45 protein-coding genes (1 of these 45 running past the window's edge) are annotated in these 57,671 nt (G+C 65.9%); 19 read left to right on the top strand and 26 right to left on the bottom strand.

Annotated features, from left to right (window positions below):
- The 4 genes from DY468_RS09850 to DY468_RS09835 form a co-directional block, all read right to left on the bottom strand.
- A protein-coding gene (locus DY468_RS09850; RefSeq protein WP_164604635.1) for an efflux RND transporter permease subunit crosses the window boundary here: on the bottom strand, positions 1-59 show its start. Its footprint begins 3,064 nt before the window's first position; 59 of the gene's 3,123 nt are visible here — the first part of the coding sequence; the start codon lies at positions 57-59; its stop codon lies off the left edge, out of view.
- A gap of 156 nt (positions 60-215) precedes the next feature.
- On the bottom strand, positions 216-1,454 hold the full coding sequence (locus DY468_RS09845) for an efflux RND transporter periplasmic adaptor subunit (protein ID WP_164604634.1): 1,239 nt from the start codon (positions 1,452-1,454) through the stop codon (positions 216-218).
- A 218-nt stretch (positions 1,455-1,672) separates the two neighbouring features.
- The gene (locus tag DY468_RS09840) at positions 1,673-3,070 is read right to left on the bottom strand and encodes a CoA transferase (RefSeq protein WP_164604633.1); all 1,398 of its coding nucleotides are present in this window, start codon (positions 3,068-3,070) and stop codon (positions 1,673-1,675) included.
- Positions 3,071-3,118: 48 nt separating this feature from the next.
- Positions 3,119-4,069 carry a LysR family transcriptional regulator gene (locus tag DY468_RS09835; RefSeq protein WP_164604632.1) on the bottom strand — a complete coding sequence of 317 codons (951 nt, stop codon included), beginning with the start codon at positions 4,067-4,069 and terminating at the stop codon, positions 3,119-3,121.
- An 80-nt stretch (positions 4,070-4,149) separates the two neighbouring features.
- Between DY468_RS09835 and DY468_RS09830 the strand changes: the two genes are divergently transcribed.
- Complete coding sequence (locus DY468_RS09830; RefSeq protein WP_164604631.1) at positions 4,150-5,103, top strand: NAD-dependent epimerase/dehydratase family protein; 954 nt, start codon at positions 4,150-4,152, stop codon at positions 5,101-5,103.
- A 4-nt stretch (positions 5,104-5,107) separates the two neighbouring features.
- Here the strand turns inward: DY468_RS09830 and DY468_RS09825 are convergent, their stop codons facing one another.
- The 3 genes from DY468_RS09825 to DY468_RS09815 form a co-directional block, all read right to left on the bottom strand.
- Entirely contained in the window at positions 5,108-8,650 is a 3,543-nt protein-coding gene (locus tag DY468_RS09825) for an error-prone DNA polymerase (protein WP_164604630.1), read from the bottom strand.
- Between the two features lie 155 nt (positions 8,651-8,805).
- Positions 8,806-10,401, bottom strand: coding sequence for a Y-family DNA polymerase (locus DY468_RS09820; protein ID WP_164604629.1), 1,596 nt, complete (start codon positions 10,399-10,401; stop codon positions 8,806-8,808).
- On the bottom strand, positions 10,289-11,074 hold the full coding sequence (locus tag DY468_RS09815; protein ID WP_164604628.1) for an ImuA family protein: 786 nt from the start codon (positions 11,072-11,074) through the stop codon (positions 10,289-10,291). The genes DY468_RS09820 and DY468_RS09815 overlap by 113 nt, the downstream gene beginning before the upstream one ends.
- A gap of 169 nt (positions 11,075-11,243) precedes the next feature.
- Here DY468_RS09815 and DY468_RS09810 point away from each other — a divergent pair, with 169 nt between their 5' ends.
- From DY468_RS09810 to DY468_RS09795, 4 genes are all read left to right on the top strand, one after another.
- Positions 11,244-12,494, top strand: coding sequence for a putative DNA modification/repair radical SAM protein (locus tag DY468_RS09810; RefSeq protein WP_164604627.1), 1,251 nt, complete (start codon positions 11,244-11,246; stop codon positions 12,492-12,494).
- Between the two features lie 166 nt (positions 12,495-12,660).
- Positions 12,661-14,148: a UdgX family uracil-DNA binding protein gene (locus DY468_RS09805; RefSeq protein ID WP_164604626.1), complete on the top strand. Its 1,488-nt coding sequence runs from the start codon at positions 12,661-12,663 to the stop codon at positions 14,146-14,148.
- Positions 14,149-14,391: 243 nt separating this feature from the next.
- Positions 14,392-15,627, top strand: coding sequence for an ABC transporter substrate-binding protein (locus DY468_RS09800; protein WP_164604625.1), 1,236 nt, complete (start codon positions 14,392-14,394; stop codon positions 15,625-15,627).
- A gap of 167 nt (positions 15,628-15,794) precedes the next feature.
- The gene (locus DY468_RS09795) at positions 15,795-17,075 is read left to right on the top strand and encodes a glycerate kinase type-2 family protein (protein WP_164604624.1); all 1,281 of its coding nucleotides are present in this window, start codon (positions 15,795-15,797) and stop codon (positions 17,073-17,075) included.
- A gap of 279 nt (positions 17,076-17,354) precedes the next feature.
- Here the strand turns inward: DY468_RS09795 and DY468_RS09790 are convergent, their stop codons facing one another.
- Positions 17,355-18,929: an adenylate/guanylate cyclase domain-containing protein gene (locus DY468_RS09790; RefSeq protein ID WP_164604623.1), complete on the bottom strand. Its 1,575-nt coding sequence runs from the start codon at positions 18,927-18,929 to the stop codon at positions 17,355-17,357.
- A gap of 125 nt (positions 18,930-19,054) precedes the next feature.
- Positions 19,055-19,639, bottom strand: a complete 585-nt coding sequence (locus DY468_RS09785; RefSeq protein WP_164604622.1) for a DUF3124 domain-containing protein — start codon at positions 19,637-19,639, stop codon at positions 19,055-19,057.
- Between the two features lie 48 nt (positions 19,640-19,687).
- Between DY468_RS09785 and DY468_RS09780 the strand changes: the two genes are divergently transcribed.
- Complete coding sequence (locus tag DY468_RS09780) at positions 19,688-21,418, top strand: cation:proton antiporter (RefSeq protein ID WP_164604621.1); 1,731 nt, start codon at positions 19,688-19,690, stop codon at positions 21,416-21,418.
- 47 nt (positions 21,419-21,465) lie between these two features.
- On the opposite strand, the gene DY468_RS09775 is transcribed toward DY468_RS09780, so the two are convergent.
- Positions 21,466-21,984 carry a MarR family winged helix-turn-helix transcriptional regulator gene (locus DY468_RS09775; RefSeq protein ID WP_164604620.1) on the bottom strand — a complete coding sequence of 173 codons (519 nt, stop codon included), beginning with the start codon at positions 21,982-21,984 and terminating at the stop codon, positions 21,466-21,468.
- A gap of 159 nt (positions 21,985-22,143) precedes the next feature.
- On the opposite strand from DY468_RS09775, the gene DY468_RS09770 reads away from it, so the two are divergent.
- The 3 genes from DY468_RS09770 to DY468_RS09760 are packed head-to-tail and all read left to right on the top strand — an operon-like array spanning position 22,144 to position 25,678.
- Positions 22,144-23,184 carry a branched-chain amino acid ABC transporter permease gene (locus DY468_RS09770; RefSeq protein ID WP_164604619.1) on the top strand — a complete coding sequence of 347 codons (1,041 nt, stop codon included), beginning with the start codon at positions 22,144-22,146 and terminating at the stop codon, positions 23,182-23,184.
- 5 nt (positions 23,185-23,189) lie between these two features.
- The gene (locus tag DY468_RS09765) at positions 23,190-24,962 is read left to right on the top strand and encodes a branched-chain amino acid ABC transporter ATP-binding protein/permease (RefSeq protein ID WP_164604618.1); all 1,773 of its coding nucleotides are present in this window, start codon (positions 23,190-23,192) and stop codon (positions 24,960-24,962) included.
- Positions 24,959-25,678: an ABC transporter ATP-binding protein gene (locus DY468_RS09760; RefSeq protein ID WP_164604617.1), complete on the top strand. Its 720-nt coding sequence runs from the start codon at positions 24,959-24,961 to the stop codon at positions 25,676-25,678. Before DY468_RS09765 ends, DY468_RS09760 begins: the two co-directional genes overlap by 4 nt.
- Here DY468_RS09760 and DY468_RS09755 read toward each other — a convergent pair.
- The 9 genes from DY468_RS09755 to DY468_RS09715 all read right to left on the bottom strand — a co-directional run bounded on the left by DY468_RS09755 (position 25,616) and on the right by DY468_RS09715 (position 35,244).
- Complete coding sequence (locus DY468_RS09755; protein ID WP_164604616.1) at positions 25,616-26,470, bottom strand: GGDEF domain-containing protein; 855 nt, start codon at positions 26,468-26,470, stop codon at positions 25,616-25,618. The two genes, DY468_RS09760 and DY468_RS09755, sit on opposite strands and share 63 nt — an antisense overlap.
- A 276-nt stretch (positions 26,471-26,746) precedes the next feature.
- Complete coding sequence (locus DY468_RS09750) at positions 26,747-27,904, bottom strand: ABC transporter substrate-binding protein (RefSeq protein WP_164604615.1); 1,158 nt, start codon at positions 27,902-27,904, stop codon at positions 26,747-26,749.
- An 81-nt stretch (positions 27,905-27,985) separates the two neighbouring features.
- Complete coding sequence (locus DY468_RS09745) at positions 27,986-28,405, bottom strand: acyl-CoA thioesterase (protein ID WP_164604614.1); 420 nt, start codon at positions 28,403-28,405, stop codon at positions 27,986-27,988.
- A gap of 136 nt (positions 28,406-28,541) precedes the next feature.
- A complete protein-coding gene (locus DY468_RS09740) occupies positions 28,542-30,434 on the bottom strand; it encodes a feruloyl-CoA synthase (RefSeq protein WP_164604613.1) in 1,893 nt (630 codons plus the stop codon).
- 12 nt (positions 30,435-30,446) lie between these two features.
- Positions 30,447-31,253, bottom strand: a complete 807-nt coding sequence (locus tag DY468_RS09735; protein ID WP_164604612.1) for a crotonase/enoyl-CoA hydratase family protein — start codon at positions 31,251-31,253, stop codon at positions 30,447-30,449.
- A gap of 360 nt (positions 31,254-31,613) precedes the next feature.
- Entirely contained in the window at positions 31,614-32,075 is a 462-nt protein-coding gene (locus tag DY468_RS09730; protein WP_164604611.1) for a DUF3237 domain-containing protein, read from the bottom strand.
- 121 nt (positions 32,076-32,196) lie between these two features.
- Entirely contained in the window at positions 32,197-33,504 is a 1,308-nt protein-coding gene (locus DY468_RS09725; RefSeq protein ID WP_502706218.1) for a TRAP transporter large permease, read from the bottom strand.
- 6 nt (positions 33,505-33,510) lie between these two features.
- Positions 33,511-34,005 carry a TRAP transporter small permease gene (locus tag DY468_RS09720; protein WP_110784820.1) on the bottom strand — a complete coding sequence of 165 codons (495 nt, stop codon included), beginning with the start codon at positions 34,003-34,005 and terminating at the stop codon, positions 33,511-33,513.
- 228 nt (positions 34,006-34,233) lie between these two features.
- Positions 34,234-35,244, bottom strand: coding sequence for a TRAP transporter substrate-binding protein (locus DY468_RS09715; protein WP_164604610.1), 1,011 nt, complete (start codon positions 35,242-35,244; stop codon positions 34,234-34,236).
- 170 nt (positions 35,245-35,414) lie between these two features.
- Between DY468_RS09715 and pobA the strand changes: the two genes are divergently transcribed.
- Together pobA and DY468_RS09705 are read left to right on the top strand one after the other, a co-directional pair.
- Positions 35,415-36,587, top strand: a complete 1,173-nt coding sequence (pobA, locus tag DY468_RS09710) for a 4-hydroxybenzoate 3-monooxygenase (RefSeq protein WP_164604609.1) — start codon at positions 35,415-35,417, stop codon at positions 36,585-36,587.
- Between the two features lie 187 nt (positions 36,588-36,774).
- Entirely contained in the window at positions 36,775-37,224 is a 450-nt protein-coding gene (locus DY468_RS09705) for a PaaI family thioesterase (RefSeq protein WP_164604608.1), read from the top strand.
- Between the two features lie 170 nt (positions 37,225-37,394).
- Here the strand turns inward: DY468_RS09705 and DY468_RS09700 are convergent, their stop codons facing one another.
- On the bottom strand, positions 37,395-38,744 hold the full coding sequence (locus DY468_RS09700) for an amidase (RefSeq protein ID WP_164604607.1): 1,350 nt from the start codon (positions 38,742-38,744) through the stop codon (positions 37,395-37,397).
- 292 nt (positions 38,745-39,036) lie between these two features.
- Here DY468_RS09700 and DY468_RS09695 point away from each other — a divergent pair, with 292 nt between their 5' ends.
- The 3 genes from DY468_RS09695 to DY468_RS09685 all read left to right on the top strand — a co-directional run bounded on the left by DY468_RS09695 (position 39,037) and on the right by DY468_RS09685 (position 41,800).
- Positions 39,037-39,450, top strand: coding sequence for a Zn-ribbon domain-containing OB-fold protein (locus tag DY468_RS09695; RefSeq protein WP_013503432.1), 414 nt, complete (start codon positions 39,037-39,039; stop codon positions 39,448-39,450).
- A gap of 5 nt (positions 39,451-39,455) precedes the next feature.
- Positions 39,456-40,595: a thiolase C-terminal domain-containing protein gene (locus tag DY468_RS09690; RefSeq protein WP_164604606.1), complete on the top strand. Its 1,140-nt coding sequence runs from the start codon at positions 39,456-39,458 to the stop codon at positions 40,593-40,595.
- Positions 40,596-40,885: 290 nt separating this feature from the next.
- Positions 40,886-41,800 carry an SDR family NAD(P)-dependent oxidoreductase gene (locus DY468_RS09685; RefSeq protein ID WP_164604605.1) on the top strand — a complete coding sequence of 305 codons (915 nt, stop codon included), beginning with the start codon at positions 40,886-40,888 and terminating at the stop codon, positions 41,798-41,800.
- A gap of 251 nt (positions 41,801-42,051) precedes the next feature.
- Here DY468_RS09685 and DY468_RS09680 read toward each other — a convergent pair whose 3' ends face one another.
- The 4 genes from DY468_RS09680 to DY468_RS09665 form a co-directional block, all read right to left on the bottom strand.
- Positions 42,052-43,401, bottom strand: a complete 1,350-nt coding sequence (locus DY468_RS09680; protein WP_164604604.1) for an OmpA family protein — start codon at positions 43,399-43,401, stop codon at positions 42,052-42,054.
- A 406-nt stretch (positions 43,402-43,807) separates the two neighbouring features.
- Entirely contained in the window at positions 43,808-44,137 is a 330-nt protein-coding gene (locus tag DY468_RS09675; protein ID WP_164604644.1) for a DMT family transporter, read from the bottom strand.
- Between the two features lie 118 nt (positions 44,138-44,255).
- Positions 44,256-47,066: a phosphoenolpyruvate carboxylase gene (gene ppc / locus DY468_RS09670; protein ID WP_164604603.1), complete on the bottom strand. Its 2,811-nt coding sequence runs from the start codon at positions 47,064-47,066 to the stop codon at positions 44,256-44,258.
- 98 nt (positions 47,067-47,164) lie between these two features.
- On the bottom strand, positions 47,165-47,992 hold the full coding sequence (locus tag DY468_RS09665; RefSeq protein WP_164604602.1) for a hypothetical protein: 828 nt from the start codon (positions 47,990-47,992) through the stop codon (positions 47,165-47,167).
- 283 nt (positions 47,993-48,275) lie between these two features.
- Here DY468_RS09665 and DY468_RS09660 point away from each other — a divergent pair, with 283 nt between their 5' ends.
- The 3 genes from DY468_RS09660 (at position 48,276) to DY468_RS09650 (ending at position 53,179) form a co-directional block, all read left to right on the top strand.
- Positions 48,276-49,343, top strand: a complete 1,068-nt coding sequence (locus tag DY468_RS09660) for a YeiH family protein (RefSeq protein WP_164604601.1) — start codon at positions 48,276-48,278, stop codon at positions 49,341-49,343.
- Entirely contained in the window at positions 49,340-50,230 is an 891-nt protein-coding gene (locus tag DY468_RS09655) for a LysR family transcriptional regulator (RefSeq protein ID WP_164604600.1), read from the top strand. The genes DY468_RS09660 and DY468_RS09655 overlap by 4 nt, the downstream gene beginning before the upstream one ends.
- A 159-nt stretch (positions 50,231-50,389) precedes the next feature.
- Positions 50,390-53,179, top strand: coding sequence for an ATP-binding protein (locus DY468_RS09650; RefSeq protein ID WP_164604599.1), 2,790 nt, complete (start codon positions 50,390-50,392; stop codon positions 53,177-53,179).
- Here the strand turns inward: DY468_RS09650 and DY468_RS09645 are convergent.
- The gene (locus DY468_RS09645) at positions 53,176-54,720 is read right to left on the bottom strand and encodes an acyl-CoA synthetase (RefSeq protein ID WP_164604598.1); all 1,545 of its coding nucleotides are present in this window, start codon (positions 54,718-54,720) and stop codon (positions 53,176-53,178) included. The genes DY468_RS09650 and DY468_RS09645 overlap by 4 nt on opposite strands.
- 150 nt (positions 54,721-54,870) lie before the next feature.
- Complete coding sequence (locus DY468_RS09640) at positions 54,871-55,683, bottom strand: crotonase/enoyl-CoA hydratase family protein (RefSeq protein ID WP_164604597.1); 813 nt, start codon at positions 55,681-55,683, stop codon at positions 54,871-54,873.
- Between the two features lie 110 nt (positions 55,684-55,793).
- Here DY468_RS09640 and DY468_RS09635 point away from each other — a divergent pair, with 110 nt between their 5' ends.
- Both DY468_RS09635 and DY468_RS09630 read left to right on the top strand, forming a co-directional pair.
- Positions 55,794-56,666 carry an SDR family oxidoreductase gene (locus DY468_RS09635; protein WP_164604596.1) on the top strand — a complete coding sequence of 291 codons (873 nt, stop codon included), beginning with the start codon at positions 55,794-55,796 and terminating at the stop codon, positions 56,664-56,666.
- Positions 56,667-57,116: 450 nt separating this feature from the next.
- Positions 57,117-57,671: AMP-binding protein (locus tag DY468_RS09630; protein WP_164604595.1), on the top strand; the 555-nt coding region annotated here is incomplete at its 3' end.

Genomic DNA, 57,671 nt, shown 5'->3' with positions numbered 1-57,671 from the left:
ACGAACAGGGCGAGCATCAGGAAACGGCGGTTGACCGCGAATTCGACGAGGCGGCCCATGGACCGGACCTTTCAAGGGAGGCCGAGGCTGCGAAACGCGGGTCCGGCGGGTGTGTCGATCATCGGCGCGGGCGGTTCGAACGAACGGTGCGGCGACGGGCAGAAGGAAGCCGCGCCGGCAGCAGAACTGCACGGCGCGGAAGGTCGGAGCGCAAGTTATCCGGTCGCGGCGCGATCGATGAACAGGCTGCCCTTGGTCACGACTTTCTCGCCCGGCCGCAGATTGCCGATCACCTCGACGAGATTGCCGGCCGACAGGCCGGGCTTCACGGTGCGCAGCTCGATCGAGCGGTCGTCATGGGCGACCCACACCCGCACCTGATCGCCTTCGTAGATCAGCGCCTGGCGCGGCACGCCGACGGCCGGATGATCCGACGGCGAGTAGATCGTGACATTGGCGAACATTTCCGGCTTCAGCAGACCGCCGGGATTATCGATGGTGGCACGCACCGTCAGCCGGCGGCTGGTCGGATCGATCGCGGCGGCGACGTAGTCGATCCGGCCGGTCAGCGTGCGGCCGGGCAGCGCCAGCACCTTGAAGCTGACATCCTGACCTTCCTCAACGTCGGCAGCTTCGCTCTCGCGCACGAAGGCGGTGAGCCACACCGTCGACAGATCGCCGATCATGTAGACCGGATCGCTGGCGCCAGCGTTGACGTATTGGCCTGGACCGACCTTGCGCTGCACCACGGTGCCGGCGATCGGCGCCACGATAGTGGTCTCCGGGTTGATTTTGCCCTTGTCCTGGAATGCCGAGATCGCAGCCTCGCTGAGGCCGACGATCCGCAGCCGGTTGCGCGCGGCTTCGAGCGCAGTGGTCGCGGACTGGAAATCGTTCTGGGCGCTGACCAGCGTCGCCTGCGCCTGCTGATAATCCTTCAGCGGCACCGCCTTGCCTTCGAACAGATCGCGAGCGCGCTTGTCCTGAAGCTGCGCCAGATCGAGCTGCGACTTCGCTTTGTTGAGCGCGGTCGAGGCGGTGATGAAATCGTTCTGCGCCTGCACCGTGTCCGGCGCCTCGATGGTGAACAGCGGCTGGCCCTTGGCGACGTGGTCGCCGGGACGCGCCAGCAGTTTGGTCACCCGGCCCGCATAGGGCGAAAACACCGGGGTGGCGCGGTCCTCGTCGATCGCGATCTTGCCTTCGGTGACGTGCTCGGCGCGGAAGCTGCGGTCGCTCACCGGCTCGATCGTGAGACTCGCCCATTCGGCCGGCGTCGGGGTGTAGCGGTCGGCACTGCGGCGCGACTGGCTGGAAACATCGGTGTGGCCGCGCCCGGGCTGCTCGAGCTTAGCCAGTTCGTAACCGCCCACGGCAACGACGGCCGCCAAGCAACCAGCAGCGATCCACCAAGTGCGCCGAAGACGCAGATTTCGAAGAAAATTTTCGCGCATGCCCTGCCTGAGCTCCGGCTTGATCGCCGCGTTGCCTCCCTGACGGCTGATAATGCCCGAATCGTGGCCAGCGCAAAGTGAAAACGGCAAAAATGCGCTTAGCAGCGAATGATGACACCAGCGCGTCAGCCGCCGACCGAGACGCGCGTCTCGGTCGGCAGCCTTACGAATTCCATCCTGAACGGCACATTAACCGGTGGAACAGGCAGCCGGAGGCCTTAACCACGGGGTGGCCAGACCGCCGGATCGGTCCCCAGCGGCACTGCTGGGCGGGCCCAGACGGCCGGCGTGGCGCTGAGAACCGCAGAATGGCGGACCGACCGCAGCGTGCCGAAGCCGGAATCGACCACGTCGAAATACGGTACCGCCGTCGCTGAGCTGATCTCGGGTGTACCCAGACCGTGCGGTAGCCGCCCCATCTCCCACAGCCAGTTCCCGGTACGGGCCAGCGACACCTCGACATGCCAGCTGCCGCCCTCGCGGGCCTGGCGAGCCTTGGCGACCATCGCGCCGAACGCCATCAGATAGCCGGTGGCGTGGTCGAGGATCTGCATCGGCAATTCCTTCGGCCCGCTGACGCCTGCCGCCTGCCCTTCGGCATGGTTGAAGCCGGTGGCGCATTGCACCAAGGAGTCGAAACCGCGCCGCTCCGCCCACGGCCCGGAGCGTCCGTAGGCGGACAGCGACACGTAGACGATGCCGGGATTGAGCGCGGCGGCTTCCTCCGGAGAGAAACCGAGCGCCGCGAGCGCGTGCGGACGATAGCCCTGGCTGACGATGTCGGCCTCGCTCAGCAATTCACGCAAGGCGGCGTGGCCCTCTGGCGTGGTGAGATCGGCAAAGCTCGACAGCTTGCCGCGGCCGGTGTCGATGACCAGCCACGGGATCGACGGCAGCTTCGGACTTGATACCAGCATCACGTCGGCACCATGCGCCGCCAGCGTGCGACCGGCCACGGGCCCGGCGATCACACGCGACAGATCGAGCACGCGTAAGCCTGCGAGCGGTCGATTGCCCGCAGGCCACGGCTTCGGCGCCGCATCGCCAATCTTGCTGATCTCCACCAGCGGCAACGCATCGAGCACCGCGGCTTGCGGCAGCGTCTGCCATTCCTCGCGCAAGCGCATCAGCGCCACCACGCCGCCGGGCACATAAGCAGCGCTCTCGAACGCTTCGCCCTCCCACTGCAGCAGCGCGGCCTGCACCGCGTCGCGAACCGGCTCGCAGGCCAGCACCCTGCAGACCGCATCACGATGATGCGGAAAGTTGGTGTGCAGCCGGACATAGCGGCCGCCCTTCACCTGATACACGCCGGCGAGCGGATCCCAAGCGGGCGGCGGCGGCTCGTCGTTCCTGCGCAAATAGCGTTCGGAGCGGCACTCGATCGCGGCGTGGCGCATGTCGACGCTGACGCCCTGCGCCTGCCCGCTCCGCATCGCCCAGATCTCGGCCGCCGCCAACCCGCTCGCCGCAATCGCCACCTGCGCCGCAGCGTCGACGCGAAACGACGACGGCAACTGCGGCTCGTCGCCGGTCAGCGTCACGCGCTCCAGCGCGGCGGGGTCGGCGCCGACGGAGGCCCAGAGATCAGCAAGCAGGTCGCGGGGAGATTGCATGCGCCGTCCTCCCGGCCCCATCGGAGCCGTCTTGGTAACGGTGCGCCGTCAAGTCGTTCGACGCGCCGCGCGTTGACGACGCTCCGCATAAGCCGGTCCGGCAACCTCCCGCAAGAGGCCGCGAAACCAGACCAGCAGCGGATCAGCATTGCGCAAATGCGACCACACCAGCGTCATCGGCAACTCGACCTTGGCGAACGGCGGCGGCTTGACGATCAGATCGAACGCGCCGGCAAAGCGGCGCGCCAGCGCAAGAGAGATCGTCGTCACCATATCGGTCGCGGCGACGGCCGCCAGTGCCGCGATAAAATGCGGCGTGACCAGCGCGACGCGGCGGCTCACCCCCGCGGCTGCCAGGATTCCATCGAGCTCCGAGCGGCCGTCATCGAGCAGCGCGATGCCGACATGGTCGACGTCGGCGTAGTCGCCGATCCGCCAAATGCGGTTGGCTCTCGGATGGCCGCGCCGCATCACCAGCGCGAGGCGGTCGTCGGCGATCGGCATACTAACAGCGCCGGGCGGCAGATCGGTGGTGGCCAAAGCAAACGCGAAATCCAGCGAGCCGCTCTCCATCCGCTCACGCAGATCCGCACGATAGGGCTCGAAGCGCAGATCGATGCCGGGTGCCTCGCGGGCCAGCCGCGCCATCAACAGCGGCGCCAGCAGCACGGTCTGGTTGTCGGACGCGGCGATGCGGATGGTGCGCTGTTCGGTGGCCGGGTCGAACCGGCGCTCGCGAAACAGCTCCTTGAGATCTGCGACGGCCACGCTCAGGCGCGGCACCAGGGCCTGAGCCTTCGGTGTCAGCACTAGGCCGTGATGGCCGCGGACCAGCAGCGGATCGCCGAGCAGAATGCGCAAACGCGACAGCGCGCGGCTCATCGCCGGCTGGCTCAGGCCGACCTCCTGCGCCGCGTGGGTGACGTTGCGCCGGCGCAGCAGCGCTTCGAGTGCCGGCAGCAGGTTGAGGTCGAGCCCGGATAAATTCACTTCGTGCATGGTGAAGATATAAACAATGCATTTTTGTCATGCAACGCGCGCGCGTAGTCTCCCGGCATCGACGTTGAAAGGACATGACCATGACGCCAGAAATCGTCGTTCTCGGCTACGGCCCGGTCGGCCGCGCCACGAGCGGATTGCTCACCACCAAAGACGTCGCGGTGCGGGTGGCACAACGATCCCGGCCCGCCGATCTGCCGCGCGGCGCTGTGTTTCAAGCTTGCGACGTACTCGATCCCGCATCGGTCGCAAGTGCCGTCGCGGGCGCCAGGCAGATCGTCGTCGCGATCGGCTTTCCGTATGTCGGGGAGGTTTGGCGCGCCTCGTGGCCGGCAGCGATGCAGAACGTGCTGGCGGCAGCCGCTGCGGCGAACGCACGAATGGTGTTCGTCGACAATCTGTATATGTACGGCCCGCAGCACGAGCCGCTGCGCGAGGACATGCCGCTGACCGACAGCGGCGTGAAACCCGCGGTGCGGGCCGCCATTACGCGGCTGTGGACGGCGGCGAGCGCCGCCGGCCAGGTGCGCGTCGCGGCGCTGCGGGCGCCCGACTTCTACGGGCCGGGCGTCGGGCTGTCGCATCTCGGCGATCTCGCATTCGGCGCACTCGCCAAGGGCAAGCGCGCGATGCTGATCGCACCGCCCGACACGCCGCACGACTTCGCTTACGTACCGGATATCGCACGCGCGGTCGCGACTTTGCTCGACGCCCCGGACGACGCCTTCGGACAGGCCTGGCACATGCCGAGCGCACCGATCCGCACCCCGCGGCAGATCCTCGAACTCGGCGCCCGGGCGCTCGGCACGCCCGCGCGGATCGCGTCGCTGCCGCAATGGCTGCTGCCGGTGGTCGGAACGGTCTCGCCGATGCTGCGGGAGATGACCGAGATGCGGTTCCTGTGGGATCGTCCGTACCGCGTCGATGCGCGGAAATTCACCAGCCGGTTTTGGTCGGACGTCACGCCGTTCGAGATCGGCGCTGCAGCGACCGCGTTGTCGTTCCGCGAACGGGCCGCTTCGCTGGCGGCGTGATCGCTTAGTGAAAATCCCGTGACGGCGGCAGGATGCGGACGTCGCGGGGGTGGCGATGGCGTTGGGCGGGGGCGTCGGGCGTGTCGCGGCGGTCGCCGTTGAGGGCTTCGTAGCCGCGCTTCTCAGAGGTCAGTTGCTCGTAGAAGTCGGCGCCGTCCGGCAGCGCCGGGCGAACCAGACCTTCGGCGAGCCGGCCCATCTCATGGCTGCGATCGATCAGGCGTTCGGCGACGAGATGCACCACGCCTTCAGGGCTCGCCTGCACCCTGCCCTCGACCAGCACCAGCCGGGCGCCCATCACCTCTTTGCGAAATTTCTCCATGATGGCCGGCCACACCACGATGTTGGCGATGCCGGTCTCGTCCTCGATGGTCATGAAGATCACCCCATTGGCACTGCCCGGCCGCTGCCGCACCAGCACGACGCCGGCGCAGCGCAGCCAGCGGCCGCTCGCGCGCTGCTTGGACTGCGACACCTCTCGGCATGTCACGACCCGCTCGGCGGCGAACAGCGCGCGCAGAAATTCCATCGGGTGGCCCTTCAGGGACAGCCGCACCGTCTGATAATCGGCGACGACGTGCTCGGCCATCGGCATCAAAGGCAGCGGCGCGGCGCGCTCGTCGTCCTGCTCGCGGGCGTGCGCGGCTTCGAACAATGGCAGCGGCACATCGTCGGGCAGCCGCCGCACCGCCCACAGCGCGGCACGGCGATCGAGCCCGAGCGAGCGGAACGCGTCGGAGTCGGCGAGCAGGATCAGCGCGCGCTTCGGCAGCGCGGTGATGCGGGCGAACTGTTCGAGCGAGGTGAACGCCCCTCTCGCCCGCGCCGCGACGATGCGTGCCGCCCAGTCGTCGCTCGGCGCTTCACCAGCTTCCAGGCGCACCCGCTCCTCGTCCGGATCGGCCCAGCGGAAGCCGTCGATCATCCGGAAGCCGAGCCGCACCGCGTGATACTTGCCGGCTGGTTCTTCGAGCGTGCATTGGCCTTCGCTGAACGAGACATCGACCGGCCGCACCTCGACCTTGTTGGCGCGCGCATCACCGACGATCTGCGCCGGCGCGTAGAACCCCATCGGCTGCGAGTTAAGCAATGCGCAGCAGAACGCGTCGGGATGCACGTGCTTGAGCCATGACGACGCATAGACCAATTGAGCGAAACTGGCGGCGTGGCTCTCAGGAAAGCCATAAGAGCCGAAGCCCTTGATCTGCTCGAAACAGTTTTGCGCAAACGCACGCTCGTAGCCGCGCGCCACCATGTTCTCGACCATCATCGACTCGAACTTGCCGATGGTGCCGACATTGCGAAACGTTGCCATCGCGCGGCGCAGGCCGTTGGCCTGTTCGGGCGTGAACTTGGCCGCCTCGATGGCGATGCGCATCGCCTGTTCCTGAAACAGCGGGACGCCGAGCGTCTTGTGCAGCACCTTGCGGAGTTCGTCCTTGTCGCCGTGCTGCGGCGATGGCGACGGATAAGAGACGTCTTCCTGCTTGTTACGCCGGCGCAGATAAGGGTGCACCATGTCGCCCTGGATCGGGCCGGGCCGCACGATCGCGACTTCGATGACGAGATCGTAGAATATGCGCGGCTTCAGCCGCGGCAGCATGTTCATCTGCGCCCGGCTCTCGACCTGGAACACGCCGAGCGACTCGCCGCGGCACAGCATGTCGTAAACTGCCGGCACCCCGCGCGGCAGGCTGGCGAGCGTCCAGCGTTCGCGCTTGTGTGCGTCAATCAGGTCGAAGCATTTGCGGATGCAGGTCAGCATGCCGAGCGCCAGCACGTCGACCTTCATCATCTTCAGGGTGTCGATGTCGTCCTTGTCCCACTCGATGAAGGTGCGATCCGCCATCGCGGCGTTGCCGACCGGCACGTAACTATCGAGCCGATCCTGGGTCAGCACGTAACCGCCGACGTGCTGCGACAGATGCCGCGGAAATTCGATCAGCTCGGTGGCGAGTTCCACCGCGAGCGCGATCATCGGATTGGCCGGATCGAGCCCGGCCTGCTTGACCTGCATGTCGTTGAGGCCCTTGCCCCAGCTGCCCCACACCGTATCGGCCAGCGCCGCGGTGACGTCCTCGGTCAGCCCCAGCGCCTTGCCGACGTCGCGGATCGCCGAGCGCGGCCGATAGTGAATGACGGTGGCGACGATCGCGGCGCGGTGGCGGCCGTAGCGGCGATAAACGTATTGCATCACCTCCTCGCGCCGGACGTGCTCGAAGTCGACGTCGATATCAGGCGGCTCCAGCCGCTCCTTGGAGATGAAACGCTCGAACAAGAGGTCGACCTCGGCCGGGTTAACCGCGGTGACGCCGAGCACGTAGCACACAGCCGAGTTCGCCGCCGAGCCGCGGCCCTGGCACAGGATGTTCTGCGAGCGCGCGAACTGCACGATGTCGTGCACGGTGAGGAAGTAGTGCGCGTAGCGCAGCTTGCGGATCAGCCGCAGCTCCTTGTGCAGCACCTTCTTGGTACGCGGCGAAATCCCCTTGGGGAACGCTTTATGCGCACCGGCCCAGGTCAGATCCTCGAGATGACGCTGCGCGGTTTTGCCCGGTGGCACGGGTTCGTCTGGATATTGATATTTGAGCTGATCGAGCGAGAAATCGATCCGCTCGGCGAAGCGCAGCGTCTCGGCGATGGCATCGGGATCATGGCGAAACAGCCGCGCCATCTCGGCGGCGGGCTTCAAGTGCCGCTCGGCATTGGCTTCCAGCCGGCGCCCGGCTTTATCGATCGTGGTCTTCTCGCGCACGCAGGTCAGCACATCCTGCAGCGCCCGCCGCCGCGGATGGTGATACAGCACGTCGTTGGTGGCGATGCACGGCACCTTGGCGATAGCCGCGATACGGCGCAGCCGATCGAGCCGCCGCTTGTCGTCGCCGCGATAATACGGTGCCAGGCCGAGCCAGACGGCGCCGGCGTTGAGCGCGGCGAGACGATCCAATGCGGTGGCGATCGTCTTGGTTTGGAAGCGATAGGATGGCATCACCACCAGCAAGATCTGAGAGTTACTGGCCATACATTTCCCACCGTCATGCCCGGGCTTGACCCGGGCATCCACGGACACCAGCACGGCCTTGCTTAAAGACGTGGATGGCCGGGACGAGCCCGGCCATGACGGCGTTGGAAACTGATGGATAGAGGCGGAAGGCTGAGGGGTTGACCTCGCAGGCTCGTGGATGAACTCCTCCAAATCCCCAAACGTCAGATGGCACTCGCCTTTCTCCGCACGCAGCTTGCCGGTGCTGAGCAGGCGGCAGAGGCGGCCGTAGGCGGCGCGGTCGGTCGGATAGGCGAGAGTGTCCGGCGTGCCGTCGACAAAGCACAGCCGCGCGCCGATCAGCAGCTTCGGTTTATGGACGAGGTCTTTATTGTCGAGCTCGCTATAAGCACGGACCACGCCGGCCAGCGTGTTGCGGTCGGCGATCCCGATGGCGTCGAGCCTGAGCCGGCTCGCTTCATGGACATAGTCCTGCGGATGCGAGCCGCCTTCGAGGAACGAGAAATTAGTGGTGAGGCCGATCTCGGCGTAGCGCGGTGTCATGCGATCCGCCTTGGATTCTTGAACTGACAACTGACTTCGTCATTGCGAGGAGCGAAGCGACGAAGCAATCCAGCTCAGTGCACGGAGCTTCTGGATTGCTTCGCTTCGCTCGCAATGACGGGGAGAGGCTGTGCCTATCCACTCGTCCACATCCTTCACGCAAACAATCCATGCATGTACCAGCGCGGCTGGCCGGTGCCGTCGGGCTGGGGCGTCACTTCGACATTGTAGAGTCCGTCGCGGTACACCCAGAACCGCGCGCCGGCTTCGTCTTCGATGCGGAAGTAATCGCGGGTCAGGCCGGGCTCGGCGGTGCGCCACCATTCCATCGCGATGCGTTCGGGGCCTTCGGCGCGGGTGACGCGGTGGTGAACGCGGCGCCAGGTGAATTGCGCCGGCGGATCGTCCGGCGTACCGGCGATGACTTCGATCAGCTCGGGCTGTTGCAACAGCCGCAGCGGCCGTAGCGGCGGCTCGTCGGCGCGCCCCGGCCACGGCGCATCGCCGGCGTCCGGCGGACAATGCTGCACCGGCACGGCCAGCGCGGCGCGCTCCGGGATGTGCGTATCCTGCGGCAGATAGCGCACCACCCGCCGCGCGCCGAGCCGCGCCGCCAACGTGTCGGCCAGCAAGGCGACATCCTCGGCCTGATGCGCGGTGGTGTCGAAGCCGCGCTGCGCCTCGGTCACCGCCACGCTGACGCTGGCGGCGAGCCGGATCAGATCGAAACCGAAACCGGGATCGAGCGGATCGGCGAGCGCGTCGAGCTTCTCGGCAAACAGCCGCTGCACCACCTCGACCCGCGTCACCGGCTGTCCGGTCTCGACGCTGATCGAGCGCACCGCGCCGTCACTGCGAAAAAAGCTCGCGGTGAGCTGCCGCGCGCCTTTGCCACTCCGCTCCATCGCGGCGATCAGCAGCCGCGCCAGCGCCAGCAGCGTCGGCAGAATGACCTCGGTGGTGGCAACCGGTTCGGGAAAATTCTTGTCGACTACGTAGTCCGGTGCCGGCCGCCGCGGCGAGATCGGCGCGTCGTCTTCGCCGGTCGCCTGGCGCAGCACCGCGACGAAGCCTTCACCGAACCTTGCGGCGAGTTCGGTCGGCTGCCGCGCCAGCACTTCACCGACCGTCTTGAACCCGGCGCGGCGCAGGCCGCGGACGATCGCGTCATCGACGCCCAGCGCCGCCACCGGCAGCGGCGCCACCGCGCGCAGCTCGTCTCCCGGCGCGACGATCAGGCCGGAGCCGCCGCGGGTCAGCGCCCGTGCCGCCACCGCGGTGCCGGCGATCGCGGCGCTGACCGCAAAGCCCTGCCGCGTCAGCGCCGCGGTCAGCGTGTTCAGCAGCTTCGCCTCGTCGCCGAACAGATGCGCGCAGCCGGTGATGTCGAGCAGCAGCCCGTCGGCGCCGTCGAACGCCACCAACGGCGTGAAGCGATCGCACCAGTCGGCGATCGCATTCAGCAGCGCCGCATCGGCATGCGGGTCGTGGTCGATGACATCGACCGCCGGATGCATCGCCCGCACGGTGGCGAGCGGCATTCCGGGCATCACGCCGCCGCGGCTGGCGCGCGCATCGCAGGCGACCACCACCAGCGCGTTGTCGCGCTTGGCGGCAACGACACGCGGAGGCGCAGCATCAGCCGGCGAGCCGGTGCTCGCCTGCAGCGAGGCCCGTTCGACCCGATCGGTCGAAAGCCTCGGCAGCCAAAGGCCGAGGATACGCCTGCGGTTCACGGAAGCGGCACGCATCACAATTCCATTCCATGATCCAGCGGCCGGTCTGGCCGCGACGATTGCGAACAAGAGAGGTGTCCAGCACCGGAGCGCCCCAGCCTTCGATCGGCGGCGAAGGCGCCGCACGGATCACCCAGCGGGTTTCCGCGGTCGAAGCCTGCGGCGCAGCGGCGATCCGCAGCATCAGCGCGGTAACGCCGGACTGCTGCGCCGCCAGCGTCAGTTTTCGCGAGGCGACGGAATCGAACGCGCGGGTCTCGCCCCACAGTTCGGTGATCACCGCGCCGAGCCCGTTGCAGGCCAGCGCATCGGCGGCGGCGCGGAGCGCGCTGTCGGCATCATGGGCGCGCACCATCACCAGGCGGCGCGGGTCGAAGCCGAGTTCGGCCAGCCCCTCCATCGCCAGGTCACCGTTCTCGCGCGCGGAAAAATCCTGGCGGATCCAGAGCAGATAGCGCGCCTCGGCGAGCAGCTGCGCCACGCCGGCGATGAAGCCGGTTGCAGCAGAGGCGTGACGGCCATCGCAGAACACTTCGTGCAGCGCGCCCTGCATCAGGCCGCCGTGCAGCACCGCATCCACGTCGTCATGGCCGAGCGGCACGCGGCGCAGCGTCTCCGCCGTGCCGCTTTCGAGCCGGTCGATCTCGCCCTGCAGGCGCGCAAGCATGCCGAGGCGCGCGCTGTCCATGCGCCGCTCCTTTTTCCGTTTGCCGTTTTTCGGATTCGATGAACCCGTTGCCGGCTCATTTGTTCATGATATGTTCTAATAAATCCCTGCTCCCGGGCGGAGTCAATCGGGATCGCACCGAGGTCTTGCGGCAAATTTTTTCGCGAGATGAATCAAGGAGATTCCAAGCATGGACGTGCAGCGCAAGCTGGCCATCCTGGCGGACGCGGCAAAATACGACGCCTCCTGCGCCTCCAGCGGGACGGAGAAACGCGACAGCCAGGGCGGCAAGGGTCTCGGCTCCACGGCGCCCGGCATGGGCATCTGTCATTCTTATGCGCCGGACGGCCGCTGCATCTCGCTGCTCAAGGTGCTGCTCACCAATGCCTGCGCCTATGACTGCCTGTACTGCGTCAACCGTGCCTCGTCGAACGTGCCGCGCGCGCGCTTCACCATCGACGAGGTGGTGCAGCTCACGCTCGACTTCTATCGCCGCAACTACATCGAGGGGCTGTTTCTATCCTCGGGCATCATCCGCAGCGCCGACTACACCATGGAGCAGATCGTCGAAGTGGCGCGGTGCCTCCGGGAGGAGCATCACTTCCGCGGCTACATTCATCTGAAGACGATCCCGGAAGCCGACGACGCGCTGATCGCCAAGGCCGGCCGCTATGCCGACCGGCTCAGCATCAATATCGAGATGCCGGAGGAGAACAGCCTCGCTCAATTGGCGCCGGAGAAGAACGTCCGCGCCATCCGCCGCACCATGGGGCGGCTACGGCTGAAGCTGGATGAAGCGACCGAGGCGAAAGCCGAGGCGCGGAAGGCCCCCACCCGCGCCAAGCCGCCGCGCTTCGCACCGGCCGGCCAGAGCACGCAGATGATCGTCGGCGCCGACAGCGCCACCGACCAGACCATCCTCAACACCAGCGCCAACCTCTACGGCTCATACAATCTGAAGCGGGTGTACTACTCGGCGTTCAGCCCGATCCCCGATTCCAGCCGGGCTCTGCCGCTGCAGGCGCCGCCCCTGGTGCGCGAACATCGGCTGTACCAGGCCGACTGGCTGATGCGGTTCTACGGCTTCGACGCCGGCGAAATCATCGATCCCGCCGCCGGCATGCTGTCGCTGGAGATGGATCCGAAACTGGCCTGGGCGCTGCGCCACCGCGAGCGCTTCCCGCTCGACGTCAATCGCGCCAGCCGCGAGGAATTGCTGCGCATTCCCGGCTTCGGCCGCAAGGCGGTCGACCGCATCATCGACACCCGCCGCCACAGCGCGATCCGCAGCACGGACCTCGCCAAACTCCACATCCCAAGGAACAAGGCGCTCCCGTTCATCGTTCTCCCCGACCACCGCCCGCCGGCTTACCAGCTCGACGGCGCACGGCTGGCGGAGCGATTTCGGCCGAAGGCGCAGCAACTGGGATTTGGGTTTTGAACTAAGCGCATAAAGACAACCTCCGTCATGCCCGGGCTTGTCCCGGGCATCCACGCCTTCTGTCGCGCACCGCAAGAAAGACGTGGATGGCCGGGACGAGCCCGGCCATGACGCGTTGAAGGGTAATCCTCAACTAATTGAACAAGGAGAACAAGCGATCACCACCATGCACCGCATCCGGCTCGACAGCGACACCGATTTTGGCGGCTGGCGCAAGGCCGCGCGGGAGCTGGTGCTGGCGGATGTGGCGCCGGCGGATATCACATGGAGCGTGACCGGCGACGAGCCGGAGCTGTTCGGCGCGGCGGGGCTGGCACCGGATGCCGGGTCGTTTGCCGAAACGGCCACGCCGTTCGTACACCCTACTCAATCGCCAGCCCCGGCCCAGACCTTCAACGTCCCCGCCCGCTTCGTCGAGCTGGCGCAGATCGCCATCCTGCATCGCGATCCGCAGCGCTTTGCCTATCTGTATCAGTTGCTGTGGCGTCTCCGCGCCAATCCCGAGCTGATGCACATCGCCACCGATCCGGACGTGGCGCGGCTGCAGGCGATGGCCAAGGCGGTGCGGCGCGACGAGCACAAGATGCATGCCTTCGTCCGCTTCCGCGAGATCGGACGCGAGCCGAAGTCGCGCTACGTCGCCTGGTTCGAGCCGGAGCACCATATCGTCGAGCTGGCCGCGCCGTTCTTCGCGCGGCGCTTCGCCGATATGGAATGGTCGATCCTGACACCCGATGTCTGCGCCCATTGGGACGGCCACAGGGTTGCGATCACGCCCGGAGTCACCAAAGCGATGGCGCCGTCGGAGGATCGCCTCGAAGAAACCTGGCTCACCTACTACGCCAGCATCTTCAATCCGGCGCGGCTGAAGACCAAGGCGATGCAGGCCGAGATGCCGAAGAAGTATTGGCGCAATCTGCCGGAGGCGGTGCTGATCAAGCCGCTGATCGACCACGCCGAGCGCAAGGCGCACGCGATGGTCGCGGCCGAGGCGACTGCGCCGAAGAAGCCGCAGCGACAGGATCAGCCGATGAAGAGAGCCAAGCCGAAGGCCGACACGCTGGCGCATCTGCGCGAGGAAGCGAAAGATTGCCGCGCCTGCGACCTGTGGAAGGACGCCACCCAGACCGTGTTCGGCGAAGGTCCGCCGCACGCCACCGTGATGCTGGTCGGCGAACAGCCCGGCGACAAGGAGGACCTCTCCGGCAAGCCGTTCGTCGGCCCAGCCGGGCAGATGCTCGATCGGGCGCTGGCGGAAGCCGGCGTCGACCGCAGCAAGACCTATGTGACCAACGCGGTGAAGCACTTCAAATTCGTGCCGCGCGGCAAGATCCGTCTGCACCAGAAGCCGAACACGCCGGAAATCAAGGCGTGCCGGCAATGGGTCGAGCGCGAACTCGCCGCCGTGCAGCCGCTGCTGGTCGTCGCCATGGGGGCTACCGCGGCACAGAGCGTGCTCGGCAAGGTCACCCCGATCAACAACACCCGTGGCCGCCTGATCGACCGCGCCGACGGCCCGCAGGTGCTGGTCACGGTGCATCCGTCCTATTTGCTGCGCCTGCCCGACGCCGAAGCTAAAGAGCGCGAATACGCCCGTTTCGTCGACGACCTGAAGATCGTCGCCGCGCATCTGAATAAGACGCAGGCGGCGTAGTCGCATTTCGATCGCGCGTGCCTTTCGCCGCGCGCAACCGCACGCAGTCTTCCGCCGATCCGCGCGACATTTCGGCGCAGCGGTGCAGATCTATTTCCATTCGACGGAATGGGCGCGAAATTTGGTAACCGTCGCAATTTCCGCGGGTTGAGCCAACCGGCCGAAACGGCTAACGCTCCGCTGCACTGTTGCACTGCAATGCAGCGCATGCGGCAAAACCAACAACAACACGCGAGGAATTCGATGTCTGCCCTCTCCCGTTCCATTGCCGCCGTCGCGGCCGTCGCGCTGCTGTCCGCCACCGGCGGGCAAGCGCTGGCACAGAAGAAATACGGCCCCGGCGCCAGCGACACCGAAGTCAAGATCGGCAACATCGTGCCCTATTCGGGCCCCGCTTCCGCCTACGGCAGTGTCGGCCGGGCGCAGGAAGCCTATTTCAAGATGATCAACGACAAGGGCGGCATCAACGGCCGCAAGATCGTCTACATCTCCTACGACGACGCCTATTCGCCGCCGAAGGCCGTCGAGCAGACCCGCAAGCTGGTCGAGAGCGACGAAGTGCTGTTCATGTTCTCGCCGCTCGGCACGCCGTCGAACACCGCGATCCAGAAGTATCTGAACGCCAAGAAGGTGCCGCATCTGTTCCTGGCGTCGGGCGCTACCAAGTGGAACGACCCGAAGCACTTCCCGTGGACGATGGGCTGGCTGCCGAGCTACCAGAGCGAAGGCCGGATCTATGCCAAGTACATCCTGAAGGAGAAGCCGGACGCCAAGATCGCCGTGCTGTATCAGGGCGACGACTTCGGCAAGGACTATCTGAAGGGTCTCAAGGACGGTCTCGGCGCCAAGGCGTCGCAGGTCGTGATCGAGGACAGCTACGAGCTGACCGAGCCGACCGTCGACTCCCACATCGTCAAGATCAAGGCCGCCAATCCGGACGTGCTGGTGATCTTCGCGACGCCGAAGTTCGCGGCTCAGACCATCAAGAAGGTCGCCGAGCTCGCCTGGAAGCCGATGATGATCGGGCCGAACGTCTCGGCCTCGACCGGCAGCGTGATGAAGCCGGCCGGCTTCGAAAATGCGCAGGGCATCGTCTCGGCCGCCTACGCCAAGGACGCCACCGACAAGCAGTGGGAAAACGACCCGGGCATGAAGGCGTATTACGAGTTCATGGCCAAGTACGCGCCGGACGCCAGCCGCGCCGACTCCTCGTTCACCACCGGCTACAACATCGCCGAGACCGTTGCGGTGCTGATCAAGCAGTGCGGCGACGACCTCAGCCGTGAGAACGTGATGAAACAGGCGGCGAACCTGAAGGGCGTGCAGCTCGGCGGCCTGCTGCCGGGCGTGACGCTGAATACCTCACCGACCGACTTTGCGCCGATCGAGCAGCTGCAGATGATGCGGTTCGAAGGCGAGAACTGGAAGCTGTTCGGCGACGTGATCGAAGGCGAAGTGAATTCGCCGAACGGCGGCTAGTCGCTCCCTCACCTTTGTCATTCCGGGGCGCCGCGGCGCGGCGAACCCGGAATCCCGAACTGCCCTGAACCTCTGGATCCCGGGTTCGCTCGCTGCGCGAGCGTCCCGGGATGACGGTCTCCATGGCACGTCTTGCCGCCCCGCGGCGCGCCTGCCACAACGGGCGCATGACCGATCATCGCCCGCTGCTCCGTTCCATCTTCGATGCGGCCGTCGCCGCCGCGCACCCGGATCGCGTGCTCGCCGCGCATCTGCCGCCGCCCCCGCGCGGCCGGATCATCTGCCTCGCCGCGGGAAAAAGTGCCGCCGCGATGGCTGCCGCCGCCGAGCGGCACTACCTCGACAACCTGGGACTGGAACCGTCGCGACTGGTCGGCATCGCCACCACGCGCCACGGCCACCGCGTGCCGACCCGTCGCGTCGAGGTGATCGAAGCCGGTCATCCGATGCCGGATGCCGCTGGCGTGCGCGGCGCCGAAGCCAGCCTCGCTCTCGCCGCGACCGCGACGCCGGACGATCTGTTGCTCGTGCTGCTGTCCGGCGGCGGCTCGGCCAATTGGATCGCGCCGACCGAGGGCGTGACGCTGGCGCAAAAGCAGCAGGCGACCCGGGCGCTGCTGCGCTCCGGCGCACCGATCGGCGAGGTCAACACGGTGCGCAAACATCTGTCGCGGATCAAAGGCGGCCGCCTCGCCCGCGCCGGGCGGCACGCCGGGCAGATCGTGACGCTGGCGATCTCGGACGTACCGCGCGACGAGCCGTCCGCGATCGCGTCGGGCCCGACGGTGCCGGATCCGACCACGCTGGCCGATGCCCGCGCGCTGGTGGCCCGCTATGATCTGCAGCTCGATCCCGCGGTCGCCGCCGCGCTGAACGATCAGCGGAACGAGAGCGTCAAGGCCGGCGATGCCGCGTTCGCGCGCGCGCAGTTCGAGATCATCGCGCGGCCGCGGCAGTCGCTCGATGCGGCCATCCAAGTTGCGCGCGACGCCGGCTACGAGGTCGCCGATCTCGGCGCCGATCTCGAAGGCGAAGCCCGCGAGATTGCCGCTGCGCACGCCCGGCTCGCGCGCGAAGCTCGGGCTGCGGGGCGCAAACTGGCGATTCTGTCCGGCGGCGAATTGACGGTGACGGTGCGCGGCCAGGGCCGCGGCGGCCCTAACCAGGAATACGCGCTGGCGCTGGCGCAGCAGCTGTCCGACCTGCCCGACATCGCCGCACTCGCGGCCGACACCGACGGCGCCGACGGCGGCGCCGGCAACGCCGACGATCCCGCCGGCGCGCTGATCGACGCCGCGACCTTCGCACAGATTGCTGAGCGCCAGCTCGATCCGGCCGCCTATCTCGCGAACAACGATGCCACCGGCTTCTTCGCCCAGACCGGCGACCTGCTGATCACCGGCCCCACCCTGACCAACGTCAACGATATCCGGGTGATTTTAGTTTAGTTCATCCCCTCTCCGTCATTGCGAGCGCAGCGAAGCAATCCAGGAGCTCCGAACCTTGAGCTCTCCGTGCCTTGAGCTTCTGAATTGCTTCGTCGCTTCGCTCCTCGCAATGACGCACGAGAGGCCGCTGCTAACAGTCGTCGTCATGCGCGGGCTTGCGCCGCCTGCGGCACTATGGCCACTCCGGCGCGGCGAAGCCCGGCGCATTCACTCTTTTCAAGGAAGATGGATCGCCGGATCAAGTCCGGCGATGACGGCCATTGTTGTGGATCGATCCTGCTACTCCGCCGCCTTCGGCTGTCGCCGGTCGAGCGTGGAAAGAGCTTGCAGCAACACTGCGCGGACGCGGTCGTTGTCGGTGGCTGCGACGGCGTCGGTGTCGAGGCGGAAGTCGAAGCCGGGCACTTTCTCGATCACCACCGCCGAGGCCTCGCTGCCGTCGCGGAGGCGATCGACCGCATACGGCACCACCTCGCGGCTGATGCCCTTCATGGTGATCGAGGGCAGCGCGTGCGCGGCGATGATGTCGCTGACCAGCGCGAAGGTCTCGTAGCTGATGACGATGCCGCCGGGCTCGGCAACCGATTGCAGACGCGCGGCGAGGTTCGCCTCGGCACCGATAATGGTGTAGTCCATCCGGTCGGCGCTGCCGAAATTGCCGACGTTGCAATAGCCGGAGTTGATCCCGATCCGCGACCGGAACGGCTGCTCGATCCCGGCCGCGCGCCATTTGGCGTTGAGTTCCGACAGCCGGCGCTGCATCGCCCAGGCCATCCGCACGCAGGCCTGCGCGTCGGCACGGTCGCCCTTGGTCTCCGGATCGCCGAAGAAGATCAGCATCGCATCACCGATGAACTTGTCGATCGTGCCGCCGTAGCGGTGCGCGATCTCCGACATCTCGGTGAAATACTCGTTGAGAAGCTGCGTGATCAGTTCGGGCTGCAGCCGCTCGGTGGTCGCGGTGAAATTCTGGATGTCGGAGAAGAAGATCGTCAGCTTCTTGCGCTCGGTGTGGATGACGACGTCCTTCTGGCCGGAGAAGATGCTCTTGTAGATCTGCGGCGGGATGTAGCGCGAGATCTTCATCGACAGCGAGGCGAGAAAGTCGTTGTTGGTCTCCAGCTCGTGGTTCATCGCCAGGATCTTCTGCGACTGCCGGCGCTGCATCCCCAGGAACGATACCCCGCACACCGCGGCCAGCACGAAGTACGCCAGCAGGAACTTGAACGAGAACAGATTGGCGGCGATCGGCTGGGTGATCATCACCTCCTGGATGCCGCGGACGTCGCCGACCTTCCAGTCGCGCTTCGGGCTTTCGGGGTGGGTATTGTGGCAGGCCACACAAGCCGGCGCCATCGTCACCGGCGACACCAGCCGGACGCTGTCGCTGAACAGGCTCGCGGATGCCGACACGATGTTCTCGCTCGAGTCCTTGCGCAGCGCCGCGAGGGCGTCGCGCTCGAAGGCGTCGAGCCGGTGCGGCGCGCGATTGGCGAACGGATAATCCGAGACGAAACGATAGGTGATGTTGCTCTGCTGCTCGCCGATCACCTTGCCGAGTTCGAGCGACAGCGTCGCCGGAATCGGGATCGCGCCGGGCACCTTCTCGTAGTCGTGGATCACCTGCACTTGACCAGGATGAGCCAGAATCCGCCCGACAACGTTGGCGGCGTAATAGTGCCGTACGCTCTTGATCACGGAATTCAGATCGGACGCTTGCCGGCGCAGCGCCGCGTCGGCGAGGCTGGTGAGGTCAAGCCACACCGCCAGCGGCAGGCCGAGCAGCAGCAGTGCGATGGCGAGGCCGGTCCACCATCCGCGAGCACGCAGATCGTTGGTTTCTGACTTGTCCATGCCGCCCAGCCCTGGTTGCCGTAATCACCGGCAACCTAGCGCGCAGGCGGTATAAAGAGAAGCATCCGGGGTGCAGAGCTACCGGTGGAAGAGCACGCGTTGTGGCCCGCGGGGCGGCGTCCAGCTCAGCGGCCGGCTGTGGTGCGGATGGGGCGGCCTTGCGAGATGAAGGCATAATGGCCGTTGGCGAAGGTGCCGATCATCAGCGCCTCGGTCACCGGCTCGGCGATCTCGCCCGCCGCAGCCCAATCGATCACGAAGTTGGCGCCGGTCCCGCCGCGGGTGTCGAGCGTGGGGACAAACGCCTCGATGGTGGCAAACGGCTTCAGCGCCACCGGCGCGTCGAGATAGCTCTCCACCATCTTGCCGGCGCCGTCGTAATAGGCGATCCGTTTGATCACCAGCGGACTGGTCTCGGAGGCGTTGTGGATGCTCAGCGTCACCGAGAAATTCGCCCGCGTCGCGCCCTGGTTGATCGACACGCTGGAATAGGCCGGCACATAGATCGCCCCTCCGACCGTGAGCGGCGCGGCCGGCAACGCGGTCAGCGACGCAGCAAACGTCTGGGCGATGCCACGCGGGCCCGATGATTGCGCCAAACACGGTGCGCTGGCCGACAGAATCAGGCATGTCACCCAGAGAATCGCGGGAATGCCGAAGCGATGGCGTCCCGTTCCGCGAGCCGGGCTTCCGATGCATTGTCTCAGCATGGTTGTCCCTTTAATGTTCGCGCCAGGGCGTTCCACGGCGGCAGGTGCATGCACGAACTGATTGGCGATATCACGCTGAGCATCCTGTTCGCCTGGCTGCTCGGTCTGGCGGCGCATTTTTTCCGTCAACCGCTGATCCTCGCCTACCTTATCGCCGGCTTCGTGATCGGTCCATTCGGCCTTGGCTGGGTGAAATCGCAGAACTCGATTTCGGTCATCTCCGAGCTCGGCCTGATCTTCATGCTGTTCATGATCGGGCTGGAGATCGACCTGAAGAAGATCATCCGCGCCGGCCCGGTGATCCTGGTGGCGGCCGGCGGCCAGATCGTCGGCGGCGTCGCGCTCGGCATCGCATTCTTCATCGGCATCGGGCTCGCATTCGGCGGCGGCCATTTCGACGCGCTGTATCTGACGGTAGCCTGCGCGCTGTCTTCCACCGTGATCATCGTCAAGGTGCTGTACGAGAAGCGCGAGCTCGACACCCTGCCGGGCCGGATCACGCTCGGAATCCTGGTGTTGCAGGACATCTTCGCGATCCTGTTCCTCGCGGTGCAGCCGAGTCTCGCCGATCTGCAGATCTCGGTGCTTCTGATCTCGGTCGGCCGCGTCGCCGTACTGGTCGCGACTGCGGCGCTCTTGTCGCGCTACGTGCTGCCCTGGCTGTTCCACCGGATCGCCCGCACGCCTGAACTGGTGCTGCTCGGGGCGCTGGCATGGTGCTTTCTGATCGGCGGCATTGCCGAGCATCTGCATCTGTCGCGCGAGATGGGCGCGCTGGTCGCCGGCGTGTCGCTGTCGACCTTCCCCTACGCGCTCGACGTCACCGCCAAGGTGACGACGCTGCGGGACTTCTTCATCACGCTGTTCTTCGTCGCGCTCGGCATGACGATCCCGATCCCGAACGGCTCGGTGATCGGGCTCGCCCTGGCGATCGCAGTGTTCACGCTGGCGAGCCGGCTGCTGACCACCTTCCTGCCGCTGTATCTGATGAAACAGGGCCTGCGCGCCAGCCTGCTGCCGGCGCTGAACCTGGCGCAGATCAGCGAGTTCTCGCTGGTGGTGATCCAGACCGGCGTCGCCGCCGGCCATATCGGCACCCAGACCGCCAGCGCCGCCTCGTTCGCCTTCGTGCTGCTCGCGGTGCTGTCGACCTTCGTGATCATGCGCAGCGATCCGATCACCCGCCGCGCGATCGGCGCGCTGAGCAAGCTCGGCTTGCGCGATCTCGGCCAGCAGCAGAGCGGTGCCGACGCAGCCGCAGAGGCGGGCCACGGCGCGGTGCATCGCATCGTCATCCTCGGCTTTTTCCGCACCGCCAGCGCTCTGGTCAGCGAGATCGAACGCCACGCGCCGGAGCTGCTCAAGCAGATCAGCGTGATCGACTTCAATCCGATGGTCTACAGCACCCTCACCACGCGCGGCATGCATGTGATCTACGGCGACATCAGCAACGTCGACACCCTGCTGCACGCCGGCGTCGCCAAGGCCGAGATCATCATCCTCAGCGTGCCGGACTCGCTGCTGAAGGGCGCCACCAACGAGCGTCTGGTGCGCCACGTCCGCGCCCTCAATCCGACCGCGCAGATCGTCGCCACCGCCGATCTACTGGCCGACGTCGAAGCAATGTATCGGGCCGGCGCCAACTACGTCACCGTGCCTCGGATCACCGAGTCACAGGACCTGTTCGAGGTGATCGAAGCCGCAGACCACGGCCTGCTGGACGACAAGCGCGCCGCTCTCGACGCCCGACTGGCCGAACGCCGGGAAGTTTTGCCGTAGGGCGTTTTCGACCGAGGCGCAGGCTGCCTCGCGCGCCCTGGGCGCGTTCAGAACTCCCGCGCGATCTTGGCGAGCATCGCCAGCAGCGCAGCGCTGTTGTCGCGGCCGAGCAGTTCGGTGAGCCGGGCCTCGTGGCGGGTCGCGACCAGCTTCTTGGCGCGCGCCAAGGTGGCGCGGCCTTTGTCGGTCAGCACCAGAATGTGCGAGCGGCGGTCGCTCGGCGAGCGGGTGCGCTGGCACAGCCCGCGGCTCTCCAGCGCGTCCAGCATCGCCACGAAATTCGGTCGCAGGATGCCGAGCGTGGTGGCGATCTCAGTCTGGTTGCGGCCGGGATTGGCGTCGAGCAGCAGCAGCACCGAGAACTGCGCCGGGGTGAGTTGCACCGGCGCGACCGATTGCAGAAAGTCCTCGAACACGCGAAGCTGGGCGCGCTTCAGCGCGTAGCCGAGCAGCTCCGACAGCTCGCCCATCATCAGCTCAGAGGCCTCGGCGGCGGTCTCGGCCGGCGGCTCCTTGCGCGCGGCGCGTGCCGGCTTGACGGCAGCGGCGGTTTTCGATGCGGTCATCGCCGGGCTCGTGATCCTGAGGGGCAAACGGCCGCGAGCATGTCGCGGGCCTTGAGCTTATAATCGATAATTGTTATGCACCATATCAAATAGGTCGAGCAGAATACAACTGCCGGCGGACGGAAGCGTAGCGACGCTTCCGCGGGAGGGGACGTTCGCGTGAACACCACGATTCTGCTGTTCTTGTTGCAGGACGGCGTCACCAATGGCGCGATCTACGCACTGCTCGGCCTTGCGCTGGTGCTGGTGTTCGCGGTGACGCGGGTCATTCTGATCCCACAGGGCGAATTCATCACCTTCGGCGCCCTCACCTACGCGACGCTGTCGGCCGGCGGCGTGCCCGGCACTGCGCAGCTCGCTCTGGTGATGGGTCTTGTCGCGTTCGGCTTCGAGCTGTTCAGCGTCCGCAAATCGCTGCATCTGGCCAAGGTGGTGCGGGCCGCGCTGATCTACATCGCGTTTCCAGCCGTGGTGCTGGCGCTGGCGACCTGGCTGCCGGCGCACAAACCCGGCGTCGCCGTCAACATCGCGCTTTCGCTGCTGATCGTCGCCGCGATCGGGCTGTTTCTGTATCGCATCGCCTTCCAGCCGCTGGCGCACACCTCGGTGCTGGTGCTGCTGATCGCATCGGTGGGCTGCCACCTGGCGCTGCAGGGCTTCGGCCTGGTCTTCTTTGGGGCCGAGGGACTGCGCGGCCCGCCGCTGTCCGACGTGACGCTGACTGCCGGGCCGCTGCTGTTCACCGGGCAGAGTCTGGCGGTCTACGGCATCACCCTGGCGCTGATGGCAGCGCTGTGGCTGTTCTTCGGCTTCACCCGCTACGGCAAGGCGCTGCGCGCCACCGCGGTCAACCGGCTCGGCGCCCGGCTGGTCGGCATCCGCACCTCGCTCTCCGGCCAGATCGCGTTCCTGCTCGCCTCGGTGATCGGCGCGATCTCCGGCATCCTGATCGTGCCGATCACCACGCTCTATTACGACACCGGCTTCCTGATCGGCCTCAAGGGCTTCGTCGCCGCGATCATCGGCGGACTGGTCAGCTATCCGCTGACGGCCGTCGCCGCGATCGTGGTCGGCATCGTCGAGTCGTTCTCCTCGTTCTACGCCTCGAACTACAAGGAGGTCATCGTCTTCACGCTGATCCTGCCGGTGCTGGTGCTGCGCTCGCTCGCCGCCCCCGCGGTCGAAGAAGAGAAGGACTGAGCGTGATGCCGCGTTGGCTTCCGATCCTGCTGTTCGCCGCCGTGATGACGGCGCTGCCGCTGATCCCTGGCATCCCGCCGTTCTGGATCGTGCTGCTCGACAATATCGGCCTCGCCGCGCTGGTGGCGATGGGGCTGGTGCTGCTCACCGGCGTCGGCGGGTTGACCTCGTTCGGCCAGGCTGCGTTCTGCGGCTTCGGCGCCTACACCACCGCCTACATCACCACCGTCTACGGCATCTCGCCGTGGCTGGCGCTGCCGGCCTCGCTGGTGGTCGCCGGCATCGCCGCAGTGCTGCTCGGGCTGATGACGGTCCGGCTCTCAGGCCATTATCTGCCGCTCGGCACCATCGCCTGGGGCATCGCGCTGTACTATCTGTTCAGCAAGCTCGATTTCCTCGGCCGCAACGACGGCATCTCGCGGATTCCGCCGCTGTCGATCGGCTCGGTCGAGATGTTCGATCCGGACACGATCTATTTCGTGATCTGGGCGATGGTGCTGATCAGCGCGGTGCTGACCATGAACCTGCTCGACAGCCGCACCGGCCGCGCCATCCGCGCACTGCGCCGCGGCCATGTCGCCGCCGAAGCCTTCGGCGTGCAGACCGCGCGGGCCAAGCTGCTGGTGTTCATCTATGCGGCGGTGCTCGCCGGCCTGTCCGGCTGGCTGTACGCGCATTTCCAGCGCAACGTGAATCCGACTCCGTTCGGTCCGCAGGCCGGCATCGAGTATCTGTTCATCGCCGTGGTCGGCGGCGCAGGCTATGTCTGGGGCGGCGTGCTCGGCGCCGCAATCGTGATCATCCTGAAGGAAGTGCTGCAGGGCTATCTGCCGCTGCTGTTCGGCGGCCAGGGCCAACTCGAGATCATCGTGTTCGGCATCCTGCTGGTGGTGCTGCTGCAGCTCGCGCCCGGCGGAGTGTGGCCGTGGCTCGCCAATCTGGTGCCGCTGAAATTCCGGCGCACCGTCACCCGCAATGCGGGCGGCCTGCCGGCGCGTGAACGGGTCGGCGGCAGCACCGCGGCACCGCTGCTGAAGGTCGAACGCGCGCGAAAACAGTTCGGCGGCGTGGTTGCAGTCAACGACGTGTCGTTCGAGGTCAATGCGGCCGAGATTGTGGCGCTGATCGGCCCGAACGGCGCCGGCAAGTCGACCACCTTCAACCTGATCACGGGCATCCTCACCACCACCGGCGGCCGGATCGAAGTGCACGGCAAACCGGTCGACAACACTCCTCCGCAGGAGGTGGTGAAGCTCGGCATCGCCCGCACCTTCCAGCACGTCAAGCTGGTGCCGGACATGACCGTGCTGGAGAACGTCGCGATCGGAGCCCACTTGCGCGGCCGCTCCAGCGCGGTCGCCAGCATGCTGCGGTTCGACCGGGGCGATGAAGCCAAGCTGCTCGCCGAAGCCGCCCGCCAGATCGAGCGCGTCGGGCTCGGTGCCGAAATCGATCAGCTCGCGGGTTCGCTCTCGCTCGGCCAGCAGCGCGTCGTCGAGATAGCCCGCGCGCTGTGCGCGGATCCGGAGCTTCTGCTTCTCGACGAGCCGGCCGCCGGCCTGCGCCACATGGAAAAGCAGCGGCTCGCCGCGCTGCTGCGTCAGCTCAAGGACAGCGGCATGTCGGTGCTGCTGGTCGAACACGACATGGGGTTCGTGATGGACCTCGCAGACCGCATCGTCGTGCTCGACTTCGGCACACGGATCGCCGAAGGCACGCCCGACGCGATCAAGACCAATCCGGACGTGATCAAAGCCTATCTCGGAGCGCTGGCATGACCGCCCTGCTTTCGGTGTCCGGCGTCTCGGTGTCCTACGGCAAGGTCGAGGCGGTGCGGAACGTGTCGCTCGAGGTGCGGACGCGCGAGATCGTCACCGTGGTCGGCGCCAACGGCGCCGGCAAGACCACCCTGCTCAGCGCCGCGATGGGTGTACTGCCGCTGAAGGGCCGCGTCACTTTCGACGGCATCGACGTCGCGCGGCTCGACATCGAGGACCGCGTCGCCGCCGGGCTGTCGCTGGTGCCCGAGCATCGCGAACTGTTCGCCACCATGACGGTCGAGGACAATCTCGAACTCGGCGCGTTCCGGATTGCCAAGAGCATCGCGGCGCAGTCGCAGGAGCGCGTCTACGGTCTGTTTCCGCGGCTGAAGGAACGGCGCAAGCAGCTCGCCGGCACATTGAGCGGCGGCGAGCAGCAGATGCTGGCGATGGGCCGCGCGCTGATGGGGGCGCCGAAGCTGTTGATGCTCGACGAGCCGAGCCTCGGCCTCGCGCCGATCATCGTCGCCGACATCTTCCGCATCGTCGGCGAACTGCGCGAAGCCGGCGTGTCGGTGCTGCTGGTGGAACAGAATGCCAAGGCGGCGCTCGGAATCGCCGACCGCGCCTATGTGATGGAGCTCGGCGAATTCGTGCTCGACGGCCCGGCCTCAGAGGTTGCCCGCAACGAGGCGGTGGTCGCCAGCTATCTCGGCTTCTCGCATCCCGCCTGACGGCGCGGACAGCACCGCGGTAGGCGTGTCGCCATTGTCGAGCTGCACCACACAATTGCGGCCGAGATCCTTGGCGCGATACAGCGCCAGATCCGCGCGCCGCATCAGCGCCGATAGACCGCCGGCGTCATAGCTGGCCAAACCGAAGCTCATCGTCACCGCCACCTCGCGGCCGTCGCACACGACCTCGGTGGCGCAGCGCCGGCACAGCTCGAGCGCGTAATCCCTCGCCTCCTGATCGCTGACGCCGACCATCAGGCCGGCGAATTCCTCGCCACCATGCCGCGCAATCAGCATGCCGCGCGGCGCCGCGAAGTCGCGCAGGATGCCGCCGATCTCGGCGAGCACCCGATCGCCGACAGTGTGGCCGTAGAGATCGTTGATCGCCTTGAACCGGTCGATGTCGCACATCATCGCCACCACCGGCTGCCCGGCGAAATTCGCCTGCGCCAGTTGCGCCGACGCAGCGTCGTCGAAGCCTCGCCGATTGAGGAGGCCGGTCAAGAGATCGGTGCGCGACATCCGCACCAGTTCGGCCCGGGTCGAGGTCAATTGCCGCATCAGTTGCGCCGACCGATACGCCATCGCACCGGACAATGTGGTCGATACTCCGAGCGCGACCATCATCGAGGCTTTCACCACCGCCCCGACTTGGACCGTCGCACTCCAATCGGTGCCGAGGTCGGAGATCAGAAAGATCATGGTGACGAGCGCCGTAATCGTGGCCGTGACGGCTACTCTGCCCGCTGTATAGCGGATGGCGTCGCGCTGCGTGACGATCTGGTTCGGCATCTGTCAACGTCGTTGCGGCGCGCACCGCGCCGGAGATGCAATCGCTCCGCGCGCTGGTCGCTCGCCCGGCTATGCGGCAAAGCCGACGCCGATTGGTCCCAATGCTGGTGGTTTTACCAGACCTTGCACGCCGATCACGTTAACTCGGCGCAATGCGAATCAGCAGCCTTAACGCAACGCTAAAGTGGCAGAGACACGGGCCCGACCAAAGACAAAGCCGGCCTCGTGCGGAGGCCGGCTTTGCGGAGATTGGGGCTGGCGCCGCCGACGTGGAGGTTATTTTACCATCACGTACTTGCCGTCCTTGACGGTCAGCAGAATCCGCGAGCGGTCGTCGAGGCCGTAGCGATCGGTCTCGGTGAAGCTGTACACGCCCTGGCTGGCCGCGATGTCCTTCTCGGTGATCAGCGCCTTGCGGATCGCTTCGCGGAACTCCTGCGTGCCCGGCTTGGCAGTCTTCAGCGCCACCGGCACCACCCGCTCGAGCACCTTGAAGGCGTCGAACGAATGCGCGGCGAACTGGCTGCGGCTGTTCGGGCCGTACTTGGCTTCATACGCCGTGTTCAGCTCGAGGCCCGGCTTCTTGGTCAGCGCGCTGTCGGCCTGATCCTCGGGATCCATCACCGGACCCGACGCCATGATCACGCCCTCGGCCGCCTTGCCGGCGATACGGATGAAGTCCATCGAAGCGGCGCCGTGGGTCTGATAGATCAGCCCCTTGTAGCCGCGATCGCGCAACGAGGTCTGCGGCAGCGCCGCGGCGGTGCCGGAGGCGCCGACCAGGATTGCGTCGGGATTGGCTGCGACCAGCTTCAGCACCTGGCCGGCGACCGACGTATCGGGACGCGCAAACCGCTCTTCGGCGACGATCTTCAGCCCCATCGCCTCGCCCTGCTTCTTCAGGTCGTTGAACCACAGGTCGCCATAGGAATCCGAATAGCCGATATAGCCCACGGTCTTGATGCCGTGCTGCTTCATGTGCTCGTACAGCACCTTGCCCATGATCGGGATCGGCTGCGGCATCGCCACCGACCACTTGGCGCGCTCCGGTGTGATCGGCAGCGGCGCCAGCGCGATGTGCGGGACTTGCGCTTCGTTGGCGACGTTGGAAACCGCCACGGTCGGCGGCGTCACCGACGAGCCCATGATCACGTCGGCCTTGGACTCCGTGACGAAACGACGCGCGTTGGTGGTGGCCGCCGTCGGGTCACCGCCATCATCGAGCACAATCAACTTGAGCGGATGACCGCCGATTTCCTTCGGCACGAATTCGAGCGCGTTGCGCTCCGGAATGCCGAGCGCCGCGGCCGGGCCGGTGGTGGTGACGGTGATACCGATGGTAATTTCGTTGGTTTCGGCGCGCGCAGCGCCGGAAAGCCCCGGCAACGCGAGGACCACGGCGATCGCCGCAGCGGACAGCTTGAACTTGGTCACGTTCTCCTCCTCCCTCTGTTATGGCATCGGCCGTGTTCGGCGCGATCTTGTCGTTCTGTTTACGGCATCACCGGCGGCGAGTCAGCCCCGCATGAACTTGGCTTTCACCTCCTCCGGCACCGGCACCGACTTGAGCCGGCCTGGGTCATCCGGATGGCGGCCGACCAGTACCCCCGTCTCGAAACCTTCGAGCGCCAACGCATCGCCCTTGAACACCTTGTGCAGCACCTCGAAACTCGAGCGCCCGAACCGCTCGATCCGGCTTTCGATGCTGATCACGTCGCCATAGGTCGACGGGATGTAGAATTTGGCACGGGTGTCGACCATCGGAATCCCGACCAAGCCATAGACCTTGATCAGGTCGCGCTTCGAACAGCCGGCGGCAACAAACAGCGCCGAGGTGGAGTCGTCGAACATCGCAAAATAGCGCGGGTAGTACACAATATCCGCCGGGTCGCAACCACCCCACTGGATCTGCACGTCGCGGCGGTTGGTGAACATCGACAGTCGCCTAGCTCTCAGTTGGTCATTCCGGGGCGCCGCGCAGCGGCGAACCCGGAATCTCTTGCACAGATCATCTCGGGATTCCGGGTTCGCGGACTGCGTCCGCGCCCCGAAATGACGGAGACCATTGCCCTCACTCCAGCGCGATCACCTGCGCGGGCGGCGGGTCGGCGTAGAGGTCGGCAATCAAAGCGGCGCGATATTCAAGCACGGCGCGCTGGTTGACCGAGCCCTTGTCAGTGATCTCACCTTTGTCGATCGACAGCGGCTCGCCGAGCAGCACGGCGCGGGTGATCCGGGTCGACGAGCCGGTCGCCTGCGTCAGCAGCGTGGCGAGGCGCTCGCGGAACGCTTCGCGGATCAGATGGTCGGCCGCCATGGCGGCGAGGTCTTCCAGCGGCAGCGTGGCGTTGATCAGCTTGCAGCCGTCGGGATCGAGGATCGCGAGCGCGGTGACGTAGTCACGGTCGAGCCCGGCAATCACCACGTCGCGAACCAGCGGCGCGCAGGCTGCAATGAACTTGGCGCGAAGCGGACCGACGCTGACCCAGGTGCCCGAGGCCAGCTTGAAGTCCTCGGAGATCCGGCCGTCGAAATCGAAGCCACGCGTGAGATCGTCGGGATCGACAGGCTTGAGCGCGTCATTGAGCTTGTAGAAGCCCTCCTCGTCGAACGCCTTCTCGGTCAATTCCGAAGCTCGCCAGTAGCCGGGCGTGATGTTCGGCCCCTTGGCGCGGACTTCGAGCTTGCCGTTGTTCGGCACCAGCTTGGCCTCGTTGCCCGGCACCGGAAGACCGACATGGCCCGAACGCGATGTCTGCGGCGTCACCGACATGAAGAACGGCGCCGTCTCGGTCGCGCCAAGACCGGTAAGCATCGGCACCCGCGCGCCGGTCTCCTGAACCGCAACCTCGTCGAGCCCGCTCCAGACGTGCGCCGCAAGGCTGGCGCCGGAGAAGAACATCGCGTGCAGCCGGCTGAAGAATAGTTTGCGGAGCTGCTGGTCTTCACGCAGCACCGGCAGCAACGACTCGTAGCCTTTGGGGACGTTGAAATACACCGTCGGCGCGACCTCGCGCAGATTACGAATCGTGGCGGCGATCCCGGCCGGCGTCGGCTTGCCGTCGTCGATATACATCGAGCCGCCGTTGAACAGCGTCAGGCCGATATTGTGGTTGCCACCGAAGGTGTGATTCCACGGCAGCCAGTCGACGATCACCGGCGGCTCATCCTTAAGGAACGCCATCGCCTCGCGGATCATCACCTGATTGGCGCAGATCATCCGCTGGGTATTGATCACCGCCTTGGGATTGCCGGTCGATCCCGAGGTCAGCAGAAACTTGGCGATGGTGTCGTGGCCGATCGCCTCGTACTTGGCGGCCAGCTCAGGATGTTCCGGCGTCGCCAGCAGTTCGGCGAGCGACGTCACCTTGCGGCCATCGACGCTGCCCCGGGTGGCGGCAAGCTCGACATCGGCCGGCACGGTGGCGAGGATCGCGGGTGCAAATGCCGTGATGTCGTCGGCGAAGATCAGGCCCGGCGTCAGCAACCCGACGATATGGCGCAGCTTGCCGTAGTCCTTGGACACCAGCGAATATGGCGGCGACACCGGACACATCGCGACACCGGCATACAGCGCGCCGAACATCACCATCGCATGGTCGATCGAATTGCCGGACAGGATCATCACCGGCCGTTCGGCCGACAATCCCCGCGCGATCAGAGCCGAGGCGATGGTCTGCGCGGCGCGCAGCATCTCGGCATAGCTGATCTTGCGCCAGCCGCCCTCGCCGTTGCGCTCCGCCATGAACACCCGGTCCGGTGCAGTTTCAGCGAAGTGATGCAGCCGGTCGGTGATCCGCACCGGATAGTCGGTGAGCGTGGTAGTCGAGCGCACATAGATGGTGCCGTCCGGCTTGCGCTCGGTGGCGATGCCGATCTCGCCGAACGAGATGTCGCGCAGCGGATGAGCTGACTCGCGCCCGGCGGCAGCGGCGAATGCAATGGGATCGGTCATGGCGTCCATCACGGCTCCGTTTCAGCTCGGCCGAACCTTGGCTGTCTTGTGATCGAGGAAAGCGCGAATACGGTTCTTGGCTTCCTGGTCGCTCTGCGCCACGGTCGCCATCAGCGATTCCATCAACAGGCCGGTTTGCGGATTGGCCTCGGCGATCATCGGCAGCGCCTGCAGCACCGCGAAATTAGTCAGCGGCGCGTTCTGCGCGACGCGGTTGCCGAGCTCCAGCGCCTTGTCGTAGGCCGAGCCGTTGTCGATCAGATACTGCGAGAAGCCGTGCACGACGCCTTCGGAGGCGGAATACACACGGCCCGTGAGCATCATGTCGGCCATCCGCGCGACGCCGATCAGCCGCGGCAGTCGCACCGAGCCGCCGCCGCCGACGAAGATGCCGCGGCTGCCTTCCGGCAGCGCGTAGTAGGCGGAGGCCTCGGCGACGCGGATGTGCGCCGCGCAGGCAAGCTCGAGCCCGCCGCCGATCACAGCGCCCTTCAGCGCCGCAATCACCGGCACCCGGCAGTATTGGATCTTGTCGAACACCCGATGCCAGGTCTGGGAATGAACCAGCCCCTCGGTGGCGTCGCGCTCACGCAACTCGGAGAGATCAAGGCCGGCCGAGAAGTGATCGCCGATGCCGTGGATCACCACCGCGCGGATCTCGTCGGGAATCTCGGTGAGGCAGTCCTTCAGCGCCGCCATCAGCCCGTCATTGAGGGCGTTGCGTTTCTTGGGGCGATTGAGACCGATCGTCAGCACGGGGCCGACGGTATCGACGACAAGCGTCGACGGGTCCGCGAGCGTCGCGGCCTGAGCGTTTCCTGTGAGCACTTATTACGTCCTGTGCAGAATAGTTATAGACTATAACGATCACTTGAGGCCGGCGTCAATCGGCATTGCGGAACGAGAGCAGGCCCCGGCTCATAAAAGCTGGGATTGGCGGGTGTGGCGCGGAGTGCCGCCTGCGAGGCGCACTCCCTCTCCCCGCCCTTCTGCGGGGAGAGGGGTGGGGTGAGGGGCCTGGCACTGCATATCCATATCCGCAGTGATAATAGGAAGGCTCGCCGGAGCGACCGGATGAGTCTTTCCCGTAGCACCTCAGTGCCAGGCCCCGCACCCGCCCCGGCTCCGCTGCGCTAAGCCGGGTCGACCTCTCCCCGCAAAGGGCGGGGAGAGGTTAGGAAGGTGGCCTCACAGCACCTGATGCACGTCGATCACGACGCGGTCGGCGTGGCGGGCGGCGGAGCCGATGAACAGATGCTGCATCAGCCACTGATAATTCGGGTGGCCGGTCTCAAATCGCGGCCGGGTGCGGAAATAGATCAGCTTCGGATCAACCGGCTCGCCACGCTTCAGCTTCTGTAAGAGTTCGACCGGCCCGAACCGGATGCCGACATTTTCGACATAAACCACCGCGCCGTCGTCGGTCTCGAAGGCATATTTGGCTTCCAGCTCGATCAGCTCATTCGGCCGGATGATCTGAAAATCAGCACCGAACGGCAGCACCTTGCCGTTGATTCCCTCCCCCTTCACCTCGCCGTCGAGGATCGGAATGATCCGGCGCACGCCGGTGCCGATGTCGCCAGCCGAGGTCACCTCGCCGATCCGCGCGGTGATGGTGAAGGCGTATTTGGTTTCGAGGGTCGGTTTCATCGCATACATCCACGGTGGTCGTCATGCCCGGCCTTGTGCCGGGCATCCACGTCTTGCGGCGTCGATGATCAGCAAAGACGTGGATGGCCGGGACGAGCCTGGCCATGACGAGGTTTTAGAACTACCCGATCATCCGCATCGGCAGCCACAGCGCGATGATCGGGAACGCGATCAGGATCACCAGCCGGATCAAATCCGTGACGACGAACGGCAGCACGCCGGCGAACACCGTGGACATGCTGACGTCCTTGATCACGCTCTTGATCACGAACACGTTCATGCCGACCGGCGGATGGATCAAGCCGAGCTCGACCGTCATCACGATGATGATACCGAACCAGATCGGATCGAAGCCGAGCGCGGTGACCACCGGGAATACGATCGGCACGGTGAGGATCACCATCGCCATCGCGTCCATCAGGCAGCCGAGCACCAGATACATCAGCAAAATCAGCGCCAGCACGCCGTAGGGCCCGATGCCGAGGCCGGTGAGGAATTCGGTGACGTATTGCGGCGTCTGGGTGATGGTGAGGAAATAGCCGAAGCACAGCGCGCCGATCAGCACGGTGAACACCGCCGCCGCGGTGCGGGTCGCCTGCAGCAGCGACTGCAGGATGCCCTCACGGTTGAGCTTGCCGCGCAGGATGCCGATCAGGAACGCGCCGACCGCGCCGACCGCGCCGGCCTCGGTCGGAATGAAGAACCCGCCATACAGCCCGCCGATCACAAACAGAAACAGCAGCAGCGGCGACCACACGTCGCGGAACGCGGCCAAGCGGTCACCCCAGGAACTCTTCGGCCCCGCCGGCAGGAAGCCGGGCCGCGCCACCCCGATGATCCAGATCGTGATCATGTGCATCACGATCGCCAGCAGGCCCGGCAGGATGCCGGCGATGAACAGCTTGCCGATGTCCTGCTGGGTGATGATGCCGTACACCGCCAGCACGGTCGACGGCGGCAGCATCGCCCCGAGCGTGCCGCCGACCGCGATGACGCCGGTCGAGAACGACTGCGGATAGCCGAACCGCCGCATCTCCGGATAGGCCACCGCCGAGAACGTCGCCGCGGTCGCGACCGACGAGCCGGAGATCGCCGCGAAGCCGCCACAGGCCGCGATGGTGGCGATGCCGAGCCCGCCCTTCCAATGGCCCACGATGGTGTTGCCGGCACGGAACAACTCGCGGCTGATGCCGGACGCCGACACGAACGCGCCCATCAACAGGAACATCGGGATCACGCCGAACGAATAGTCGGTGACGGTGCGCATCGTGGTCTGGCCGACCAGCTTCAGCGCCGGTTCGAAGCCGGTGAGATAGCCGAACCCGGTGACGCCGACGAGGCCCATCGCCATGCCGACCGGCACGCGCAGCAGCATCAGGACAAACAGGCTGACGAAGCCGATGGCGGCTACGGTCTCGTTGGTCAGCATCGCTAGCTACTCCACCGGCTTCATGCGCACTTCGCGCATCTGCTCCGGATGGAAGATCAGCCGGAAGGTTCGAATCGCGATCAGCAGCACGGCGGAGACGTCTCCGATCCACGACACCAGATAGAACGGCCAGATCGGGATCTGCAGATCCATGGTGACGATGTGGTCGGCACGCGTCGTCACCACCTTGTCGAACAGCGTGTAGGTCTGCACGCTGACGACGAACAGCAGCACCAAAGTGGCGAAGATGTCGATGATCCGCTGCCAGCGCGGCGACGCCGCCGCCCACACCAGATCCACGGTGATGTGCGAGCCGCGGTAGGAAGTGGCGGCGATGCCCCAGAAGATCAGCACGCCGAGCATGAACTGCCCGAAATTGTAGTAATCCGGGATCGTCACCGAAAAGAACTTGCGCATGAACACCGCGAGAAACGTGTTCAGCGCGACGATGCCGACGAAGAACGCCGCGATCCACTCGATCACGTCGATGAAACGATCCATGCCGTTCTTGGAGAAACGCCGTGTTGTCAGGGCGCCGGGCAGCCGGTCGGGCTGCTTGTCGTCGGGAGGAGAACTCATCGGGGCTCGATCGTTGGTATTGCGTCAATCACACTGAAAAAGTCATTCCGGGGCGCTCGCGTAGCGAGCGAACCCGGAATCTCGATCGTGCGGCCGCGAGATTCCGGGTCTGCGCGCGATGCGCGCATCCCGGAATGACTACGGAGAGGCTCACAACCCTGCGTCGTACTTCTTCAGCGCGTTCTGCAGATCGGCTTCGACGGCGGCTGGGTCGCCGCCGGACTTCTTGACCTGCTCGGCCCAGCTGTCGCGCAGCGGCTTGGTCGCCTTCTTCCATTCGGCGAGCTGCGCGTCGGTCAGCGGATAGACCTCGTGGTCCTGCAGCGCCTTCATCTTGGTGCGGCCGTTGGCTTCGAAATCGGTCCAAGGGTCGGTGACCTTGGAGGCCCATTCCGGCGTGCAGTGATCGTCGATGATCTTCTTCTGTGCGTCCGACAGCGCATTATAGGCCTTCAGCCCGATGTTGTAGGTGAACACCGTGGTGTAGAGCGGTACGTCCATGTGATACTTGACCACCTTGTCGATGCCGAACAGGAACACCGAGCCCCAGGGGAAGGTGATCTCGTCGGCAACGCCGCGCTCCAGCGCGTCGCGCGATTCGGGCGCCGAGGCCTGCACGTTGGTGCCGCCGAACAGCTTCACCATTTCGCCGATGGTCGATTGCGCCGGCCGCACCTTCAGGCCGCTCATATCGGACGGCAGCAGCACCTTCTTCTTGCCGTGCAGCGCGCCCGGATCATGGATGAAGGCGAAGCACAGCTTGGTGTCCTTCATCTCGGTCGGGGCGTATTTGTGGTACCACTCGTTCAGCGCCAGCGTGCCCTTCTTGCCGTCCTTGAACACGAACGGAAGCTGGCCAGCGGCGACGATCGGGAAGCGGCCGGGCTGATAGCCGGGATTGACGTAGGTGACGTCGGCGATGCCGTCGCGCGCCATGTCGTAATGGTCGAACGCCTTGCCGAGCTGTTCGGACGGGAACACGGTCATCCGGATGGTGCCGCCGGAAGCCTTCTGGATGTCCTCGGCCCAGGCCTTGGTGGCCGGCACCAGCGGATGCGCCGGCGGCACCCACAGCGAGACTTTCCAATTGACCGTCTTGTCCTGCGCGAGCGCTGGCGTCACGCTGGCGGCAAGCAGCAGCGCGAGCAGAGTCTTCCTCATCGCGATTCACTCCCTAATGTCGGCTTCAATCGGCCTTTGGGCCGCATTGTTATAGGTTATAACCATCATTGCAAGTGACCGCCGCGTAATAGCTGCTAGATGTCGGACGGCGGCTAGACGGCTCCGTGACGGTCCCGTAACGAGGCGACGACATCATCGGGGGAACGACCATGCGGACACAAGTGGCCATCATCGGCGCGGGTCCGTCCGGGCTGCTGCTCGGCCAGCTGCTGCACAAATACGGCATCGATGCCGTCATCGTGGAACGCAAGGATCCGGACTACGTGCTGTCGCGGATTCGCGCCGGCGTACTGGAACAGGGCATGGTCGACCTGCTCAACGAGGCAGGCGTGTCCGCGCGGCTGCGCCAGGAAGCGCTGGTGCACGACGGCTTCGAGATCGCGTTCTCCGGCAAGCGCCACCACATCGATCTCAAGGGCTCGACCGGCGGCAAGGTCGTCACCGTGTACGGTCAGACCGAGGTCACCCGCGACCTGATGGAGGCGCGCAAGGACGCCGGGCTGACCACGATCTACGACGCCGCCGACGTCAGCCTGCACGATTTCGAAGGCGACCATCCCAAGGTGCGCTACGTCAAGGACGGCACCACCCACGAGATCGTGTGCGATTTCATCGCCGGCTGCGACGGCTTCCACGGCGTCAGCCGGCAGAGCGTGCCGGGCAGCGCGGTGCAATCATTCGAGCGGGTGTATCCGTTCGGCTGGCTCGGATTGCTCTCCGACACGCCGCCGGTGTCGCCGGAACTGATCTACGTCAACCACGACCGCGGCTTCGCGCTGTGCTCGATGCGCTCGGCCCACCGCAGCCGCTATTACGTGCAATGCCCGCTCACCGACGACGTCGCCGAATGGAGCGACGACCGGTTCTGGGACGAACTCCGCAGCAGGCTCGATCCGGAGACCGCCGCGAAGCTGGTCACCGGCCCGTCGATCGAAAAGAGCATCGCGCCGCTACGCTCGTTCGTCGCCGAGCCGATGCGGTTCGGCCGGCTGTTCCTCGCCGGCGACGCCGCCCACATCGTGCCGCCGACCGGCGCCAAGGGCCTCAACCTCGCCGCCAGCGACGTGTACTACCTATCGCGCGCCATGCGCGAATATTACGCCGAGAAGTCGGATGCCGGCATCGACGCCTATTCGGCGAACGCGCTGCGCCGGGTGTGGAAGGCGGAACGGTTCTCCTGGTGGATGACCTCGCAACTCCACCGCTTCCCCGATCACGACGGCTTCTCGCAGCGCATCCAGACGGCCGAGCTCGACTACCTGGTCAACTCCAAGGCCGCGATCACCTCGCTGGCGGAGAACTACGTCGGCCTGCCGTACTGAAGTTTCTCCGGAAAGTCGTCATTCCGGGGCGCGCCGTCAGGCGCGAACCCGGAATGACGGTGCATGGAGTCACGTCGCCTCGTTTCAAACACCCTCTCAAACCTCGCTTCAAACTTTGTCGGCGTTGCCGGCGAAGCGGCGCTGCGGTCTAACGGTGGCCGATGCAGCGAAGCGAGCGACGAGCAGGATGACGACCGACATAGATCCAATCGACACGACGAACTCCGACGACGTCCCCGCGGGCTTCGTCCGCCACACCCGATCGAGCCCCCTCACCGCGCCGTGGGAGCCGCTGTATGCGAAGACAACGACGGAGGCGGTGATGCTCGGGCTGCGGCTTCGCGATTGCCATACCAATTCGCGCGGTCTCGCCCATGGCGGATTGATTACCGCACTCGCCGACAATGCGATGGGCTATAGCTGCGGCCTCAAGCTCGGCGGCAGCGGACGGCTGCTGACGGCGTCGCTGGCGATCGACTTCATCGGGCCCGCCGGGATCGGGCAATGGCTGCAGATCGAGCCGGAGGTGATCAAGGTCGGCGCCAAGCTCTGCGTCGCGCAGTGCTTCGTCACCGCCGACGGCACCCGCTGCGCTCGCGCCAACGGCACGTTCAGCGTGGTGAAGGCGAAGGAGTAAGGTCGCGGCTCCTGGCCATCTAGCACTGTCGTTCCGGGGCGCGCATAGCGCGAACCCGGAACCCCGAGCTGTTCTGCGACCTGTCGCTTTAACCTCGCGATTCCGGGTTCACGCGCCCACGCGCGTGCCCCGGAATGACAGGCGAACAGCAATCGCGCGCGATGATGCGATCACCCACGGATCACTGCTTCGACGCCGGCTGCGACCTCGAAGAGGTCGCGATCGGCACCGTTGACGCCAGCCAGCATCAACCCGACCGGCGCCTCGCCGTCCCGATGGCACGGCAGCGAGATCGCACAGCCGTCGATCATGTTGATCAACGTGCAGTTGCGCAAGGCCAGCAGATTGGCCTTGGTGAACGCCTTGTCGTCGGCAAGTTCGGCAATGGTCGGCGCGGCGTTCGCGGTGGTCGGCATCGCCACCGCGTCGTAGGGTGCCAGCCGCGCCGTGGCGCGTTCAATCAGCGATTTGCGTGCGGTCACGATATCGATGTAGTCCGCGGCGCTCTGGGTCTCGCCGCGCAGGATGCGCTCGCGTACCCGCGGATCGTAGACATCGCCCTGCGCGACGACCAGATAGCGGTGCCAGGCGTAGCTCTCGGCGGCGGTCAGGCCACCTTTCGCACTCAGCGGTGCGACGTCGTTGAACTCCGGCACCTCGATCTGCTCGACGATCACGCCATGACCGGACAGTGTCGTCAGCGCGCGGTCGAATGCGGCCTTCACGACGGCGTCGAGTTCATCCAGCGCCACCGTGGAGGGGACCGCGATCCGCATTCCCTTCAGCGACCGCGGGCTCAGCGGCACCACCGGCTGGTCGGCCAGGATCGCGTCCAGCGCGGCGCAGCAGGCGACGCTGCGCGCCAGCGGGCCGATCGAGTCGAGCGAGAACGACAGCGGCACCGCGCCGTCGCGCGGCACGCGGGCCTGCGACGCCTTGTAGCCGACGATGCCGTTGAACGCCGCCGGAATCCGGCACGAGCCACCGGTGTCGGTGCCGAGCCCGGCATGCGCCATGCCGTCGGCGACCGACACCGCGGCGCCCGACGACGAGCCGCCCGGCACATGGCCGACGTCGCGGCGATAGGCGGCTTTCGGCGTGCCGTAATGCGGATTGATGCCGATGCCCGAATAGGCGAACTCGGTCATGTTGCTGCGGCCGATCACCACAAAGCCTGCGCGCCGCAGCCGCGCGACCGTCGGCGCGTCGGCATCGGCCGGCGGATTATCGTCGAGCGCACGCGATCCGGCGCGGGTCACCTGCCCCTTGATGTCGAACAGATCCTTGATCGAGACCGGAATGCCGGCGAACGGCGACGGCGCCGCGTTGGCGGCGCGCAGCCTGTCCATCGCATCCGCTGCCTGCAACGCCGCGTCGCGGTCGACGTGAATGAAGGCGCGCGCGCCTTCGCCGGCCGGATCGTCGATCCTCGCCAGACAGTCCTCCACCAGCTTGCGGGCGGTGGTGCGGCCGGCTTCGAGATCGGCCGCGAGGACGGCGAGCGTGGGATGTCGGGTCATAGTGTTCATTCCGCTGGGAGCCGACCGGCCGCGCGCTGTGGCGCGCCTCGATCGTACATGAGGATCATCGGATTATTCAGTAGCGCGGAAAGTGATGGTTTGCCATCCGCGGCGAAGGCGGCTCCGGCTCCGCGTGCAGCGCATCGCTCGCGCCGCCCAATTGTCCGCTTTGCGGAATACAATTCCTGCACACGGCTCCGCGCCCTGCGCGTGTTGACGCTGGCGGAGCGATATCGCATCAAGACGCCACAACCGATGGGCCCACGAGCCAGCTCAGGGAGAAAACTAAGACATGGCTGAACCCGCACGCGCACGTCCCAAGATCACTCCGGAAACCCAGCACTACTGGGACGGCGCCAAGCAAGGCGAACTGCGGCTTCAGCGCTGCGATTCCTGCGCTCATGCGTACTTCCCGCCCCGCCCCTTCTGCCCGAAATGCGGCTCGCGCGAGGTCAGCGTGTTCAAGGCCTCCGGCAACGGCACCCTGTATTCCTACGTGATCAATCACCGCCCGCTGGCGGCCGGCTTCACCGAGCCCTACGCCATCGCGGTCGTGGAGCTCGAAGAGGGCCCGCGGATGATGAGCAATATCCTGGAGTGTCCGCAGACCCCGGAGGCGCTCGAACTCGACATGAAGCTGGAAGTCACCTTCCAGAAGATCGACGACAATCTCACCCTTCCGCAATTCCGTCCGGCGAAGGGGTAAGCACCATGCGTCGCAATCAGGTTGCTATCGTCGGCGCCGCCGAAACCACCAAGCTCGGCGTCATTCCCGACATGTCGCAGATCCAGCTCCACGCCGACGCCGCGCTCAACGCGATCGCCGACGCCGGGCTGAAGCTGTCGGACATCGACGGCATCGCCACCGCGGTGGAGACGCCGCAGCAGATCGCCCACTATCTCGGCATCACCCCGACCTGGGTCGACGGCACCTCGGTCGGCGGCTGCTCGTTCATGCTGCATGTCCGCCACGCCGCCGCGGCGATCGAGGCCGGGCTGTGCAAGACGGTGCTGATCACCCACGCCGAGAGCGGCAAGTCGATGATCGGCAAACTGCCGCGCTCGTTCCAGGCCGACAGCCTGCAGGGCCAGTTCGAAGCGCCCTACGGCATCTACGGGCCGCCGAGCCAGTTCCCGATCCCGGTGCTGCGCTTCATGAAGACCTACGGCATCACCCACGAGCAGATCGCCTCGGTCGCGGTGGCGCAGCGCGAATGGGCGGCGAAGAACCCGCGCGCGATGATGAAGGACCCGATCACGGTCGAGGACGTCCTCAACTCGCGGATGATCGCCTATCCGTTCCGGCTGCTGCAGTGCTGCCTCGTCACCGACGGTGGCGGCGCGCTGATCATGACCTCGGCCGATCGTGCCAAGGACTTCCCGCACAAACCGGTCTATGTGCTCGGCACCGGCGAGAGCGTGGAAACCCCGATGGTCAGCCAGATGGAGACCTTCAACTCCTCGCGCGCCTTCAAGGTGGCGGGCCCGACCGCGTTCCGCGAGGCCGGCATCAGCCACAAGGACGTCGATCATCTGATGATCTACGACGCGTTCGCGCACCTGCCGCTGTTCGGCCTCGGCGACCTCGGCTTCATGCCGTATGAGGAAACCGGAAAGTTCATCGCCGACGGCAACACCCGCCCCGGCGGCAAGCTGCCGCTCAACACCAACGGCGGCGGCCTGTCCTACATGCACTCGGGCATGTACGGCATGTACGCGTTGCAGGAAAGCGTCCGGCAAATGCGCGGCATCGCGCCCGCGCAGGTGGAAGGCGCGAAGATCTCGGTCTGCCACGGCGTCGGCGGCATGTTCGCCGCGTCGGGGACGATCATCTTCACCAACGAGAAGTAGTTCGGCACAAGCCGCAACACACCACGTCATTGCCGGGCTTGACCCGGCAATCCATCTCTCGAAGAAGATGGATGCGCGGGCCTACGCCGCGCCGAAGGGGCTTCGGCCCCGCAGGCGAGTCAAGCCCGCGCATGACGCAGCGAAAATAACGAGGCGTCATTCCGGGGCGCTCACGACGTGAGCGAACCCGGAATCTCGCTAGCAGAACACCTCGGGATTCCGGGTTCGCGCTGCGCGCGCCCCGGAATGACCGTCGGATAGCAACGAACAACAAACAAACAGGACATCACATGGCCAAGGCACTGGACGGCAAAGTCATCATCGTCACCGGCGCGGGGCGCGGCATCGGCCGCGAGATCGCGCTGCTCGCGGCGCGCGAAGGCGCCAAGGTGGTCGTCAACGATCCGGGCGTCGCCTCCGACGGCTCGGGCACCGACGCCGCCCCGGCCGAGCAGGTCGTCGAGGAAATCAAGAAGGAAGGCGGCACCGCGGTCGCGAACTTCGAAAGCGTCGCCGAAGCGATCCCCGCCAGCAAGATCGTCAAGCAGGCGGTCGACACCTACGGCAAGCTCGACGGCGTGGTGAACAACGCCGGCATCTTGCGCGATGCGATCTTCCACCGCATGAGCATCGACGCGTTCGAGCAGGTCATCAAGGTGCACCTGATGGGCACGTTCTACGTCAGCCACGCTGCTGCCCGGCTGTTCCGCGAGCAGGAGAGCGGCTCGTTCGTGCACTTCACCTCGACCTCGGGCCTGATCGGTAATTTCGGCCAGGCCAACTACGCCGCCGCCAAGCTCGGCATCGTCGGCCTGTCGAAGTCGATCGCGCTCGACATGAGCCGCTTCAACGTCCGCTCCAACTGCGTGTCGCCGTTCGCCTGGAGCCGCCTGATCGGCACCATTCCGACCGAGACCGAGGCCGAGAAGGCCCGCGTCGCACGGATGCAGCAAATGGGCCCGGAGAAGATTGCGCCGCTGTCGGTGTATCTGCTCGGCGACGCCGCCAAGGACGTCAGCGGCCAGATCTTCGCCGTCCGGATGAACGAGATCTTCCTGATGGGCCAGTCGCGCCCGATCCGCTCGGTGCACCGCGACGGCGGCTGGACCTGCGAAAGCCTCGCCGAGCACGGCATGCCGGCGCTGAAGGGTTCGTTCTACAAGCTCGACCGCTCCGCCGACATCTTCAACTGGGATCCGGTGTAAACCCGGTCAGCTCCACGACGACGATCGGTGAAACACCAGCACGTCATTCCGGGGCGCGCCACCAGGCGCGAACCCGGAATCCGGAGCTGTAGAGCACCCGGCCGTCGCTACCAGTTCGGGATTCCGGGCCCGCGAGCTGCGCTCGCGCCCCGGAATGACTCGAAGAACTAACAGCCCCCGCAGTTTACACGCGCAGAAAAGCCCGCCTCGCAGCGGGCTTTTCCGTCGGGTGACGCACCTTGGAGGGGGAGTTACTTCACCACGAATTCGATCCGCCGATTCTGCGCCCGGCCTTCGGCGGTGGCGTTGGCAGCGATCGGCTTGGCCGAACCGTAGCCCTCGGCCACCAGCTTGACCGAGCCGATCCCGGCCTTGGTCAGGCTTGCCACCACCGCTTCGGCGCGGCGCTTCGACAGCGCGAGGTTGACGGATTTCTTGCCAGCACCATCGGTATAACCGGCGACCTCGATGGTCACCGCCGGGCACTGCTTGATCGCCGCGGCCAGCTTGTCCAGCAGCGGCTGCGACGCCTTGTCGATCACCGCGCTGCGGCGCTCGAAGTTGATCTTCTCGGCCGCGACCAGCGACGACACTCGCCCCTGACAATCCTGCGCCGTGACAACCGGCAGCTCGCCGGTGGCACTCGCCGTCTTGATCCCGGCCGTCGGCGCAGCGGCGGGCTTGGCAGCCGGCTGCTTGGCGGCCTCATCGGCCGCGGCTTTCTTTGCAGCGTCCTCTGCGGCAGCCTGCTGCTTCGCAGCGGCTTCCTTGGCTTCAGCTTCCTTGGCCGCAACTTCCTTCGCCAAAGCCTCCTTCGCAGCCGCCTCCTTGGCCGCGGCTTCCGCGGCGGCCTTCGCGGCGGCTTCCTTCGCTTCGGCATCCGCCTTGGCCTTGGCGGCACGTCTCTGCGCGGCGTCCATCGCGGCGAGAGCTTTCGCCTCGGCTTCCTTTGCGGCCGCGGCCTTCGCGGCGGCCTCGGCCTCCGCCTTGGCCTTGGCTTCCGCATCCGCCTGCAGCTTCGCCACCGTCTTGGCGGCCAGCGCCGTGCCGCTCAGTTCGTCGACATCGGCGACGCGTCGCACACCCGGCACCTTGGCGATCTGCTCGCTCAGCGCGGCACGCAACTTGTCGCTGCCGACGTCGGCCGGCAGCAGCACGTCACGCCCGGCGACGTCGAAGTTCAGCGGATCGGCCCCGGCGTCCTTCACCACTTCGGCGACGCGCTCGCGCAGATCCGGCTCCAGCTTCGGCAGCGTGGTGATGCCGAACACCGCCAGGATCAGGCCGGTGGCGAACAGACCGACCCACCAGCCCTCGAACCGCACCGGCAACAACCCCGGCGCCACGCCGCCGGCGAGGCCGCCGACGAAGTAAGCGATCACCAGGCCGACGCCGGCCTCCAGCAACAGCTCGGCTTTACCCGAGGCAAGCTGCGCGGCGACCAGCACCATCGCAACCGCGAGTACCACGCCGACCCGGCTCACCCAGTAGTTCTCGAGATCGGCCGCCCAGCCGAATTTCTCCGCGAGCAGCGGCGTGACCGCGCCGACGACGAACGCCGCCACCAGCCAGATCCAGTAATGAGTGACGAGATACAGCATCGGATGCCCTTCTCCGCTGCGCGCGCGCCGCCGCCGGGCATTCAATCAACGAATCGGAGCCGGCATGGCACAGCGAACGCTCGAGTTCGTATGGTCGAACCGCCGCCACGATCACCAGCGAATGGCCGGGCACGGTCGCCGCCCAGTTAGCGCCATCGCCACGCCGGCCACCATCCTGACAAAAGTTTGACCCGCTCCGCAACCTGCTTACTAACTAAGCAACAGCGCTCCGATTCTCGGCGGGCGGCTAACTACCCTTCTACCGAATAGTAGCGGGATACAGCGACGGCGGTATCAGGATGCAAGGGCGCGCGACGCATTCGCGCGGGAGGTGATGCCGAGACACCGATGCAATGCCAAAATTATCCGCGCCCGCCTCAGCGACCTGAAGCCGACACCGGCTGTCCTAATGTGCCGACACGTTCGAGAAAAAATTGATGATGCCGACGCCGATGATGATGAAAGAGATACCGATCATCGCCGCCACGTCCAAAGCCTGACCGAACCACAGCCACCCGACCGCCGAGATCAGCACGATCCCGATCCCGGACCACAGCGCATAGGCGATACCGACGGGGATGCTGCTCAACGTCAGCGACAAAAAGTAGAACGCTGCGCCATACCCGACGACAACCAGCGCCGACGGCAGCAGTACCGTAAACCCCTGCGACGCCTTCAGCGCCGACGTGCCGACGACCTCGGCGACGATCGCGATCAGAAGATAGAGCCATTTCATTAGGGAGGATCCTCGGTGTCTGCGGCTGCTCGCCCGCTTCAGCATCGCCGCCAATCTAACAGGCGCGCCTTTCCGCCGGCTGAATTAGCATCACCCCATACCAGCCGCAGCCCCGCCCTCACCCGCTATTCCGCAGCCCCGCCGAGATCCCGTTGATCGTCAGTTGCACACCGCGGAGCACCTGTTCGTCCGGATCGTGGGTGCGGTGTTCGCGCAGCAGCTGGACCTGGACGTGGTTCAAGGGATCGAGATACGGGAAGCGGTGACGGATCGAGCGTTCGAGCAACGGATTGCTCTGCAGCAAATGGTCCTGCTGCATGATCGCGAGCAGATAGTCGATCGACGAATGCCATTCGGCGCGAATGCGGCCGAAGATGCGATCGCGAACATCGACATCCTCCACCAGCTCGGCGTAGCGCGAAGCAATACCGATCGAGCTCTTCGACAGCACCATGTCCATGTTCGACAGCAGTGTCCGGAAGAACGGCCATTCCTGATACATCGCCTGCAGGAACGCGACGCCCTTCTCGGGATGCGCGGTGACCCAGGCCGACACCGCGCTGCCGAAGCCGTACCATCCCGGCAGCATCAGCCGGCACTGCGCCCATGAGAACACCCACGGGATTGCGCGCAGGTCTTCGATCGCGCGTGTCTTCTTCCGCGACGCCGGGCGGCTGCCGATGTTCAGCGTCGAGATCTCGTTTATCACGGTCGAGGCCCAGAAGTAATCGACGAAGCCGTCGGTCTCGTACACCAGGCCGCGATACGCCTTGAAGGCCAAGGCCGAGAGCTGCTCCATCGCGTCGAGATAATCGCGATGCGGCGCCACCCGCTTGGGCTGCAGCAGGCTCGCCTCCAGCGTCGCGGCGGCGAGGATCTCGAGATTGTTGCGGCCGACTTCGACGTTGGAATATTTCGATGTGATGATCTCGCCCTGCTCGGTGATGCGGATCTGGCCGTTCACCGCGCCGCCCGGCTGCGCCACGATCGCGTCGTAGCTCGGTCCGCCGCCGCGGCCGACCGAACCGCCGCGACCGTGGAACAGCCGCAACCGCACGCCATGGCGCTCGAAGATCTCGATCAGGCCGATCTCGGCCTTGTACAGCTCCCAGCCCGAAGTGACGAAGCCGCCGTCCTTGTTGCTGTCGGAGTAGCCGAGCATCACCTCCTGCACCGAGCCGCGGCTGTCGACCAGCCGGCGATATTCCGGAATCGACAACAGCCGGTCCATGATCTTGGCGCAGGCCTGCAGGTCCTCGATGGTCTCGAACAGCGGCACCACGTTGATGGCGCTGCGCCCGGACGGATCGATCAGCCCGACCTCCTTGAGCAGCACCGCGACTTCCAAGAGATCCGAGACGCCCTTGGTCATCGAGATGATGCATTGCGGGATCGCCGCCGCCCCGTAGGTCGCGTGCGCCTTCGCGGCCTCGCGGAACACTGCAAGCTCGCCAACCGTCTCGTCGCTGTATTTGACGAACATCGAGGTCAGAGGCCGGGTGCTGCGCAGCTCGCTGATCAAGAGCGCGATCCGCGCCTCCTCTTCGAGCACCGCATAAGAGGTGCCGGGCCGTGCTGCATCCATCAGCTCGGCAATGGTGCGCTCGTGCACCGCCGAGTTCTGCCGCATGTCGAGGCTGGCGAGATGGAAGCCGAAGCAGTCGATCGAGCGGCGGAGCTGGCGCAGCCGGCCGCGTGCGATCACGCCCGAATTGTGCGTGGTCAGCGACAGGTGAATGGCGTCGAGATCGGCCTTGAAGTCCTGCGCACTGGCATAAGGCTCCGCCTCGCCGACGGGCGCGCGGAGGTTCTCGACCTCGAGTTCGAGTGCCGTGGCAGCGAGCCGCGCATAGATGCCGGACACCGCCAGCCGATACGGCTCATACTTGCGATGCGGTGAGGTGTCGGGCGAGGTCTCGGCCAGCGCCTTGACGGTGTCGGTGATGCCGGCGAGATGCGAGGCCAGCGACAATTCCGAGCCGAGCTCGTGCAGCTCGTCGAGATAATAGCCCAGCACCCGGCTGCTCTGCAGCTTCAAGGTGCCGTGCAGCACCTCGGCGGTGACGAACGGATTGCCGTCGCGGTCGCCGCCGATCCAGCTTCCCATCCGCAGGAAACTGGCGAGTTCGCCCTCGCTGTTGACACCTTCAGCCTTGGCCGCGTCGGCGAGCCGGTCCTCCAGCGCGCTGTGCAGCCGCGGCACTTCGCGCAGGAAGGTGTAGTCGTAGAACGACAGGCCGTTGGTGACTTCATCCAGCACCGTCAGCTTGGTCCGGCGCAGCAGGTTGGTCTTCCACAGCGTCTCGACGGCGCGGCGCAGCCGCTCTTCATTGTCGGCCCATTCGTCGGCGGTGAGCTGAACGCGGTCGCGCTGATCGAGCAGCGAAGCGATCTGCATCTCGCGGTCCATCGTGCTCTTGCGGCGCACTTCGGTCGGGTGCGCGGTCAAAACCGGGCTGACCAGAGCGGTCGCAAAGAACTTGCGCAGCTCCGCGGCGCCGATCCCCTCTTGCCGCGCGTGCGCCAACGTCTTGGCCAAAAGGCCGGCTCGCGGTGCGGAGCCCGCGGTCGAGCCGGCGCGCATCTGACGGATGTTGTTCTGATCCTCGGCGATATTGGCGAGGTGCGAGAAATAGCTGAAGGCACGAACGATCCGCATCGTATCCTGGATCGACATACCGTCGAGGATCGCGCCGAGCTCGCCGCGCGCGGTCTTGTCGTCGTCGCGATGAAAGCGGATCGAGGTCTGGCGGATGTTCTCGACCAGATCGAACACCCCCTGGCCTTCCTGCTCGCGCACGGTGTCGCCGAGGATCCGGCCAAGCAGCCGAATGTCGTTGCGCAGCCGGATCTCGGCCTCGCTCGCGGCCGAGTCGTCTGTGCGCTCGGAGACCGGCTCGACGCCGGTGGACGGATTGGGTGACGACATCGCAGCCCTCCAGGACACCGCCACATCCTGAAGTATTTTGTGCACTGCACGCAAGGCTAAGAATGGCGGCGACCGCGCGTGCGGCCGCCGACGGCTCGTTAGCGCGCGCCCGAGATGTTGCGGACATTGTCCGGCGGCGTCTCGTGCGGCGGATCCTCGCGATCGGCCGGCGGCAGATTGTCCGGCAGCGGCGACGCCGGTTCCGAGGCCGAAGGGGTCACTGCCGGCGGCGGCATCGGGATTGGCATCGGTGCAGACACAGGGGCTTCATACAGCGGCGGCTGTGGCACCGGCCGCGAGACGACGCCTGCAGCGGGGGCCGGCGCAGGTGGAGGCGCAGGCTCGGGGCTACGCGCGAAGGGCTGCTCGAACAGCGGCGACGATGACGACTCGATCCTGCGTTTGGCCCAGAAGAACGGAATGAGGATCGCGACAATCAGCGCGAGGATCAGCAGGATCAGCAGTGAAGACTGCTGCAGGAAGGCGATCGCCGGCACGCTGAGGCCGAGAATCACGCCGACCACTGCGACTTTCCAGGTGCGCATATGCAGCCCGGCGGTAAAGGTGCCAAGCGCCAGCAAAGTCAACACGCCGAGCGCGCTCGCCAGCCCGCTGACCTGCCGCGTCACCTGCAGCGACATGAGCTGCATCGCAACCAGCACGGCGCCCCAATGCAGGATCTGGGTCAGCACCAAGCGCACCCGATGCTCGCTGGTCTCGGTCTCGGGCCAGCCAGCAGCGATGCAGATCAGCCCGATCATCGGCGTCAAGATCACCCAATAGAGGCTGTCTTGCACGAAGCTGGTGTAAGCGACGCCCACCACTGCGAGCAGCAGCATCAGCAGATACGGCCAGTCGCGCAGCAGGAAGCCGCCGAGGCCGGAATGCCATTTCGCGCGAGGCGTGTCGGATTGCAGGTCGGTCATGGTCGATCCCTCCGGCTGCCCTGTGTAGCACGGAACCGGCAATCGCGGCTGCCGATCGCGCGCCTTGGTCAACGAGCTGCCAACCGGTCCCGCGCAGGTGCAGTGATTGGGCAACGGCCGTGTGCCGTTGCGGTTCCCCGCCGGAACGACACCGGGACGCAAACATCCGCAGATCCTGCCCTCCTGCACAATCAATCGACGTTGTCGATTGATTTTATCATAACAATCTGTTTGAATGATTGATCAACGGGCGCGAAGGATCGGCCAACAAGGAGCCGATCCCATGACCCTGATCACAGATGCCGAGCCCACCCCGCACCCTCGTCACCCGCGCGCCGCCCATCTCGGGCGACACCTCGCTGCGATCGCGCCCGGGGTGCTGGTGACAGCCGCGATCGCAGCCGCCGCAGTCGGCCTACGCGCGATTCCGGGTATGCCCGGCATCTCGCCGATGCTGCTGGCAATCCTGATCGGCATCGTCGCCCACAATACGATCGGCACGCCGTCCTGGGCGGTACCGGGCGTCAAGTTCAGCCTTCGCCGGGTCCTGCGCTTCGCCATCATTCTGCTGGGGCTGCAGCTCACCACCGCACAACTGATCGAAGTCGGCGGCGAAGGGCTGGCGATCATCGCCGCGACGCTGCTCGCCACCTTCAGCTTCACATTGTGGTTCGGCCGCGTGCTCGGCGTCGACCGCAAGCTGGCCGAACTGATCGCTGCCGGTACTTCGATCTGCGGCGCCTCCGCGATCATCGCCACCAACACCGTCACGCGCGCAGACGACGAGGACGTCGCCTACGGCGTGGCCTGCGTCACCGTGTTCGGCTCTCTCGCCATGATCGGCTACCCGCTGCTGCAGGGGGTGTTCGGCCTCGACGCCCACGGCTTCGGGCTGTGGACCGGCGCGTCGATCCACGAGATCGCGCAGGTGGTTGCAGCCAGCTTCCAGGGCGGCCAGAGCGCCGGCGAATTCGGCACCATCGCCAAGCTGTCGCGGGTGATGATGCTGGCGCCGCTGGTGATCGGGCTTGGCATGATGGCGCGCCGCCGCGCACGGCATCAGCCCGCTGGCGACCACACCGCGACGCCGCCGATGCCGTGGTTCGTGCTCGGCTTCGTGGCGATGATCGGAGTCAATCAGTTCGTCGCGATCCCGCACGAGGCCAAGAGCTGGATCGTGGCGATTACCGCCTTCCTATTGTCGATGGCGTTGGCGGCGATGGGACTCGAGACGGACTTGCGCAAGCTCGCCGCGCGCGGCCTGCGTCCCGCTTTGCTCGGCCTCACCGCCGCGCTGTTCATTGCCAGCTTCTCGCTGGCGCTGATCAAACTCACAGGATGGCACGGATGACATTGGAGCAGCTCCGCATCTTCATCGCGGTTGCCGAACAGCAACATATGACCCGAGCCGCGAGCGGACTGCACCTCACCCAATCGGCCACCAGCGCGGCGATCGCCGCGCTGGAAGCGCGTCACGGCGTCAAACTGTTCGATCGCGTCGGCCGCGGCATCGTGCTCACCCAGGCGGGCCGCGACTTTCTCGGCGAGGCCCGCGCCGTGCTCTCCCGCGCCCGCGCAGCCGCGCAGGCGCTCGACGACATCGCCGGCCTGAAGCGCGGCTCGCTGAGCCTCGCCGCCAGCCAGACCGTCGGCAACTACTGGCTGCCGCAGCGGCTGCTGCGATTTCAGCAGCGCTATCCCGGCATCACGCTGCAGCTCACGATCGCCAATACCGAACAGGTCGCCGCCGCGGTGCGCGACGGCCGCGCCGACCTCGGCCTCGTCGAAGGCGAGGTCGACGATCCCCTGCTGAATGTCATGCCGATCGGCGGCGACGATCTGGTGATCGTGGTCGGACGCGACCATCCGTGGCGCACGCTGCCGCGGCTGACGACCGCCAAGCTAGCCACCACCGGCTGGGTGCTGCGCGAACGCGGCTCCGGCACCCGCGCGATGTTCGAGGCGGCGCTGCGCCGCGCCGGACTGCCGCTGTCCGATCTCGACGTGCGTCTCGAACTGCCCTCCAACGAAGCGATCCGCGCCGCGGTAGAAAGTTCCGACTGCGCCACCGCGATTTCGGCGCTGGTCGCAGCGCCGTCGCTCGCCGCCGGGACCCTGCATCGCCTGCGATTCGATCTGCCCCATCGCGCGTTTCATCTGCTGCGGCACAAGGAACACAGCCAGAGCCGAGCAGAGGACGCACTGCTTGGTGAATTGTCGGCCACGCGGGCGAGCTGATTGGCACGCAGTTACCCACATTGCTGTTACCAATTCACGGTTCCACACACAGGAACCAGCTAAATCGTAACTAACCGAGGAAAAATCCGACCGACCTGATCTCATCGTTGCGAGTACGCGCGAAGCCAGCGTAGCATTGCAACTATTGGGAGTTGCAACGTGCGCAAGGGGCTGACGCTTTCGACCAGGCTTGCGATCCTGGTTGTATCCACAGTGGTGCTGACTGCGGTCGGTGTCGGCTACCTCGGCTATCGCAACATCGCGCCGATCGCGATCGAACGGACCCTGGCGGCTCTCGACGCCAACACCAACGCGCAGGCGCGCGAGCTGTCGCAGCTCGTCAGCGGAACCAACGCCGATCTGCTTCGCGTCCGCCACATCGCCGGCGTCGACGAACTGATTCAACTCAGCCTCGATCCCTCGAAACACGCTGAGGGCGAGGCGAGCTTGCCCCACCTGCGTGAGCAGTTCGGGAAGCGTCTGTCCCACGAGCTCACAGTAAATCCCGACGTTGCACGGTATCGGCTGGTCGGGCTCGCCGATCCCAGCGCCGACATCGTTCGCGTCGAGCGCGAACCGAGCGGGACGATTCGGGTTGTTCCCCAGGACGAGTTACCGGTGGCGAGCGCAGCCGCCGTCGTCAGGCTCGGAATCAGCGCCGATGAAGACCAGATGCTGGTGTCGGCGGTCGAGATCGAAGAGGTCGAAGATCGGGCGACAGCAACGCAGGCCCGGCGTCCGATCATCCGCGTCGCCACCCCCGTCTTTACCGACGAGGGCCGACGATTCGGCGTGTTGGCGGCAACGATCGATCTGCGCCGCCCGTTCGAGCGGCTGACCGACCCCGCGCTGTCCGCGGCCAGGATCTACGTCGTCAACGAGCGAGGCGACTACCTGTTTCACCCCGACGGAAGCCAGCTGATCCGCTCTGCGGACAGCACGCCCACCCGCATGCAGCAGGAATTCCCGGCGCTCGGCAAGGTGCTGGACGGCGGTCGCTGGCCTCCGGCGGTGATCAGCAACCGCGACGGTCAAAGGTTCGGCGTCGCGTACCATCCGATGACGGTCGCCGGCGCCGCGCCGCTGGCGCTGATCGAAGCGACCGCCGAACGCGACATGATCCAAGGACCGATGCTGGTCTGGGCGAACTCGACACTGGTCGGCGGCAGTTTTGCCGTGCTGCTGGCGATCCTTCTGTCCGTCACCTTCGCCCGCAGCCTGGCGCGGCCGTTGTCGGACATGACCCGCGCAGTCGCGAGCATCGGCAGCGATGCACCACTGCCGCTGCCGCGCAATGCCGGCGGCGAGATCGGCGTCCTGGTCGAGGCATTCTCCGCAACGATGCGGGATGCACGCGAGAAGACGGCCGCGCTGCGCCACGAGAAGGAGGTCTTCGAATCGATCACCAATGCGATGGCGGAGGCCGTGCTGTTGGTCGATACCGACGGCTCGGTGAGCTACGAGAATCCCGCCGCCGTGGCACTTCGAACCTCGCCGAACGGTATTACAGGACCAAACTGGGAACGATCGATCGAGCTGTTCCAGACCGATAGCATGACACCGCTCCCGATCGAGAAGCGCCCCGGACGGCGTGCCTTGACCGGCGAACTGGTCGACCGGTTCGAGCTGGTGGTGCACGTGCTCGGCAGCGACAAAGTCGTCGACGTATCCGGTAACGCGAGGCCGATCCGCGATGCCGAGGGCGCGATCAGCGGCGCCGTGGTGGTATTCAGCGACGTCTCCGAGTTGAAGGAGACAGAACGGCGACTACATCAGGCGCAGAAGCTGGAGGCGATCGGCCAGCTCACCGGCGGCGTCGCTCACGACTTCAACAACATGCTCACCGTGATCAGCGGCACCGCCGAGATCCTGCTCGACGAGCTCGCCGACCGGCCCGACCTTGTCACCATCGCCAAGATGATCGATCAGGCCGCCGAACGCGGCGCCGACCTGACCCGGCAACTGCTCGCTTTCGCCCGCAAGCAGCCGCTGCAACCACGCAGTATCGACGTCAACACCGTGGTGTCGAACATCAAGCAACTGCTTCGGCCGACCATCGGTGAGCACATCGCGATCGATACGCTGCTCGATCCCGAGCTCGAGCCGGCACTGATCGATCCGTCGCAACTGTCGTCGGCGCTGCTCAATCTCGCTGTCAACGCTCGCGACGCGATGCCGGACGGCGGCAGGCTGTTGCTCGAAACTGCCAACGTGACGTTCGACGCCGACTACGCTGCGCATTATCCCGAGGTGAGACCAGGCCGCTACGTGATGATCGCAGTCAGCGACTCTGGTTCCGGCATGGCGCCCAACGTGCTCGAGAAGGCGTTTGAGCCGTTCTTCACCACCAAGAGCGTCGGCCAAGGCACCGGCCTCGGATTGAGCATGGTGTACGGTTTCGTCAAACAGTCGAACGGCCACATCCAGATCTACAGCGAGGAACGGCACGGCACTACGATCCGGCTGTATCTGCCGCGCGCCGAGGCCGGCGTCGACCCCACGCTCCAGACCGCTCCGGTCGAAGGTGGCACCGAAACCGTTCTGTTGGTCGAAGACGACGAACTGGTGCGCAATTTCGCCCTCGCCCAGCTTCGCGGCCTCGGTTATCGCACCATCGCCGCAGAGGATGGTGCATCGGCACTCGCGGAGGTGAGGCGCGGCACGGCGTTCGATCTCTTGCTCACCGACATCGTGATGCCGGGTGGAATGAACGGCCGCGAGCTCGCCGACGAGATCGCGCGGCTACGGCCGGTCAAGGTACTGTACACCTCGGGCTACACCGAGAATGCGATCGTGCATCACGGCCGGCTCGATCCCGGCGTGCTGTTGCTGTCGAAGCCGTTCCGCCGCGCCGATCTGGCGCGGCTGGTCCGCGCCGCGCTCAATCGGGCCGATCACCATCCTCCCGGTGATACGACCGGCACCGACCGCAAAAGAGCGGCGACCTAAATCGTCCGGCCGGCATTCGCCCAATACGGATCGCGCAAGCGCCGCTTGAAGATCTTGCCGGAATCCTCGCGCGGCAATTCCGGCATGATCTTGATGTGCTTGGGCACTTTGTAGTCGGCGACCGCGAGCTTGAGCTGCGACCTGACGAAGCTCTCGTCGAGCGTCACGCCGGGTTGCGGCTCCAGCATCGCCATCAGCGCCTCGCCGAATTCCGCATCCGGAATGCCGAACACCGCGCAATCGTGCACGCCGGGAATGGCGTGGAGCGCGGCCTCGATTTCGGCCGGGTAGATGTTGACGCCGCCGGAGATCACCATGTCGCGTTTGCGGTCGCAGATGAACACATAGCCGTCGCTGTCGACATAGCCGACGTCGCCGGAGGTGATGAATCCGTCGCGATCGATCTCGGCGCGCTTCTCCGGCTTGTTGTGATAGGTGAAGTCCGGATTGCCGGCGATCCGCGAGAAGATCTCGCCGATCTCGCCCTGCGGCACCTCGTTGCCGTCGTCGTCGATGAACTTCAACTCGGCGCCGTGCGCAATCTTGCCGACGGTGCCGGGCTTACTCAACGCGTCTTCGGAGGTGGCGAAAGTCACCGCGCCGGATTCGGTCGAGCCGTAGAACTCATAGATCACTGGCCCCCACCACTCGATCATCGCGCGCTTCACGTCGGCCGGGCACGGCGCGGCGGCGTGGATGACGTGACGCAGCGACGAGACGTCGTACTTGGCACGCACCTCCGCCGGCAGCTTCATCAGCCGGATGAACATCGTCGGCACCATGAACACGGTGTCGATCTTGTGCTCCTGCACCAGCGCCAGGAACTCTTCGGGGTGGAACCGCGGCATCAGCACCAGAACGCCGCCGAGCTTGCCGGCGCGGATGCCGAAGGAGTTCGGCGCCGAGTGATACAGCGGCCCCGGGCACAGCGCCCGCACCTGCGGCTTCAAACCGTAGATCGTCGCCCGCATTTTTTCGGCATGCGCCGCCTGCTCCGGCGTCGGCGCGAACCGCTTGACGCCCTTGGGATGACCGGTGGTGCCGGAGGTGTAGATCATGTTCTGCGGCTGCGGCAGCACCGGGCCGGCATACGGCTTCTGCTGCGCCATCCAGCCGTCGAGATCGATCGCATTGTGCGGCGGCGACAGATGGTCGGGCGCGATCTTGTAGTTGGCGATCACTTCCGGCGGCGTCGGCACGCTGAGCACGGTGAGATCGGCCGGAATCGCGGAGGCCACGCTGTGTAGCAGATCGGCGTGGCCGATCAGCACCCGGGTCGCGGAATCGCCGATGATGTAGCCGACTTCTTCCGGCTTGAAGTGCCAGTTCACCGGCACCGCATAGGCGCCCAGCGTCATCACGCCGTACACCGCTTCCATGAACGCGATGTCGTTGCGCATCAGAACGCAGACGCAGTCGCCGGGCTTCACCCCGAGCGCCTGCAGACCACCCGCAATGGTCGCGACGCGCGCGTTCACCTCGTCGAAGCTGTGGCGACGGTCGCCTGAAATGATGCCGTGATAAAGCTGATTCTCGGACACAGTTACTCTCCGATTCTAACGGTCGGGGTTGCGCCGCAGCGGCCGCTATTGCGGCGCACGCCGTGGCGAGACGATGCGGGGCTTATACGTGAAGACGCCGCGCGATGCGCGCGGCGTCCGCCAGATTCGTCATGTATTTGCCGCGTAGCGCTATGCGTCGGTGAAGTTCGGCGCACGCTTTTCCAGATTCGCGCGCACCGCCTCGGTCTGGTTCGGCGAGCCGATCAGCTTCTGTTGCTCGACACTTTCGGCGAGCAGCGCCGGGCCGGGATCGACAGAGAGGGTGTTCATCATCCGCTTGGCGGCGCGGATCGCGTCCGGATTCTTGCCGGCGATCTCGCGCGCCATCTCAAGCGCCGCTTGATACGGATCGTCGACAACCTTGGTGGCAAGGCCGAGGCTCACCGCTTCCTGCGCGCCGACGATGCGGCCGGTGTAGGTCAGTTCGCGCAGCACGTCGTCGCGCAGCAGCGTCGCCAGGATCGGCGTGCCGGCCATGTCCGGCACCAAACCCCATTTGATTTCCATGATCGACATTCTGGCGTCCGGAGCCATCAGCCGGATGTCGGCGCCGAGCGCGAGCTGACAGCCGCCGCCGAAGGCGACGCCGTGCACCGCAGCAATCACCGGCACCGGCAGCATTCGCCAACCCCACACCGCCTGCTGCGCTGCGTTAGCCTGGCCGTGGGTGCGCTTGGTCAGGTCGCGAAATTCGCCTCCCGGAATTCCGTTGCCGCCGCTCTCCTTCATCGCGGCGAAACGTCCCATGTCGAGGCCGGCGCAGAACGCCTTGCCCTCGCCGGACAGCACCACGGCGCGCACGCCCTTCTCGTTCGCGAGCCGCTCGGACGTGTTCACCAATGCCTCGAACATCGCGGCATCGAGCGCATTCATCTTGTCCGCGCGCACCAGCCGGACATCGGCGACGCCGTCGGTGATCGTCACCGAAACGCGATCGTTCATCGGGCACTTCCTCTGTTGTTTTGCGTTGCGGCGCTACAGAAAAGCGTTGTCGGGATTTAGTCAATCGCCTAATTAACGATCAGCTTTAACTTTTCCGGGCGGTTTACTTCATGTTCACAGATCAGCTTCTCGCCGGCCGTCGCATCCTCGTCACCGGGGGCGGCACCGGTCTCGGCAAGGCGATGGCCGCGCGCTTCCTGCAGCTCGGCGCCGAGGTCCACATCTGCGGCCGCCGCAAGGGCGTCTGCGACGAGACCGCCACCGAGCTGATGAATCAGTACGGCGGCAAGGTGATGACTTACGGCGTCGACATCCGCGACGCCGCCGCGGTCGACCACATGGTCGAGACCATCTTCGAAGGCGGACCGCTCACCGACCTGATCAACAACGCGGCGGGAAATTTCATCTCGCGGAGTGAGGATCTTTCCCCGCGCGGCTTCGATGCGGTCGCCAACATCGTGATGCACGGCACGTTCTACGTCACCCACGCGGTCGGCAAGCGCTGGATCGCCGGCGGCCATCGCGGCAACGTGGTGTCGATCACCACCACCTGGGTGCGCAACGGCAGCCCCTATGTGGTGCCGTCGGCGATGAGCAAGTCGGCGATCCACGCCATGACGATGTCGCTCGCCACCGAGTGGGGCAAATACGGCATCCGCCTCAACACCATTGCGCCGGGCGAAATTCCGACCGAAGGCATGAGCAAGCGGATCAAGCCGGGCGACGAAGCCGGTGCCCGCACCATCAAGATGAACCCGATGGGCCGCGTCGGCACCATGGAAGAGCTGCAGAACCTCGCGACCTTCCTGATCTCCGGCGGGTGCGACTGGATCAGCGGCGAAACCATCGCGATGGACGGCGCCCAGGGCCTCGCAATGGGCGGCAACTTCTACCAGCTCCGCGACTGGAGCAACGACGATTGGGAAAACGCCAAGGCCTCGATCAAGGCGCAGAACGAAAAGGACCGCGCGCAGCGCGGTTAGAATGCCGCGAGGCCGTCATCCTGAGGGGCACGCTGTTGCGTGCCTCGAAGGATGACGGCCGCGAATCCGAGCGCCCCATCCTTCGAGGCCGTCGCCGACGCGACGGCACATCAGGATGACGACGTGCGAGCGGAAAGATCGAAGTGATCTAGATTTCGCTTACCGCCTCTCACCACCGACCGACGTCATCCCACGCGCATGCGGGGGATCCAGTATTTCAGGGCGTCAGCGGCTAACCACGAACGCCCTGGAATACTGGGTCGCCCGGACAAGCCGGGCGATGACCATCTTGTGCTGCAGTTTTTGTGCTTTGCAAGCGGCGCCATTGGCCTCCCAGGCCGCACGTTCATCATCCCCGCGACATTCCCTCCCGCTTGTGTTTGCAGCCGAAGCGCGGCAGACTTCGTGCAAACAACAAGCAACGAACTAACAATATCCAAGGGAGAGACAATGTCCGAGGCAGCCGAGCCGGCCACGCTGGCCGACGTCATCCGCGCGCAAGCCAAGACCCGCGGTGACGAAATCGCCTACGAATTCGAAGGCCGCATCAGCACTTTCGCCGACTTCGATCGCCACACCAACCAGGTCGCCCGCGCGCTGCAGGCCTCCGGCGTGCAGCCGAACGAGCGCATCGCCTATCTCGGCAAGAACAGCGACATCTATTTCGAACTGTGGAGTGGCGCGATCAAGGCCAAAGCGGTGATGGCGCCGGTGAACTGGCGGCTGGCCGGGCCGGAGATCGCCTACATCGTCGAGGACTGCAAGGCGGCGATCCTGTTCGTCGGCCCGGAGTTCGTCGATCAGGTCCGCGGCCTCAAGGATCAGATCCCAAGCGTGCGCCACATCATCACCACCGAAGGCGGCGCGCCCGAGTGGCAGGACTTCACCAAATGGCGCGACGCGCAGAGCGCCGAAGACCCTAACGTACCGATCGCGCCGTCGGACATCGCGATCCAGCTCTACACCTCCGGCACCACAGGAAAGCCGAAGGGCGCGATGCTCAGC

It is taken from the genome of Rhodopseudomonas sp. BR0M22 (assembly GCF_010907035.1).
Classification (GTDB): domain Bacteria; phylum Pseudomonadota; class Alphaproteobacteria; order Rhizobiales; family Xanthobacteraceae; genus Rhodopseudomonas.
Note: the sequence above shows the minus strand (reverse complement) of the source record. Positions and strands in the feature narration are given on the sequence as shown.

Excerpts from the sequence above, each read along its gene's own strand:
- DY468_RS09845 (WP_164604634.1), bottom strand. The coding sequence starts at position 1,454 with ATGCGCGAAAATTTTCTTCGAAATCTGCGTCTTCGGCGCACTTGGTGG.
- DY468_RS09840 (WP_164604633.1), bottom strand. The coding sequence starts at position 3,070 with ATGCAATCTCCCCGCGACCTGCTTGCTGATCTCTGGGCCTCCGTCGGC.
- DY468_RS09835 (WP_164604632.1), bottom strand. The coding sequence starts at position 4,069 with ATGCACGAAGTGAATTTATCCGGGCTCGACCTCAACCTGCTGCCGGCA.
- DY468_RS09830 (WP_164604631.1), top strand. The coding sequence starts at position 4,150 with ATGACGCCAGAAATCGTCGTTCTCGGCTACGGCCCGGTCGGCCGCGCC.
- DY468_RS09825 (WP_164604630.1), bottom strand. The coding sequence starts at position 8,650 with ATGACACCGCGCTACGCCGAGATCGGCCTCACCACTAATTTCTCGTTC.
- DY468_RS09820 (WP_164604629.1), bottom strand. The coding sequence starts at position 10,401 with ATGCGTGCCGCTTCCGTGAACCGCAGGCGTATCCTCGGCCTTTGGCTG.
- DY468_RS09815 (WP_164604628.1), bottom strand. The coding sequence starts at position 11,074 with ATGGACAGCGCGCGCCTCGGCATGCTTGCGCGCCTGCAGGGCGAGATC.
- DY468_RS09810 (WP_164604627.1), top strand. The coding sequence starts at position 11,244 with ATGGACGTGCAGCGCAAGCTGGCCATCCTGGCGGACGCGGCAAAATAC.
- DY468_RS09805 (WP_164604626.1), top strand. The coding sequence starts at position 12,661 with ATGCACCGCATCCGGCTCGACAGCGACACCGATTTTGGCGGCTGGCGC.
- DY468_RS09800 (WP_164604625.1), top strand. The coding sequence starts at position 14,392 with ATGTCTGCCCTCTCCCGTTCCATTGCCGCCGTCGCGGCCGTCGCGCTG.
- DY468_RS09795 (WP_164604624.1), top strand. The coding sequence starts at position 15,795 with ATGACCGATCATCGCCCGCTGCTCCGTTCCATCTTCGATGCGGCCGTC.
- DY468_RS09790 (WP_164604623.1), bottom strand. The coding sequence starts at position 18,929 with ATGGACAAGTCAGAAACCAACGATCTGCGTGCTCGCGGATGGTGGACC.
- DY468_RS09785 (WP_164604622.1), bottom strand. The coding sequence starts at position 19,639 with ATGCTGAGACAATGCATCGGAAGCCCGGCTCGCGGAACGGGACGCCAT.
- DY468_RS09780 (WP_164604621.1), top strand. The coding sequence starts at position 19,688 with ATGCACGAACTGATTGGCGATATCACGCTGAGCATCCTGTTCGCCTGG.
- DY468_RS09775 (WP_164604620.1), bottom strand. The coding sequence starts at position 21,984 with ATGACCGCATCGAAAACCGCCGCTGCCGTCAAGCCGGCACGCGCCGCG.
- DY468_RS09765 (WP_164604618.1), top strand. The coding sequence starts at position 23,190 with ATGCCGCGTTGGCTTCCGATCCTGCTGTTCGCCGCCGTGATGACGGCG.
- DY468_RS09760 (WP_164604617.1), top strand. The coding sequence starts at position 24,959 with ATGACCGCCCTGCTTTCGGTGTCCGGCGTCTCGGTGTCCTACGGCAAG.
- DY468_RS09755 (WP_164604616.1), bottom strand. The coding sequence starts at position 26,470 with ATGCCGAACCAGATCGTCACGCAGCGCGACGCCATCCGCTATACAGCG.
- DY468_RS09745 (WP_164604614.1), bottom strand. The coding sequence starts at position 28,405 with ATGTTCACCAACCGCCGCGACGTGCAGATCCAGTGGGGTGGTTGCGAC.
- DY468_RS09740 (WP_164604613.1), bottom strand. The coding sequence starts at position 30,434 with ATGGACGCCATGACCGATCCCATTGCATTCGCCGCTGCCGCCGGGCGC.
- DY468_RS09730 (WP_164604611.1), bottom strand. The coding sequence starts at position 32,075 with ATGAAACCGACCCTCGAAACCAAATACGCCTTCACCATCACCGCGCGG.
- DY468_RS09725 (WP_502706218.1), bottom strand. The coding sequence starts at position 33,504 with ATGCTGACCAACGAGACCGTAGCCGCCATCGGCTTCGTCAGCCTGTTT.
- DY468_RS09720 (WP_110784820.1), bottom strand. The coding sequence starts at position 34,005 with ATGGATCGTTTCATCGACGTGATCGAGTGGATCGCGGCGTTCTTCGTC.
- DY468_RS09715 (WP_164604610.1), bottom strand. The coding sequence starts at position 35,244 with ATGAGGAAGACTCTGCTCGCGCTGCTGCTTGCCGCCAGCGTGACGCCA.
- pobA (WP_164604609.1), top strand. The coding sequence starts at position 35,415 with ATGCGGACACAAGTGGCCATCATCGGCGCGGGTCCGTCCGGGCTGCTG.
- DY468_RS09705 (WP_164604608.1), top strand. The coding sequence starts at position 36,775 with ATGACGACCGACATAGATCCAATCGACACGACGAACTCCGACGACGTC.
- DY468_RS09700 (WP_164604607.1), bottom strand. The coding sequence starts at position 38,744 with ATGACCCGACATCCCACGCTCGCCGTCCTCGCGGCCGATCTCGAAGCC.
- DY468_RS09695 (WP_013503432.1), top strand. The coding sequence starts at position 39,037 with ATGGCTGAACCCGCACGCGCACGTCCCAAGATCACTCCGGAAACCCAG.
- DY468_RS09690 (WP_164604606.1), top strand. The coding sequence starts at position 39,456 with ATGCGTCGCAATCAGGTTGCTATCGTCGGCGCCGCCGAAACCACCAAG.
- DY468_RS09685 (WP_164604605.1), top strand. The coding sequence starts at position 40,886 with ATGGCCAAGGCACTGGACGGCAAAGTCATCATCGTCACCGGCGCGGGG.
- DY468_RS09680 (WP_164604604.1), bottom strand. The coding sequence starts at position 43,401 with ATGCTGTATCTCGTCACTCATTACTGGATCTGGCTGGTGGCGGCGTTC.
- DY468_RS09675 (WP_164604644.1), bottom strand. The coding sequence starts at position 44,137 with ATGAAATGGCTCTATCTTCTGATCGCGATCGTCGCCGAGGTCGTCGGC.
- ppc (WP_164604603.1), bottom strand. The coding sequence starts at position 47,066 with ATGTCGTCACCCAATCCGTCCACCGGCGTCGAGCCGGTCTCCGAGCGC.
- DY468_RS09665 (WP_164604602.1), bottom strand. The coding sequence starts at position 47,992 with ATGACCGACCTGCAATCCGACACGCCTCGCGCGAAATGGCATTCCGGC.
- DY468_RS09660 (WP_164604601.1), top strand. The coding sequence starts at position 48,276 with ATGACCCTGATCACAGATGCCGAGCCCACCCCGCACCCTCGTCACCCG.
- DY468_RS09655 (WP_164604600.1), top strand. The coding sequence starts at position 49,340 with ATGACATTGGAGCAGCTCCGCATCTTCATCGCGGTTGCCGAACAGCAA.
- DY468_RS09640 (WP_164604597.1), bottom strand. The coding sequence starts at position 55,683 with ATGAACGATCGCGTTTCGGTGACGATCACCGACGGCGTCGCCGATGTC.
- DY468_RS09635 (WP_164604596.1), top strand. The coding sequence starts at position 55,794 with ATGTTCACAGATCAGCTTCTCGCCGGCCGTCGCATCCTCGTCACCGGG.